Source organism: Catenibacterium sp. GCM10023432 (assembly GCF_042651925.1).
GTDB lineage: Bacteria > Bacillota_I > Bacilli_A > Erysipelotrichales > Coprobacillaceae > Catenibacterium > Catenibacterium mitsuoka.
Genome location: NZ_JBHSEB010000024.1, coordinates 1 through 57,671 on the forward strand (window position 1 = coordinate 1; position 57,671 = coordinate 57,671).

A 57,671-nucleotide genomic window follows, 5' to 3' on the forward strand; every position below is an offset into this window, starting at 1 on the left:
CGTCAACAGCATGCTGGATGAATACCATGAAACACTAAAAAACGGAGAAAGGCCAATCGTACACAGTGATTGTGGAGCACATTATCGATGGCCAGGATGGATCAGTAGAATGAGCAAGTACGGCTTTCAAAGAAGCATGTCTAAGAAAGGATGCTCGCCAGACAATTCTGCATGTGAGGGCTTTTTTGGAAGAATGAAAAACGAAATGTTTTACGGAAGAAAATGGAATAATATAAGTATAGAAAAATTCACAGCTCTTATCAATGAATATATTGAGTGGTACAATACCAAAAGAATAAAACAATCGCTAAATTATCTAAGTCCAAAAGAGTACAGACAATTACTGGATCTTATTTAAATAACAGGTCCAAGAAATTGTCCGCACCTCCGAATTAACCATAGAAAAAATTGTACTTGTGATAAAACTTATGGATCTTAGTGGACAATATTGTAAGCATATTAAAGAATATGAGAGTAAGAAAATTCATTGGAGATTTAATGTAGAGTATTTTGAAAGAGAATATAATAAGCCAGTAGAAGAAATTACATTGTTAGATTACAAACATTCATTTAGAAATAATATTTATGTGGTTTTAGGAAATCATGATTTTATTGATTTTAACAATGTGAGTGAAGGTGTGGAATATTTCAGGGAACAGTTATCAAAACTAGGGATTACCCTTTTACATAATGATTATAAACTAGGTAATGAATATCTCATTTACGGAGGTACGGGTTTTGCAAAGTATGATGAAAACTGGAATGCTAATAGAGTAATATGCTGTAAATGTTTCTCAAGAGAAGATGAAATAAAAGAAACTGATGCTTTTGAGAAAGGATATTATGAAGCATTAGCATATGCTAAAAAGCATGGTCTTTGTTTTATATGTGCATCTCATTATCCAGTATCTGCTTGTTTAAATAATCATTATGATAAGGAAGCTATTTACTTTACTGGACATACACATATAAATGAATTCATAAAGAATGAAGAGAAAGTTGTTTATGCAGATAACCAGATAGGATATAAAGATAATGATTTTCGATTTAGAAAGGCTATAACTGGAGTTTGTTTGAATCCATATGGTGAGTTATCAGATGGTTTGTATCAAACAACCTTAGAAGATTATTTATCATTCTATAGATATATTGCAAAAAGGATATCAAAAGGTGCCAGATTGAATCAAAGTTTACATAGTGGAAAATCCCTTTTATACGTATTAAAGCGAAGAGGTTATTATGGCTTTTTTATGGTTAGAACAAAAGGGAACTCTAGAGGTATCTTTATTCTAGATGGTGGAAAGAATAAAAAAATTACTGAATCAACAGATATGATGTGGATTTGTGAGAATTTTGATATAGTTTTGTCAAAGTATCTGAAATCATTATTGCCATTAAGAAGAGTTCAAAAGAAATTATCAAAAGAATTAAAAGAACTTGGTCTTAATGGTACTATTCATGGAACTATTGTTGATATTGATTTTTATCATCATATTATGCTAAATCCATATGAGAATAGTTTGAATTATTATTATTCTCCTAAATTTGAATTAGTAGAAACTTTAGGCTCTTTTGATAATGTTATTAAATCACTAGGACGTACGGGTCATAGTGAAGAGAAACTCAAATTAATACAACAAAAGTATAATTCAAAAGCAGGACAATCAGGATATTTGTTATCTACGATGACTGATAAATCAATGATAGATACTAGTTTAGAATCAGATTCATTTGTAGTACCAAATGAATCATTGCAGTTTGTAAGTAGAAGCAAAGGAATGTATGGTATATCTAGAAAAGTAAGTCCATTACAATGTTTATTTGAGGGGCATGTTTTAAGAAACTTTGATATCAGCTTGGTAGAGACTAAGCCTAAACCATTCAGGCAAACATTGTATAATGGCAAGAGATTTAGATATGATAGCACTGAATACGTAGTAGTTGAAGATGATGGAACTGAAATGATTGTTGCTGAAATAGTAGATGAGAAAGCAACTAAAAAAATTGGATGTTTACAATTAACAGGAGTTAGAGAAAGCTTCTCTATTACTGCATTAAAGAGTATATTTTCTAAAGAATATTCTTGGCGATATGGATGGATAAAGTAGTTTCTTAAATTAAAAGATAGTGTATCTAGAATTTTATTAGGATTAATTGTATTGATTACAATTGACAACAAGTATGTTTTCATAAGTAGGATGGATAATTATGATATTGAACCTAAAAACAGGAAGGATTTAAAGAAGATAGTTTATGGCAGGTCTTCCTTGTCAAGATGAGAACGGTTTTAGCCGTTCTTTTTTAATGTTTACAGTTTAATGGGAGTAAGTGATAAAGTTTTCGAGAAAATATCTATAAACACCTAATAATAGTCGGTGTGAAGCATCAATTGCATGCACGAACAGTTGGAAAGTAGTAAAATATATCTTAGGATAGTCTATTAGTGTTATTCACAAATATATAATATATTTATAGGTCTAGGTTTATGTTTTGTGAATCTTATCGTATAATTATGAATACAGGTTTTATCACAAATAATAAGTTTAAGACAAGTAAAAAAACATATATACATTAGAGTGAGGAGATGAACAAATGGACGTTAAAATATTTGATAACGTTACGGAAATAGTCCGTGATGATATGGCATCTACTATATGTAAAGGGAGTAAGGTTTCAATTGCTGCTGCATGTTTTTCTATGTATGCATATAAAGAACTAAGAAAACAGTTGGAACAAGTAGATGAATGTCGTTTTATTTTTACTTCTCCTACATTCGTTACAGAAAAATCAGAGAAACAAAAGAGAGAATTCTATATTCCAAGACTCAATCGTGAAAGTAGTTTATATGGTACAGAATTTGAAATAAAGCTACGTAATGAAATGACTCAGAAAGCTATCGCAAAAGAATGTGCTGATTGGATTAGAAGAAAAGCAACATTCAAATCTAATACAACTAATGAGATTATGGGTGGTTTTATGACTGTAACAGGACCAACAAGTAATGTGGCTTATATGCCTATTAGTGGCTTTACTACTGTGGATATTGGTTGTGATAGAGGAAATAATAGTTATAATATGACAAATCGTTTTGAAGCTCCTTTTTCTGCTCAATATATACAGTTATTTGAATCATTATGGAATGATAAGAAGAAACTTCAAGATGTTACAGATGTAGTAATTGAAAATATTTCGACTGCTTATAATGAAAATTCACCAGAGTTCATTTATTACATGACTTTATATCATGTGTTCAGTGAGTTTTTAGATGATATTTCAGAAGATGAATTGCCTAATGAAGCAACAGGATTTAAACAAAGTAAAATATGGAATATGCTATATGATTTCCAACGTGATGCTGTTCTAGCAATAATCAATAAGTTAGAAAGATATAATGGATGTATTCTTGCAGATAGCGTAGGGCTTGGTAAGACTTATACAGCACTTGCTGTAGTAAAGTATTATGAGAGTAGAAATAAAAGTGTTCTTGTTTTATGCCCTAAGAAATTATCTGAAAACTGGAATACATATAAGGATAACTATGTGAATAATCCTATTGCAGCAGATAGACTTAATTATGATGTTTTATTCCATACAGATTTATCTAGATCACATGGTATTTCTAATGGTTTAGATTTAGATCGATTAAACTGGGGTAACTATGATTTAGTTGTTATTGATGAATCACATAACTTCCGTAATGGTGCAGGAACACATGCGAATACAGTAGAAAACAGATATGTGAAATTGATGGATAAAGTTATTAGAACAGGTGTAAAAACTAAGGTTTTAATGCTTTCGGCAACACCTGTTAATAATAAGTTTATAGACTTAAAGAACCAGTTAGCTATTGCCTATGAAGGTGATTCAGAACTTATCAATAATAAGTTAGATACAAGTAAGACTGTTGATGAAATATTTAGACAAGCACAAAAAGCTTTTAATGCTTGGAGTAAACTAGATGCTCGAGATAAAACAACTGATGCTTTATTAAAGACATTAGATTTTGATTTCTTTGAACTATTAGACAGTGTTACTATTGCACGTTCTAGAAAACATATTGAAAAGTACTATAATACTGCAGAAATTGGTAAATTTCCTGAAAGAAAGAAGCCAATTAGTTTAAGACCACAACTTACAGACTTGGACTCAGCTATTAACTATAATCAGATTTATGGATTATTGATGATGTTATCACTTTGCATTTATACACCTTCAAACTATATCTTCCCTAGTAAGATGAAGAAGTATATTGATATTACTCATAATAAAGCTGATAACTTGACTCAGACTGGTCGTGAACAAGGTATACGTAGATTAATGAGTATTAATCTATTGAAGAGATTAGAAAGCTCAGTGAATTCATTCCAGCTGACATTAAAACGTATTGAGTCACTTATTGATGAGACAATCAAATCTATTGATAGATTTGAAAAGTATGGACATTCAGATATTGATATGTATGAAGCATCAGATTCTGAATGGGATATAGATGATAATAATACAGATTACTTTACCGTTGGTAAGAAGGTAAAGATTGATTTGGCAGATATGGATTATAAGACTTGGCGTGCAGAACTAGAAAAGGATGCTAAGACTTTAGAGTTATTAACACTCATGGTTGCAGATATTACTCCAGAACATGATAGTAAACTACAAGAACTCTTAAAGTTGGTGTCTGATAAGATTGAAAATCCTATTAATCCTGGAAACAAGAAAGTACTTATCTTTTCTGCTTTCTCAGATACTGCAGAATACTTATATGAACATGTAAGTACTTATGTTAAAAAGAAATACGGTTTAAATACTGCAGTCATTACAGGTTCAATAGATGGTAAAACAACTATTAAAGGATTTAAAGCAAGTCTCAACAATGTACTGACATGCTTTTCACCTATCTCAAAAGGCAAGGCTTTATTAATGCCTGAAAGTGATGCTGATATTGATATATTAATTGCGACAGACTGTATATCAGAAGGGCAGAACTTACAGGATTGTGATTATTTGGTGAATTATGATATTCATTGGAATCCAGTGCGTATTATTCAGCGTTTTGGTAGAATTGATCGTATTGGAAGTAAGAATCAATATATCCAATTGGTGAACTTCTGGCCTGATATGGACTTAGATGAATACATTAACTTAAAGAGTCGTGTAGAGACAAGAATGAAGATTTCTATTATGACTTCTACAGGTGATGATGATTTAATTAATCCAGAAGAGAAGGGTGATCTTGAATACCGTAAACAGCAATTAAAACGATTGCAAGAAGAAGTAGTTGATATAGAGGATATGTCTTCAGGTATCTCTATTATGGATTTAGGTCTTAATGAGTTTAGACTTGATCTATTAGAATATGTAAAGACACATCCAGATTTAGAAAAGAAGCCAAAAGGACTTCATGCTGTAGTTCCTGCAACAGAGGATTTACCAGAAGGCGTTATCTTTGTACTTAGAAATATAAACAACAGTGTAAATATTGATAATCAAAACAGAATTCATCCTTTCTATATGGTATATATTGGAATTGACGGAGAAGTTATTTGTGATTATTTGAATCCTAAGAAGATGTTAGATGATATTAGACTTCTTTGTAGAGGAAAGAATGAACCGATAAAACATTTATGCCATCAATTTAATGAAGAAACAGATGATGGAAGAGATATGGTTGAAATGTCTGAACTTCTTAGTGAAGCGATTGAATCTATTATCAATTCTAAAGAAGAAAGTGATATTGATAGCTTATTCTCTGCAGGTGGTACATCTGCATTGATGTCTTCAGTATCAGGATTAGATGATTTTGAACTTATTTGTTTCTTAGTAATTAAGTAATAACGGAGGGCGAACGATGATAGGATTGCCTAAGACAACGGAATTTAATAGAAGAATTCCAAAACAGAAGTTCTATGAGAATATAGATATAACACCTGCATTACGAAAGGTATTCGTTGAGCAGGTTAAGATTATCTATTGGAAAAACAAAATAGCAGCTTCTACTACTAACTTAGCTCAAGGAAATGAAGTAACAGAATTAGAAGTATTTGAGGTAAGACTAAATACTCCAGTTTTAGATGAAGGATTGTTACGTCAAATAGATAGAACAATCCCTTATCATATTCTTTTCTTATTAGAGTATAAGGGAAAGTATCAAGCCTGGATAGGATATAAGGAAGCAGCTGTTTCTGGTAATAAAGCATTTAAGGTAAATTGTTATTATCATACAGAATGGTTACCAGAGGATGAGTTACCATTAAAACTTGAAGGATTGAATGTTGATGCAGTATATGAAAACTTTGTGCGTCAGATTGCAGGTGATAAGTTAAAGGCTGAAACAAGTGGAGAAAGCTTAAAAGCTTCTGTAGCAAGAGATGAACATAGGAAGCAGTTAGAAAAACAGATATCTGTATTACAGGGTAAGATTCGTAAAGAGCAACAGTTGAATAAGCAAATGCAAATGAATGGAGAACTGAAGAAATTAAAGAAGGAGTTAATGAACATTTGAAAGACTGGTTGAAGAAAAACTATAAAATATTTTTTGTTCTACTGCTATTAATTTTTGGTGGTCCAATTGTGATAAATATTCTATTTAAGATAAAATCACCAATATGGTTTCTAACTGCTGAATGGGATGCTTCAGCTGCTTTATCTTATTATGGAGCTATAATTGCTGCTTTTTTAGCAATTTATGGGATATTTATTACAATACAATATAGTCAGAAGAATTACAGGGAAGATGTTAGATATCGCTCTTTGCCATTTATAGTAGTAGATATGTTACGTAGTAGGTCTATTAGAAGTATTTTTCCAACTATGGAGACGATTGCTCAAGAAAATGCAAAGGACCGTCCAACTGAAGGATATTTTGAATATAAGATTACTGATTTTTACTGCATTCTAAAAAATGGAAAGATTGAATATAAGACGGGTTTGACACCTGATCAGCAGAGATTACGTGATAATTGCGGAAGAGAATGGGTTACAAGCAAAAATGAAAACGAAAGAGAAATAAAAAAACACTTTTGTGTTTGCATACCTTTAGAAATAGAAAATGTAGGAAATGGCACTGCAATTAGAATGAGAATAGGACTAAATCGCAAAGAGATATTATCTAAGGATAGACAGTATACGCAACCACAATCTATGAAACCAGGGGTGATTTTTAAATTTCATATATTTTCAGAAGATTGTTCTCAAAATAGTGAAAATCTTGGAAAATATGTACTTTCATTTTGTTATGAAGATATATATTTAAATCATTATGAGCAAAATTTTGATGTGCTTATTGGATTTGATAAAGAAAAATCTGGAGTGTTTTGTTCTATAGATTTAAGTCATGTTCAGAAATTTTTAGGAGGAGAATCAAATGGAAAAAATGAAAATGGAATCAGTTGATATAATTGCACAAAATGTTGAAAAAATAGGTGAACTATTTCCTAATTGCATTACTGAAACAGTAGATGAAAATGGTAAGCTTAAGAAGGCTATTAATTTTGATATGTTAAAGCAAATGCTATCAGATGATGTTCTTGATGGTGATGAAGCATATGAGTTCACTTGGGTAGGTAAGAAAGCTTCAATTGTGGAAGCAAATAAGCCTATTAGAAAAACACTTCGTCCATGCAAAGATGAATCAGTTGATTGGGATAATACAGAAAATTTATATATAGAGGGTGATAATCTAGAAGTGCTTAAGCTTTTACAAGAAAGTTATCTTGGTAAAATAAAAATGATTTATATTGATCCGCCATATAATACAGGAAATGATTTCATATATAATGATGATTTTAAAGTAAATTGTAAGGATTACTCAGAAGAAAGTGGAGAAATTGATGATGAAGGAAGAAGAATGTTTAAAAATACTGATTCAAATGGACGCTTTCACTCAGATTGGTGCTCTATGATTTACTCAAGATTAATGCTGTCAAGGAATTTATTGGCAGATGATGGAGTTATTTTCATTAGTATTGATGATAATGAAGTTGATAATTTAATGAAAATATGTTCTGAAGTCTTTGATGTAAAAAATTTTGTTTGTAATTTTGTATGGCAAAAAAAGACAGGAGCATCAGATGCTAAGGGGATAGCTACTATAACTGAGAATGTTCTTGTCTATGCTAAAAATAGTTCTTTTTATAATCTGACTTTCACAAGAAATACAGAATCATTTGATAGGAATAGATATAAATATTCTGATGAATATTTAGAAGAAAGAGGGCCCTATTATATTGATAACTTAGATAGGGGTGGGTTATCGTACAGTGACTCTCTTAATTATGGTATTGAATGTCCAGATGGGACTATAGCTTTTCCAAATGGTAGAACAGAGTATTTAAATGATGGTTGGATTTGGAAGTGGGGGAAAAGTAAAATTGAGTGGGCAAGAGAAAATGATTTTATAGAGTTCAGACGAACAGATAAAAAGAAGTGTGGATGGTCAGTTTGTTATAAAAACTATCTAAAAGTCGATAATGAAAATAGACCAATAGAGCGATCAGCACCACATAAGAATCTCATAACTGATGTTCTAAATGCTAATGCGGCTACTATCATGAAAACATTATTTGGAACTAATAACTATTTCAATTATTCTAAGCCTGTTGAATTAATAAGTAAATTGATAGGATTTGTACAAACTGAAGATTCGATTATTCTTGATTTTTTTAGTGGTAGCGCTACAACAGCTCATGCAACTATGCAATTGAATGCTGAAGATGGTGGTCATCGCAAATTTATTATGGTCCAATTGCCTGAACTTTGTGATGAGAAAAGTGAAGCATTTAAAGCAGGTTATAAAAACATATGCGAAATCGGCAAAGAAAGAATAAGAAGAGCTGGTAAGAAAATAAAAGAAGAAAGTCCACTCACAACACTAGATCTTGATACAGGATTCCGTGTTCTTAAACTCGATGATTCCAATATGACAGATGTTTACTACAATCCATCAGAATATAGTCAAGATTTATTATCATCATTAGAATCAAACATCAAACTTGATCGTACCGACTTAGACCTACTTTTCGGTTGTCTATTAGAATGGGGTCTCCCTTTATCTCTTCCATACAGTTCAGAAGAAATAGATGGCTGTACTGTACATGATTATAATGATGGTGATCTTATTGCATGCTTTGATGAAAATGTACCAGATAGCGTAGTAAAAGCAATTGCTAAGAAACAACCACTTCGTGCAGTATTTCGTGACAGTAGTTTTTCAGATAGTCCATCAAAGATTAATGTTGGTGAAATATTTAAATTATTAGCACCTGATACAAGAGTGAAAGTTATTTAAGGAGGTTGGCTATGAAGCTACAATGTAAGCATAAAAAATTCCAAGCAGATGCAGCTAAAGCATTTGCTGGCCAGCCTTATTTAACTCCTTCTTATATGATGGATAAAGGTTCAGGACTTTACCAACAATCAATAACTGAAGAATATTTTACCGGTTGGCGTAATCATAAGATTGTATCTTAATTAATTGACGGTTTAATCTTAGAAAATATAAGAAAAATACGAAGATATAGATTTAAATCATTATGAGAAAAATTTTGACTTATTTATTATATTTGATAAAAAGTATTAGAAATACTTTTTTCTATAGATTTAAGTCATGTTCGAAAATTTTTAGGAGGAGACTCAAATGGAAAAAATGAAAATGGAATCAGTCGATATGACCGCTCAAAATATAGATAAAATAGGTGCTATTTTCCCCAATTGCATCACAGAAACAGTTGATGAAAATGGAAATCCTAAAAAAACTATCAACTTCGAATTATTAAAGCAGATGCTTTCAGGTGATGTTCTTGAAGGCGATGAAGCTTATGAGTTTACATGGGTTGGAAAGAAAGCTGCAATTGTGGAAGCCAACAGACCTATTCGAAAAACACTTCGCCCGTGCAAGGATAAATCTGTTGATTGGGATAGTACGAAAAATTTATATATAGAGGGTGATAATCTAGATGTTTTAAAACTTTTACAAGAAAGTTATTTAGGTAAAATTAATATGATTTATATTGATCCACCTTATAATACTGGTAGTGATTCATTTATCTATCCCGATAATTATGTTATGGATGATGAAGATTATGATTCGGGTATTGGATTATATGATGATTTAGGTAATAAGTTATTTCAAGAAAATACAAGAAGCAATTCTAAATTTCACTCAGCTTGGATTTCTATGATGTATACACGTTTATCTTTATGTAGAAATTTATTGTCTGATAAAGGCGCCATATTTATTCAAATTGATGAAGGTGAATTATTTAATTTGAAACAGGTTGCAGATGAAGTTTTTGGAAGTGCAAATTTCTGTAACGTTATTTCTATAAAAACTAAAGTTGCAGGTGTTAGTGGTAGTTATATGGGTAAGAGTCTTCAAAATAATACTGAATATATATTGTTTTATTGTAGAAATGCTTCGGAACTAATGATAAATATGATGCCAAAAAAGAAACAGGAATTGATGGATTATATTCATACATATGCAGAAAATGGAAAGAGTTGGAAATACACTAGTGTCTTAGTTACTACTGGAGAAAGGAAATTTATTAAAACTATTCTTACTGGAAATGGTGATGAAATAAAGATTTATTCACATTCAAATTATAAGTTTCAATCTATTAGTCAAATTGCTGAAAAGGAATTTGGTGGAGACTTAAAAAAAGCATATTATGCTAATATTGAAAAAATTTTTAGAACTACAAATGCACAAACGTCAATCAGAAAAAGAGTTATGGAAGAGTCAACAGATATATCATCTGAACTTATTAGTATTGATTATGTTCCCACTAAAGGAAAAAATGCTGGACAAGTAACAACTATATATTATAAAGATGCTGTTCGAAATATGGTTACATATTTAAAAGAGGTTGTATCAATTGAAAAAGATGGTATTTACAAATTGGATAATGCTGGGAATTTATGGGATGATATAAACTATAATAATTTAGCTAATGAATCGGGAATTTCCTTTCCTAATGGGCAAAAACCAATTCAATTACTTGAAAGACTTATTCAGATGATAGATGATGGACATGGAACAATTTTAGATTTTTTTTCTGGCTCAGGTTCGACGGCGCATGCAGTTATGCATTTGAACTCTCAAGATTTGGGAAAACGAAAGTATATTATGGTCCAGTTGCCTGAACGATGTGATAAAAAGATAAAAGGGTATAATACGATTTGTGATGTTGCTATTGAAAGATTGAAGTTGGCAGGTAATAAGCTAGTTGATTCTAATCCGTTGTTATTATCGGATTTAGATATCGGTTTTAGAGTTTTTAAACTCGATGATTCTAATATGACAGATGTTTACTACAATCCATCAGAATATAGTCAAGATTTATTATCATCATTGGAATCAAACATCAAACCAGATCGCACAGATTTAGACCTATTATTTGGTTGTCTATTAGAGTGGGGTCTTCCTTTATCTCTTCCATATAGTTCAGAAGAAATAGATGGCTGTACTGTACATGATTATAATGATGGTGATCTTATTGCATGCTTTGATGAAAATGTACCAGATAGCGTAGTAAAAGCAATTGCTAAGAAACAACCACTTCGTGTAGTATTCCGTGATAGCAGCTTCTCAGATAGTCCATCTAAGATTAATGTAGGTGAAATATTTAAGTTATTAGCACCTGATACAAGAGTGAAAGTTATATAGGGAGGTTAGCTATGAAACTACAATTTAAACATCAAAAATTTCAAGCAGATGCAGCTAAAGCAGTTGTAGATGTATTTGCTGGTCAACCTTATTTAACTCCTTCCTATATGATGGACAAAGGTTCAGGACTTTATCAACAATCAATAACTGAAGAAGAAGATTTTACTGGTTGGAGTAACCATAAGATTGTACCTCAACTAACTGATGGTCAAGTCTTAGAGAATATAAGAAAAATACAAAGGAAAAACCAGATAGAGCCTTCAGCAGATTTAGAAGGAAGATATAATCTTACAATAGACATGGAAACGGGTGTTGGTAAGACATACACTTACATCAAAACAATGTATGAACTTAATAAGCACTATGGGTGGAGTAAGTTTATTGTAGTTGTTCCTAGTATTGCTATTCGTGAAGGTGTTTATAAGTCTTTCCAAGTTACACAGGAACACTTTGCTGAAGAGTATGGAAAAAAAGTACGTTTCTTTATCTATAATTCTTCTCAGTTAACAGAAATCGATCGTTTTGCATCAGATAATTCTATTAATGTAATGATTATCAATTCACAGGCATTTAACGCAAGAGGTAAAGATGCAAGACGTATTTATATGAAACTAGATGAATTCCGTTCACGCCGTCCTATTGATATTATTGCAAAAACTAATCCAATTCTTATTATTGATGAACCTCAGTCAGTAGAAGGTAAGAAGACAAAAGAAACTCTTAAACAGTTTAATCCACTTTTAACGCTAAGATATTCAGCTACTCATAAGAGTGACAGTATATACAACATGGTTTATCGTTTAGATGCTATGGAAGCCTACAACAAGCGTCTTGTTAAGAAAATTGCTGTTAAGGGTATTGTTGAATCTGGAACAACTGCTACTGAAAGTTATGTCTATCTAGAAAGCATCAATCTATCTAAATCAGCACCTACTGCAACTATTCAATTTGATTGCAAAGGTGCTAAAGGTATTCATAATATCACTAGAGTTGTATCAGAAGGATATAACCTTTATGACAACTCAGGTCATATGGAAGAATATAAACAAGGGTTTGTTGTGTCTAGAATTGATGGACGTGATGATTCTATAGAATTTATCAATGGTGTTAAGTTATATGCTGGGGATGTTATTGGTGAAGTCAGTGAAGAACAGATTCGTCGTATACAGATAAGAGAAACAATTCTTTCTCATATCCAAAGAGAACGTGAATTATTTTATAAGGGAATTAAAGTATTATCATTATTCTTCATAGATGAAGTTGCTAAATATAAACAATATGATTCTGCAGGTGTTGCTCATAATGGTATATATGCTGATATATTTGAAGAAGAATATAATGATATTATTAATAATCTTCAAATTAAATTTGGTGAAGATGACTATATGAAATATCTTGATTCTATTCCTGCAGAGAAAACTCATGCTGGGTATTTCTCTATAGATAAAAAGGGAAAGATGATTGATAGTAAGGCAAATGAAAAGCGAGAAAACTCTAAAGAAAAAATGTCGAATGATGTTGATGCATACGACCTTATTATGAAAAATAAAGAGCTTCTTCTTGATAGAAATCCTAAAAGATCACCTGTTCGATTTATCTTTTCACATTCTGCATTACGTGAAGGATGGGATAACCCTAACGTATTCCAGATTTGTACTTTGAAGCAAAGTAGTAGCGACGTTCGTAAGCGTCAGGAAGTAGGTCGTGGACTTCGTTTATGCGTTAACCAAGATGGTGAGCGTATGGACGCAAATGTTCTTGGTAATGATGTGCATAAAGTAAATGTACTTACAGTTATAGCAAGTGAAAGCTATGATAGTTTTGCGAAAGGATTGCAGACTGAAATAGCAGCAGCTGTGGCTGATAGACCTAAAGCAGTTACTCCTGAATTATTTATTGGTAAAGTAATCAAAGATGAAAGAGGTAACGAACAAGTTGTTGATGGTGATACAGGAAGAGCAATTCATTTTGATTTGATTGTTAATGGATATATTGATAAAAAGGGTGCTCTTACAGATAAATACTACGAAGATAAAGCAAACGGTGAATTGAAGATTGCAGAGGAAGTATCTGATTCTGCAGATTCTGTTATTGAAATCATTGATTCAATTTACAGTGATAGATCAATGAAACCGGAAAATGCACGTAGTAATAACGTTGAACTCCAAGTGGATGAGGATAAACTTGCTATGCCTGAATTCAAGGCTTTATGGTCTAGAATTAATTCTAAGTCTGTTTATGTAGTGAACTTTGATACTGATGAACTTATTAGAAAAGCTATTTCTTCTCTTGATAGTAAACTTCGTGTTTCAAAGATTTACTTTAAGGTTGAAGAAGGTGCTATGGAAGACATTAAGTCTAAAGAAGACTTAGCTACCGGTAATGCTTTTATAAAAGATACATCTGGAACATATCAAAGAACAGTTACAGCAAGTTCAAATGTTAAATATGACTTGATTGGGAAACTAGTAGATGATACTGGTCTAACTAGAAAGGCTATTATCCAGATTCTTCAAGGTATAAAGCCATCTGTATTTAATCAGTTTAAAGATAATCCAGAAGAGTTTATTATCAAAGCCGCATCACTTATTAATGATGAGAAAGCAACAGCTATTATTCAGCATATTACATATGATGTAATGGATGAAAAATACGATACTGACATATTTACTGATCCTACTATTAAAGGACGTCTAGGTGTCAACGCAATGAAGGCTAAGAGACATTTATATGATCATGTTGTTTATGATTCTACAAATGAATTAGAGTTTGCGACTGAACTTGATTCAAATAAAGATGTTGCTGTTTATGTTAAACTTCCAGATGGATTCTATATATCAACTCCAGTTGGTCATTATAATCCAGACTGGGCTATTGCATTTTATGAAGGAACAGTTAAACATATATATTTTGTGGCTGAAACAAAAGGTTCTATGAATTCAATGCAGTTACGCTTAATAGAGGAATCAAAGATTCATTGTGCAAGAGAACATTTTAAAGCTATAAGTAATAATGAAGTTGTTTATGATGTTGTAGATAGTTACAAGTCATTGCTTGATATCGTTACAAAGTAATAAGTTATAAATATTGGATTCTCATAGTCCTTTGAAAGGAGACTATTCTGAACTTATTGTTAGTTTAAGTGGTGTCTTAGTCAGGATAATTGAGAATCCATTTTAAATTTATAGTGAATAGTAGTAGTTTCATTGTAAGTGCAAAATTATATAGTATATCTAAAACGGGTAATCAAAGTATTGTTATGCCCTTTTAATACTATGATGAACATCTTGGAATATTTGAAGATTTTAAATAATGGATTTGCAAAACATGTTACGTTGACATCTATATGAATCGAGTGATGAATCGAGCAATCTTCCGATTGTGGAATACTTTATTATGATAATCATTTGTTTATGACATATCATTAGTGGATAAGCGTGTTATAATTACCAAATAGATGTATTGGCAAGTTTTACAATTGAATGGAGGGATAATAAGTGAGATATTGTATAAAAAATATGAAAATGACAGATGCTTTAGTTTTTTCAGAGCAATTGAAGGAATTAGAATCTACAGAGACTGTAGAGTTTAATTTTTCAGGTCGATGGAAAGTTCGGCCTTTAGGAATGTTAGTTATTGGAGCTATGATACGAAAGTATAGAAGTAAATATGCTGATAATCGTTTTATTGTTTCTGGATATGGGGATAAAAGCTATTTAGGAACAATGGGGTTCTTCAAATATATATCACCACAATTAGAAATAGGAAAATTTCCAGGTGAATCAAAAGGAAGTGATAATTATATTCCTATAACAGCTATTGAATTTAATGAATTAAAAGAAGATAACTATAAAAAAGGTAATTATGCTGTTATGGGTGATTTGATAGAAAAAGAATCTGGCCGCCTTGCAAAAGTAATTAGCAGGGATAACGTAGAATTACATAAGCTACTCACTTATTTGATTAGGGAGATACTTCGTAATACACATGAACATGCTAAAACTGATACTTCTTGGATCTGTGGTCAGTATTGGCCTTCTTATAATGAAGCAGAAATAGGCATTATTGATGAAGGAATAGGAATATTTGAAAGTTTGGGACTAAACGAAGCACATAAAAAATACATTACTGATAATAAAAGTGCTTTACAGTGGGCTTTAAAAGCAGGTATTTCAGAATCATTTAGACCATCAAAAAAAGATGTGGGCAATGGTGAATGGGCAAACTCAGGATATGGATTATATATGGCAAGTGAAATATGTAGATATTTACATGGTAGCTTTTTACTCATGAGCTATGGTAATTATATTCTAATAGATGATGGTAAGACTCATATGGGAGAAACTTCATTTGAAGGTACGGCGATACGAATTCTTATTCCTACTAATAACATCAATAATGCAAAAGATATTATTTCTCATATTGCGAATAAAGGTGAAAATGAATCAAGGAAAATTAAGAATGCATTTAAGAAAGCTTCTGTACCTTCAAGGGGGTTAATAGATGAATTAAATATAGACTTATGATATTGATTAAATGGAAAGGATTGATTAAGAATTGAATATAGATAATTATCTTGAAGGTGTATATCGTCAGATAGCCTATTGTGAAAGTGATGAATATGGTTGGCTATATAAAGGTTTTAACAATGATAAAATACAGATTATTTTTTCAACATTGCACAATTTGATTAATAAATGTTATGAAAAGATGAATACTAGGTTACCAACGGTAGACAATGTTTCTCACTATTGGGCAGAAGAGAGTAGAAATTTATTGTTTGCAATAGAGTTAATTAATGATTTGCAATATAAATTAAAAAATACTGAAAGTGCTTTCGGATTGGATGAGTATTATTCAGAGATTTTAGAAAAATGCAAAAGTTTTCTAAAAAAAATTGGTGGTAGCACAATACCATCATTTATGGATCAAGTGGTTATTTATTATACAATTCCAATTTTCATCAAGAAAGATAGTGTTAAGATTGAAAGTGATGTAACGCATAATTATTATAATCTGAAATTAATTGGTGAAGGTTCATATGCCAAGGTGTTTAAGTATTACGATCAGTTTTATAATAAAAAATTTGCTTTAAAAAGAGCACTGCCAAATTTGGATGAAAAAGAAGTTAAAAGATTTAAACAAGAATTTAAACAGCTACATTCACTATCACATCCTTATATTATTGAAGTATACAGATACGATGAAGCAAATAATGAATATATTATGGAATATTTGGATATGACACTTGAACAGTACATACAAGCAAATAATACTAAATTATCTTTGAAATCTAGAAAGAGAATCTGTTTTCAAATTCTTAGTGCATTTAATTATATTCATTCAAAAGGTTTGTTGCATAGAGATATAAGTCCGAAAAATATTTTGATAAAACAACATGATGGATTAATAGTTGCAAAAGTATCTGATTTTGGTTTAGTTAAAGTTCCAAATAGTCAGTTAACAACAGCTGATACAGAATTTAAAGGTTATTTTAATGACCCTCAGCTAAAGTTAGACGGTTTTTCAAGTTATAGTATGGTACATGAAATCTATGCACTTACTTATTTAATGTATTATATTTTGACCGGAAGGACAAATATATCGGATATTGATAATTCAGCAATTGATAAGTTTGTCAAAAAGGGGCTTGCATCAAATACTTCTGAACGTTATGCAAATGTTAATGAAATGATTGATGTAATAAGAAAAATTAAATAACTATTCTTTAGTTAATATATATTCTAAGGAGCCTATTATGACTCCTTTAGTTTTATCATTTTATTCTTATGATTATACTAATCGTCTTTTCTCCCCCCCCACTCGTCATAATCTGATGACTGGACAGAAATAGAAAGTTCAATCACTTCAATGAGCTGATAATATTTATTCCGACTAGGTTGACCAAATGTTTCGATATGCCTGACCAACAATTCCGACAAGATTGATCAACTAACTAATTTATATATGTTTCCTAGAACGGTTAACACCCGTTCTTTTATATTAAAAAAAATAATTTTTAAACCCCTCATAAAAGGCACTGTAGAACTCTAACTCAACACATTTCTTTTAAAAATAGACTAAAATAGAACTATAGAAAGAGGGAACATCAATCATATGAAAGAAAATCACAATAAAGATAACATATTATTTTATTTCGTATTATTTAGTTTCATTGTTTCAATATTATTAGGGCTTATAATACTTATTACAGATTTCATGAAAGGTCCAATACCTAATTATCTAAAGTATGGCTTTAAGACTACAGAAGTCGCAGAAATGTATCAAAAAGAATATGTACCAGAAATACAAGAATATATTCAAACAAGTAATCTTCCAGATGTTACTATTAAGGTAGATCGTTGTTCATATGCTGAATACAATAAAGCATATGGTGTACCTGTATATCAACTAGACTTCACTTATTCAAGTCATACAGTTGATAATTATTATAAATCAGCTATTGATTCTAAACGTGGTGCAAAAGACTTATTCTACAAGATACTAGAAGTAAACGGGAATAAGAATTATTATGAGAATGAATCTAAAATATTTTGGGATGGTGAACCTTTTGAATCAGAAGGAAGAATGGTATTCTTTCAAGAAGATGATAGATTTCTAATGAAATTATCTGGTGACAAGCATAATTATGAAATAGAAAATCAACAGTATTATGATAAGCTCACTATTGATGGTGAATTAGTATATGAAATAAATAAACCTGGACCAAGCACTTACACTCCATCAAAACCTAAGAAGGAATACAATAGTTATGGATCAAGTGAATCATCTAGTAGTTATAATGATGGCTATAATTCAGCAATAGATGATGGCGATTATGATCATGATAGATACCGTACTGATCCTTCTTATAGACAAGGTGTAGATGATGGTTTTGATGAAACAGGAGAAGATTATTAAAAGAATATTTGAGTATTCAATACTTAGACAGAGGTGTGCTGTAAGGCAACAACTCACTTGAATAATCGTATAGACAAGATAGTTCAGGATTAAATGAAAGAAAGTGCTGTTGTGTGATGGAAAGTTAGAAGGTTTATTTTTTGACTTTTATCTTAATTGAATATGATTAGAAAATGTTTTGTATTATTATATAAATAGTGTAGTTTTACTGATGCTCAAACAAGGTATGTTAACTACATCATAAAAATTGTTATGGATATAATGCATGCCTTAGGGTATGACATAGAACTATATTTAATAAAGAAAGCAGAGGTATAAGATTATGGCGTATGAATCACCATTAACAATTGCAGATGTTGTAAAGGATATATCTGCGAATAAATATGTGCTTCCATCTATACAGAGAGAGTTTGTATGGAGTACATCTCAAATAGAAAAACTTTTTGATAGTGTAATGCAGGATTACCCGTTTGGAGCATTTCTGTTTTGGGAACTATCTAAGGATCAAAACACTCTCTATGATTTTTATTCTTTTTTACAGAATTATCATGAGAAAAATGCAAGACATAATCCAAAGGTTAACTTAACTGGGAATGACAATGTTATGGCTGTTTTGGATGGTCAACAAAGATTGACATCTATTTATATTGGGTTAAAAGGAACCTATGCATACAAGATACCGTTCAAGCAGTGGAAGAATAACTCTGCATTCCCAGAGAGAAAACTCTATTTAAATATTGTCGAACAAGCGAAAGATGAAACGCTTAAATACGAGTTTTCATTTCTTGCTGCTGATGAGGTGAAGAATGATAAAGATCATTACTGGTTTCAAGTAGGAAAGATATTAGACATGACAGAATTAGGAACTGTTATGAATTATCTAATGCAAAATATAGCTTTTTCTGGTAATTACACACAGGAACAGTGCCTCTTTGCAAATGATACATTGTCACAGCTTTTTAAGGTAATCCATACTCAGCCTAGTATCAGCTATTACAAAGTGAAATCAGAGAAACTAGATAAAGTTCTACAAATTTTCATTCGTGTTAATAGTGGTGGCACAGTACTGAGTTACTCAGATTTGTTATTATCGATTGCCACAGCACAGTGGGAAACTTTAGATGCAAGAAAAGAAATCACAGAGTTTGTTGATTATATCAACACAATAGGTTCTGGATTTAATGTGAATAAGGATTTTATTCTAAAAGCTTCACTAGTATTAACTGGCTTTAGTGATATTGCTTTTAAGGTCGATAATTTCAACAAACAAAATATGCTCAAGATTGAGCAGAATTGGCAAATGATAAAAACATCTATTACACAAGCATTTTTACTTGTTTCAAGCTTTGGATTATCAAGAGATAGCTTAAAATCTAATAATGCTGTTATTCCAATTGCTTATTATCTTATGACAATCGGTAATCCGAATAATTTTGAGGTATCTTCTAATACTATTAATAATAGGAAGAAAATTAAGAAATGGCTGACAATGTCTTTGATAAAGAGAGCGTTTAGCGGACAGTCTGACAGCATTCTTCGCCCGTTACGTGAAATCATCAAAGCGAATGGAAATAACGAATTTCCACTGGATGAGATTATCAAAAGGTTAAGAGGAACAAGCAAATCAATTATATTTACGGATGATGATATTGATAGTTTATTGGAACTCCAATATGGACGTGCAGATACTTTGATGATCCTCATGATGTTGTATCCTTCTTTGGATTATAACAACAAGTTCCATGTAGACCACATTTATCCAAAAAGTAAGTTTACGAAGAGCTCTCTACAAAAGAAGGGAATCGCAAAGGATAAAATTGAGGAGTATATGGATCATGTGAATGATATTAGTAATCTTCAGCTCTTAGCTGCTATTCCAAATATTGAAAAACAGGACAAGGATTTTGAAGTTTGGTTTGCAGAAAACTATCCAACTGATACCGATAAAATTCAGTACCGCAAAATAAATTATCTACCAGATATGCAATATAACTATGATTCGTTTTTGGAATTTGTTTCTTATAGAAGACAACTATTGAAGAAGCAATTAGAGAGTGAATTAAAGTAAGAGAGAGGCGATTAGCATGTATGATAATCTAACTAAATATTTAGACGAGTTCACAGGAACAGAATTTGGTACATGGATTATTGACAAGAAGAATGATGGAACACCAGAACATCCACTTCAGTTCCCTTTTGTTAACTATTCAAGAGTTGTAGACCAGTTTATTCATGATGTCTATTCTTTTGTAGATAACCATGAAGAGATGGGATTACATAGTTATATAAAAATCCTAGAAGATAATGGCATCAAATGGAGTTGGAAACCAATGGTTAAAGCAGAAGTAGATAATTTAGATGCTCAATGTATTATTGCCTTAATTTTTGGTGCTATTCGTGCTGATAGATTTGGTGAGGGAACATTACTTGCATTCTTAAAAGATGGTTTTATTACCAAATGGTTAGAAAGACTAAAAACATTGGATGCATATAGTGAGAACGTCGTAGCAAAGTAGAAGTGTAAAACTATATAAAATCTACCGAAAAGACAGTTAAACATTCTTTGACAATGATTTGTTTTGCAACTTGTCAAAAGATGAACTTATGCAGTTATCATCTATAGGTATAAAATAAGACGATTTCTTAACCTGTAACTTATGATCCATTAAAAAACGTTCGAGATACGTTAGAAAGAATTGTCTTATTTATGCAATAAATTTACAAGAGTGAGGAGAGTGTATATGTAAAAAAATAATATAGAAGTAGATGTAAAAGTTAAGTGCATAGAAAAAGGAATAACGCAGGCTCAGCTTGCGGAGAAATCATAAGTATCCAGTCTGTATGTAAATCAAATCATTAAGAATAGCTAAGTGTTGATTAAGATATTTATTCGAATAACGAAAAAATTAGATATGATGTTGAACTTATTTATGTAAAAAGAACGGAGGAGTAGAGATGGAAAAACTAACAGGAGAGGTTGTAGCTGATTATATCAAACAAGGTGGTACAGCATTGCTTGATGTTGTTAGAGATGTGTATGCCGATGGGGCCAATGGCGCGTTTGAAGATGCTATAGAAATCGGTATAGGAAATACAGTATCTGCATTGTATGAGGCGAACGTATCAGATGATAAAATAATTCATTTATTGAATAAGTATTGGGGTATCCCAATGAACGAAGCAGAAGATAGACTATTATTTGAAAAAAGTGAAAGTGTTATTAGGGCTTTAAGATATTATTTGAAAATGCAAGGATACTCTCAAAGTGATATACAGCATTTTATGATTACAAACAAAGCAATCATAAAAATTAAACATGATAGGGAACTATGGAAAATGAAGGATAATCCTGAAAAACTTTTTAAGATCGTACAAAAGGATTAATTAGATGAAACAGGTAACCTATAAGGAATATGAATAATTCCAAAAATATAAAGAAGATAGGCTATATGGCATAGTGCTTACATTTGATGGATTACGTTTACTTTGTGGGGCTGAGAATTATAATCCAGAGGCTATCGGTAAGCGTATACTTGAGGCACTTGCTAATATTGGAATATCTAATATTTTAGGATGAGGTGATAATAATGGGAAACTTTGATTTTAATTATGAACTACCCATTAATTTCGATAAACGTACTCAACAATACCTACAACAGATGAATGCATTTGATGTTGCAAATGCTTTTATAAATTGTAAATATGAGTATGATGATGTTGGTTTAGCATATTATGCTGGACTAAAAGGTGATAATTGGAATAAACATGCTATCGACATTACTTTTGAAGGTCCATCAAAAAGTATAAATTGCTTATCAGAAAAGAAATTAGTGCTTTCTAGTGCAATAGACAGAGCAATAAAATCTAGTGAATCTGGGCTTTTAATAAGAAATATATATTTCTTTGAAGATGATGTTGTTGTTGGGCTGCCAGAGACAAATCAGGATAGATTGAATGCGGATATTGAAACTGCTCAAGTTGTTCTTAATGACCTTATCCAAATTGGAGAGAGAGCTTGCTTAAATTACTCACTAAATAAGGATAGTACGGAAAATAGTATTAATGACTATTTTAGAGATATGTTGTTTGCGAAAGACTATAATGAGGTAAAGGACCAAACTAGACACGGAATATCCGTAAGTGGTAAAGATGCAGCAGAGGTTGATATTTTGCTCACAAAAAAAGGAAAAGAAATAGCTATTTTTGAGGGTCTTAAACTTGATAGTATAAACAAGTCTTATATTGCAACACACATTGATAAGGCGATTATTAACTATAATGCATTAGGAACTGCAACATTTGTTGTTTCGTATGTTAACGTGGAGGACTATGAAGCTTTTTGGGAAAAGTTTTCTTCTTACATAGAAAATTACAATTTTCCATTAGAAGTAAAAAGAGCATATGAAGAAAAATCATATCCTAACGCTTCGACAAGAGTCGCTGATATAATTTTATCGAGAGATGGATATGACTTTCCAGTATATTTTATGACATTTAAAATTAGTTGAGTTGAAAAGAGGCCTCTTGATGGTCGTAGCAGTTAATTGTTCAATAATGTACCATGCGGATATCGTTCGATGGGTTTCAATTGTACCATGTGCAATTCGTTCAATGGTACAAAGGTTTAGTTGTATCAGTGATGGTGTGGCAACATATCATGCAGAGGGTACTGGAAACAGATATAAGAAAGCTTCCACTGAGTGGTATAAAAAAGTTATTTCGTTAAATGTTGAGAAATTAACGAGGAAAGAGGGAATTTATATGTATGAAAATCTAACTAAATATTTAGATGAGTTCACAGGAACAGAATTTGGTACATGGATTATTGATAAGAAGAATGATGGAACACCAGAACATCCACTTGAATTCCCTTTTGTAGACTATTCAAGAGTTGTAGACCAGTTTATTCAGGATGTCTATTCTTTTGTAGATAACCACGAAGAAATGAAATTACATAGTTACATAAAAATCCTAGAAGATAATAACATCCAATGGAGTGCTGAACCAATGTCTAAAGCAGAGGTGGATTATTTAGATGCTAGATGTGTTCTCGCTTTGATTTATGGTGCTATTCGTGCAGAAAGATTTTGTGATGGGGCATTACTGGGATTCCTAAAAGATGGTTTTATTACAAAATGGCTAGAAAGACTAAAAACATTGGACAAAGATTAAACATTCTACAATGATTTCTTTCTCAACCTAATAATAGATAAACTTATGTAAGAATTATCTATAAGTATAAAACAAGACAATTAATTAAAAAAATACTTGAATAAGTATATTGTAAGTGCTATCATTTCACCGTGTGAAAAACGTATAGGATTGTTACTATTGAATTAGGCAAGACCAAAGTAAACCTTCTTTTTTAGAGGGGTACTTTGGTCTTTTTTGTTGGTCCTATATAGATAAGAAAGGAAAAGGGATAATGAACAAAAAACAAGGTGTTATTGGATTAGTTGCAACTGTCATGATTGCGAATGCTGCATTTGTTGATGTAAGACCAGTCTATGCTGTAGAAAACTTAAATCTTGCTAAAGGATGTACTGTTAATGCAAGTAGTTATGAAGTAGATTCTACATCACCAAGTAAAGCAGTAGATGGTGATATTAAGACTCGCTGGGGAACTGCACAGAATAAGGCAGATAATGAATGGATTGAAATTAATCTAGGTGGAGAAAAGACAGTACGTCAGATTAATATCAATTTCGAAAGAACGGATGATGCACAGAATATTCTAGGCTATAAGATTGAACTAGAAGAAAACGGACAATATAAAGAAGTATATAGAAAGACTACTAAAGCTAAACAAGCTGAAATCATTCAGTTAGATAAAGATCATCAAGCCACTAAAGTAAAGGTAACTGTACTTTCTGCAGATGCAGGTACAATCAACTGGAAAAATGTCGGAATCAATGAAATTGAAGTCTATAGTAGAATCATTGAAAAAGCAGATGCTACGCCTAATAAGAACCATATGGCAAATGCTACAGTCACTGCATCAAGTAGTGAAGCTAATACACTTAGTCCAGATAAAGTAAAAGATGGAAGCACAGAAAAAGCGAACCGCTGGGCAAGTGATTATGAAAATCCAACTACTAATATCTGGTTAAATACTAAATTTGATGGATTGACTCTCGTTAAGGAACTTAAGATTCATTTCTTTGAAAGAGATGTAGCACCAATGCCATCTAACGTAAAGAGTTTTGATATCAAATACAAAGATAAAGATGGTGTAGAAAAACTTGCAAAGAGCTTTACTAATACCAAAAAGGGTGACGGTTATAATAACGAAGTTGTTGTTAAGTTCAATGACCCTATTGAAGCAAAAGAATTAAAACTATGTAACTTTGTTGCTGAAGCAGCATCATGGAATAACGTAAGTATTGCTGAAATGGAAGTTTATTCTAATGAACAAACAGCACAGACTGCTACTCTAAACTCTGTTGTCTCTTCTATTGAATCTCAGAGTAAGACAATTGAAGCAAGTGTGAATACATTAGATATGCCAGCTGTACCAGAAGGATTTACTGTAAGAATCAATGGTGCAGACCTTGAACAGATCATTGGTGATGATGGTAAGATTGTCCATCCATTAGTTGATAAGAATGTAAAAGTCTCTTATGTAGTTACAGAAACTTCTACAGGAAAAGAAAAGAAGACTGCAGATGTTGACTATGTTGTAAAAGGTATTAATGAACAAGTGATAGGTAAGAATGCGAAACCTACTGTTATTCCAGAAATCCAGGAATGGCATTCAAACTCAACAGAACAGATTTCTGTTAACGCATTAAAGACAGTAACTTATACCGATGATAAGTTAAAAACTGTTGTAGATGAATTTGTACGTGATTATAAAGATTTCACAGGTATTAACCTTACAGTGAAAAAAGGTGCTTCTCAGGCTAATGCATTCAACTTTGAATTAAAAGCACCAGATACTCTTCTAGGTGATGAAGGATATACAATGGATATCCAGAAAGATCGTATCAATGTTGCTTCTGTTCATACAACAGGTAACATGTATGGTATGCAGACAATCCTTCAGATGTATAAAGAAGACAATGAAGGCTATAAGATTGGTAAAATGCGTGACTATCCTCGTTTCAAGACACGTGGATTCTTATTCGATGTAGCACGTAAACCAGTTTCATTAGATATGATGAAGGAAGTTGCAAGAACAATGCGTTACTATAAGATGAATGACTTCCAGGCTCATTTATCTGATAACTATATCTTCTTAGAACAGTATGGTAAAGGTGATAATGAAAATGAAGCATTTAAAGCCTATGAAGCATTCCGTCTAGAATCAGGATTATCTAACGATAGAGGTGAAACACCTACTGCAAAAGACTATTCTATTTCTAAAAAGGACTTCAGAGAATTCATCCAGGGTGAAAGAGCCCTTGGTATGAAGGTAGTACCTGAAATTGATGTTCCTGCGCATGCGACTTCATTTACTAAAGTATGGCCAGAATTGATGGTTCAGAATAAGGTATCACCATTAAACAGTAATAGACCACTTATTGACCATCTTGATGTCTCTAAGAAAGAAACAAAAGATAAGATCAAAGAAATCTTTGATGATTATACAAAAGGTGCTAATCCAGTATTTGATGGAGAAACAACTGTACATATTGGTGCAGATGAATTCTTATCAAACTATACAGCATATCGTGGATTCGTTAATGATTTAGTTCCTCACCTAAAAGAAACAAATACAGTACGTATGTGGGGTGGCTTAACTTGGATCAAAGATAATCCAGTGACTCAGATTAAGAGAGAAGCTATTGATAATGTAGAAATGAACCTTTGGTCAGCTGACTGGGCAGATGGTATTGAAATGTATGATATGGGATATAAGCTTATTAATACAATTGATGACTTTGGTTATATGGTTCCAAATGGAAACAAAGGACGTGCCAATGCTTATGGTGACTTATTAAACGTAAATAGAATCTTCAATCAGTTTGAAGCAAATAAAGTAAGGGTCAGAGGTGGTTCTTATAAGTATGTTCCTGCTGGTGATGATCAGATGTTAGGTGCTGCATTCGCATTATGGAGTGATAACATCGATAAGAGCGCATCAGGTTTAAGTGAATCTGATCTATACTGGCGTTTCTTTGATGCATTACCATTCTATGCAGAAAAGACATGGGCTGCGACTGGTAAGGAAAAAGGCAGTGCAGATGCGCTCGCAAAACTCGCTCAGGATAAGGGAACAGGACCTAATACAAACCCTTATTACAAAGAAAATAAAAAAGGTGAAAACTATGAAAGCTATGATTTCAATAATGGCTTAAAAGATAGTTCTGAAAACAAACGTGACCTTAAAGAAGGAAAGAATACTGAAATCAAGGATAATGCATTAGTATTAAATGATGGCGTAAGTTATGTCACTTCTCCAATTAAGAAGCTTGGAAATGGAAACAAGTTATCATTTGATATTAAGTTAAAGAAACCAGCTAAACCAGGAGATATCCTATTTGAATCAGATGCTGACTATGGAACACATGATATCAGAATCATGGAAGATGGTAAGTTAGGATTTACAAGAGAACTTTATAATTACTATTTTGATTATGAATTACCTGTAGGTAAGACAGTCAATATCACAATCACTACAGCTCAGCAGAAGACAGGTCTTTATGTTAATGGTGAATATGTATGTGATGCAAAAGGTAAATTCATTCATAATGATATTGTAAAGAAAGAAAACATCACACATGCAACTTTCGCATTACCATTAGAAAGAATCGGTTCTAAGACAGAAACAGTTTCTGCAGTTATTGATAACGTAGTAGTTACTGAAAAAGCACCAGAAGTAGATCTTTACAACAAAGCAGCTTGGACAGGAAAAGCAGAATCAGAAACACCAACAGCTCACGGTGGTCAGAATGAAGGTATTATCGGTATGGCATTTGATAATAAAGCTTCTACAATCTGGCATTCAGACTGGTCACAGGCTACAAAAGATAAGGTTCCTACTACATCAGGTGGAGCAGGAAGCGGTAAGGGTGCTGATGGAAGTATCTGGACTGAAATCAAGTTTGATAAAGCATATGAAATCAACCAGGTATCATTTACACCACGTCAGGACTCTAACAGTGGTCAGGTGACTAAAGCATCACTTTATATCCAGACTGAAAAGGATGGAGAATGGGTAGAAGTAGCAAAAGATCAGACATTTGCAGCTAACAAGTCAGAAAAAGTATTTACTTTTGATAAACAGAATGTTTATGGATTCAAGTTTGTTGCAAGTCAGTCAAATGATGGATGGGTTGCTATTTCTGAATTCAATATTGCGAATAAAGAAGTAACTAATAACACTTATACTGTTTATGTAGAAGCAGAAAAAGGTGGAAAAGTAAGTGGTGGTCAGGAAGTTGCAGCAGGTAAATCTGTGACTGTTACTGCAACACCTCATAGAGGATATGTATTTAAGGGATGGTATCGTCCTAACGGTGAAAAAGTATCTGATAAAGCAGAATACGCATTCAATGTATTGGGTAATACATCTTTAATTGCGAAGTTTGAAAGATCTGCTGAAGCAGATGTTAAGATTACAAGTATTCAGAAGTTAGATGATTTGACTGTTCTACAGGGCACTTCATTTGATAAGTTAAATCTACCAGAAAAGATTACTGTTACATTTGGAAACAACGAAACAGAAGAAGTAGATGTTACTTGGAATAAGAATGCTTATAATGCAGATGAATGCAAGACATATATATTAGAAGGTACATTCACATTACCAGAAGGTTTAGTAAATCCAGATGGATTAAAGGCTACAATCAAGGTCACTGTTGAAAAAGCACCCGCTAAGACATATGCAGTTATTGTAGAAACTGATAAGAACATGGGAACTGTTTCTATGGATAAATCAGATGGTACTTATGAAGAAGGTAAAAAAGCGACATTAACAGCTTCAGCTCATGAAGGTTATGAATTTGTAAACTGGACAGATGCAGATGGAAAAGTAGTAAGTACTTCTAACCCATATACATTTGAAGTAAACGCAAATACTACACTTAAAGCAAACTTTAAGAAAGTAGAAGTAACACCAACAGCACCTTCATCAAAAGATATCTTAGATGCAATCATTGCTGGTAATAAAGTACCATCAGTGATTAAGAAGGGCGAAAAAGAACTTGTTCTTCCTAAGGTTCCAGAAGGTTACAACATCAAGATTACTCAGGTAAGTCCTGAAGGTATCATCGCATTAGATGGTAAAGTCACTATGCCTAAGAAGGATACAGATGTTCTTGTTACAATTTCAGTAACAGATGCAGAAGGAAAATCATTCTCAGCAGACTTCATCGTAAAAGTAGAAGGATTAAATGAATCTGATAAGGAAACTCCAAAAGATCCAACTGATGATAAGAAACCTGCTAAGACAGGCGATGTGACATCAATTGCAGGCTGGATTTCTATGATGACAATTGCAGGTGCAATGTTACTTAAGAGAAAAAGAAGATCTTAAAATTCTACCTTTTGAGAGATAGCATGAAAAAATGCTATCTCTTTTTTAGTTGTTGCTATTCTTTCTCTTCGTCCTTTACAATATGAACTATGGAGGTCTCATTATGATTAAGGCAGATACACTATTAAAAATGATCCAAGATGCAATCAATTCTAATAATTATGCTCTTGCAGTACAGTTGACCCAACAACTCTATGCTTTCTACAAAGAGACTCTAGGAGAAAATCATTCAGATACATTAAATACATTAGATGATTTATCTAATTATTGTGATGAATTAGGGGACTACAATCAAGCCATACAGTGTGGTCTACAGGTATATGAAATTTCAAAACAAGTACTTGGCTTGCATCACCAAGACACATTGGCAAGATTAAACAATCTTGCTGCTTATTATGCTCATTTTGGAGAGCATCATCAAGCTATAGGATTATTTCTAAGGGCTTATAATACTGAAAAAGAAATACTCGGAAAATATCATTCATATACTTTACAATAATTTATCTTAACCCCTAATTAAAGGTGTCATAGAAGTCTAACTCAATACATAATAATAAAATATAGAGTATAATAAATGTGAGATGGAGTTTCAGGCTTGCCATATTCTCTTGATTATGAAACGTATTATAAAATACTCTATAAATATTTGAACAATAAGAAGTAGGTGAAACATATGAAGGTTTACGTAAAATGTAAAAAGAATTCTAATTCTGGATTAGTTATTGGGAAAAGTGAAACATTTACAAAAGCGATATATGGCTTTAGTGAATTAGGCTGTGAAATTATACCCTATGAAGTATTAGATGATATATACGATGTCGTTACAAAAGAAGATATAGTAGTTGATTATATTTATCAATGTGAAGAAATATTTAGAAAGTTTGGGTATGATGATGTTCATGTTGATGATTATCCTGAATGCTTAAAGAAGTATTTAGGACGAAAGATTTGGTATGATACGATTGATTCTATTTCTTCTCATGTGGAAAAATGGTCTGCTGGATGGTTTGTTAAACCGGTTAAGTCAAAAGTATTTACAGGAAAAGTTATAAAGAGTATCAAAGATTTAGTTGGATGTGGTAATTGTGAAGAAAACTATGAAGTCATATGCAGTGAAGCAATAGATATTAGAAGAGAATGGCGATGTTTTATTTATTATGATGAAATTTATGATATAAAGCCATATAAAGGGGATTATCATTATACATATGATCCACATGTCATTGATCAGATTATGAAGGATTTTAGAACATGGGAAGAAAGACCAGCAGCCTGCATTATTGATATTGGTGTGACAAGTGATCATAAAACAATAGTAGTAGAATGCAATGATGCTTATTCATCTGGTGATTATGGACTAGAAGACTTCAAATATGCCAGATTTATATCTGCAAGATGGGCTCAGATTTTTGAGCGAGAAGATCCATTCGATTTCAGAAAGTATCAGCCTTGATATTAAGCAATAGATAATAAAAATATAAATAGTGAAAAAACGTTGAATAAATACATCTGCTTATAGAGATACACTTCTATACAATAAAGATTATCATTGGATAAGCTTATTTTAATTACTATAAAGGGGTTGCAACGAATAGACAGTACTTACTAGTACCTTGAACGTTACAGCTCTTTTTTTATATTTGATCTAAGAAGGCTATCTACTATTTAATGTGAGATCCCATTTCAAGGACATTAAATAATAAGGCGCTTAAAACTGATTAGATATAAAGATCTCAATATGATTTAATCGATATTTTCAGCTACACCATATAATTTGGCGCCTAAAAAATAGGCTGTCGCAAACCTCGTTGCTATAGCCTATTCTTCTAATAACCAATCAATTATATTGATCACTTTGATACCTTCATAGTTTCCTAGCGTATATCTATCTAAAGTAAGGATGACTTTTTCATAATTATCCTTAATTTGTTTTAAAGGACGAATTTCTCTATTGAATGTATTTTCGTCTACAAGTGATGCAGTGACTTGTATATAAGTATATACATCATTTCTTTTTGCGATAAAATCGACTTCTGTACGACCATTTCGTCCGATATTCACATTATATCTTCTTCTCAGTAGTTCTAGATAAACGATATTTTCAATTGTGAATCCTAAATCATAGAATTGCTTTGGAAGAATATAATTACGAATTCCTGGATCTACAATATAATATTTCTTATTCGACTTTAAGACTTCTTTACCTGAAACATCCATGACTTCTACTGGGTAATAAAGATAAGATTCACATAATGCTTCAACATAATTACTGATAGTATTAGGAGAAGTCGTTCTTTCGTTAGATTTGAAATAATTAGTAATACTACGTATAGAAACAGGACTTCCAACAACACTTGATAAATATTTGGATATAGCTTTAAGTAACGCAATATCAGTTACACTCTTTGAATTTTTTCTATTAATTCTTTCTTCAATATCCTTTACAATCACAGTATTGTAGATTCCTTCTAGATACATATCAATTTGTTCATTTAGTAATTGTATTTGATGGATATAAGGAAAACCACCTGTTTTTATATATTTTTGAAAAGCCTCTTCTTTATTTGTTTGTGGATTATAGACTTCTTTAAATGATAAAGGGAGAACAGGTATTTCAATATATCGACCACTTAAATAAGTAGCTAACTGACCAGAAAATATATACGAATTAGAACCTGTAATGTAGATATCTATATTCTCTTTTACGTGAAGGCTATCTACAACCTTTTCATAAGAAGGAACATTCTGTATTTCATCTAGAAAAATATACATCATCTTATTCTCTACTAATCTATCTTTAATGTATTGGTAGAGTTTTTTATAATCCTGTAGATCTTCATACTCAAGTTCTTCAAAGTTAATAGAAATAATTTGTGATGGATCAATCCCATTATTTAACAAATATTCTTGATACAATTTTAAAATTGTACTTTTTCCACAACGTCTAATTCCGGTAAGTACTTTTATAATACTTTGATCTTTCCAGGATAATAACTGTTTTAAGTATTCTTTTCTTTCAATCATTTTGTTCACCTCTATTCTGATTAGATTATATCATATTATCTTAATTAATTCAATTTATGTTCAAATATGAGAACACTGATGTGCAAATATGCAATAGTGTTCAAATTTAAGAACACTCATGTAAGAATATTCACTGGTGTTCAATTTTGAGAACACAATAAAAGGGCAGCTGCCTGCCCTTAATTATTCTTGATATAGATTGTTATTTGATCATTTTCATGAATATTCTCTATCATATAAGAATACCTATTTGTCTGTGTATCAAAATCAATATATTCTGCAATCACTTCTTTATCATTGACCTCTACAATAAAGTTAAGTTCTTCTGGAGATAAGATATTCAATGCATTCATTTCAGGATAATACTCTAAATAAATAGTATGATCATCCGTATCATTACTTCCTCTAGATCCACAAAGCGACAATTGATTTAACTGTAGTGAGGCATCCATATTATTCTTGATATCTTTAATGTTGTTTAATCCATCAATCACAAAAGAACCAATCATTTCTGTAAGTGATTCAATAATCTCAATACCCTTGAATTGTTCTCTCTTTTTATAATATTCTTCATTATAATTGTTCTTTCTAATAGACTCATTCACTAAAGCATGATAATAATCATTCTCTAGAATATCCTTTTTATGTTTCTCTAGAAACTCTCTTTCTTCAGGTGTTGGACAAAATGATTTTAAGTACTTAATATATGTTTTAACCATCTCTAAATCAGCGCTCATATGACTCATCACCTTTCTCATTAAGAATCTTATCCGTATTTCTACTTAATAGATCTTGGAATCCTCCCATCCAATCTTTCTTTTTATAATCATAGATGGTTGTACCATTCTTTGACAACATGATTGTATTAAAAGGATTCTCATTCATATAATCACAAATCAAATAAAGCTTCTCACATAAATCAAAATAGGATTCTAATATACTGCATAGAGAAGGCATTTTAAAGAATGATACAATCAAATCCTTATGTTCTTCTGTATAGTCCTTATAGAAGCCCATAATCAACAGATACCACTTCTTTGGTTCATCACATTCTATGTTGAAGTTGATATATTCTAGAAAGTTAGTAAAACCAATATCGTATTCTCTAAAATTCTTACTATCTATAAAACGGAAGAAAGTAAAATAAATATAACCTAATCTGATCAACTGCTTTCTTAACTGTTTTACAATCGTTTTTAATTGTTTCATATTTCTTGTTGTCATCTTATTAGAATCTGATATTGAAGCAGTCAGTTCCGCAACTCCTAATTCATTGAGTTCATTATTATAACTATTAATAATAGGAATCGTATACAACATTGAAAATTTTATAATTAATTCAGCTCTATTTAATCCTAAGACCTTTTCAAAAACTCCTGCAAGTTCACGGATAAACTCACAATTATACTTATCATACATCTTAGAACCAGGATCTAATCTCTTTAACTCAGGAAATTTGATATTAGAAGGTTCTTTACTATGTTTTTGTTTCATTGCTTTATTCTCTTCTTGATTTTTTTTATTTATTTTACATGCAAGCATATAAGAATAAAGAAATGCATTCAAAATATCCACCTTCTTAGGCTTATTCTCAATATCCTTGAATTCTTCCCAATCATACATAGTAGTAAAATAGTTGAACTTCTTAAAGAACTCAACAGAAATATTTTCTTCATCCACAACTATATCATTATTATAAAGTAAACTTTCACTTAACTTATAAGTATACAGTACACCCTTTAAGATATGATCGATTTCAGAACAGATATCATAGAATAAAGAAGCCTTATCCTTAGCAGTCATCTTATCATCACTTTTAAATACAGCATAACCATTATATTGTTTCTTACGTAATAAAGAGTCTTGATCAAGGATATACTTGTCATCTTTCTGCTGATCTAACATATTATTGATTCTATTATGATATTCATTGAATACACTATAATATTCTGCTGTTTTGTACTTTCTACAGAACATATTGGATACATCAATATCATAAAAGTAAGGACAATCAGCAAACATATCATTATCTTTTTTCAAACTTAACATACGATCAAGAGGCACTCTATTTAATTTATAGATAATATTTTTTCTTAAGAACTCTTGATAACTGAGTTCATTGACTCGATTATTCATATCAATAGGAGAATAGACCTTATCTGGATCTAATATTACATCTACTTCCTTTTCGTAGTCACGTTGTCTTTCAATAGACTTCTCTTCATCAAAAACTTTTATACGAGTAGTAAGTTTACGTTTCTTATTGAAGAAAATATAATCAGTACGATCATTTATTTCTTTTAAAAAATCTCTATTAGAATTCACTTTAGAAAAACAATCTTCAGAGATTACTTCTACTTTATAATTCTTATATAACTTGTCTAACTCTGATTTAGTACATTTCACAAACTTTGGTGATATGCTATTTCTTAAATAAATAAGATTGGTGAGTAATTCTATCACTTTTACTTCCTCTTCACCTTCGATTTTGTCAGATAAAAAAAGAAGACTATTCTTGATATCTTCCAAAGCCGTCTTTATATCTTTACCATCTAAACAATAAGGCTTGATATCATTTTCTATAGGTCCATCATTTCTTAGTAGTATTGGATACATATACGGCACCCCCTGTTAATATTATAGTACAAATAAAGGGAAAATAAGAGAGGTAAGTAGATATGAATCTATTGATTTAGTTATTAAAGAATACCATAGAATTAAAAGAGAAAGTTCACAGTATGAATGTCCTGATGAAGAAGATGAAGGTATACCATTTCCATAGTTTTTCTTTTCAAGCGTTAGTTCCTTGAAATTCAAGTATATCCTTAATAGAATGAAATAAGAATATACATAAAGGAGCTAATAAAGATGCTAAGAAAAGATTTCTTATGGGGTGGTGCTGTCACTGCACATCAAAGTGAAGGTGGATATACTGAAGGAGGAAAAGTTCCTGCAGTATGTGACTTAACAGTCACTGGTAAGTTTTCAGACTTTAAGAATGGTATTGATGCATATCATAGATACAAGGAAGACTTTGACTTATATAAAGAGTTAGGCTTTAACGCATACCGTTTCTCTTTAGACTGGTCTAGACTTATGAGTGATGAAAATACGTATAATGAAGAAGGTTTTGCCTTCTATGATGAATTCATAGATGAATTACTAAGGAGAGATATAGAACCTATTCCTACGCTTTATCACTTTGAAATGCCTGTGTTCTTATATGAGAAATACAATGGTTTTGAAAGTAGAAAGGTTGTTGATCTATTTGTAGAATTATGCAAGAAAATCGTAGATCGTTATTGTCATAAAGTAAAATATTGGATTATCTTTAATGAACAGAATGGAATACTACAGAAAGGACCAAAGATGTTCTTTGGTGCTGTATGTCCTGAAGGAGAAAACCCTATTACTCTAGATCATCAAATTATGCATAATACATTAATCGCGCATAGTTTGATTAACGAATACATTCATCAAAAAGGAGGCTATGTTTTAGGTATGGCGACTATTGTACAAAGCTATCCTGAAACATGTCATCCATTAGATACATTAGAATCTATGAAAGCCCAGAGCGAAGCATTTGTATTCCTAGATGTCTTTGCGAGAGGACATTATAACAGTTACTTTCTAGCAAATATGAAAAAAGAAGGGACTATGCCAGTTATAGAAGAAGGGGACTTTGAAATACTTGAAAAGGGTAAAACAGATGCTCTTGCAATAAGTTATTATATGTCTACTATTAGTCATTATGGTGAAGATAGTTTGACTAATGTGGAAGATGTAGTCATTAAGAAGAACCCTTACTTAGAAATGTCTGAATTTGGCTGGACAATAGATCCTATTGGATTACGTATCACTCTAAGACAACTCTATGATAGATATGAAATGCCTATCTATATTGTAGAAAATGGTTATGGATATGATGATCAATTAGTAGATGGTGTTATTAATGATGATTATCGTATTGATTATATGAGAAAACATATTGAAGAGATGAAGAAAGCTGTAGAAGAAGGTGTAGATTGTAGAGGATACTTATCTTGGGGTCCTATTGATATATTAAGCAGTCGTGCACAGATGAAGAAGAGATATGGTTTTGTTTATGTGAATAGAGATAATGATGACTTAAAGGATATGAAAAGAATTAAGAAGAAGTCATTTGAATGGTATAAGAATGTAATAAGTAGTAATGGGGAAGTGTTGTAAACAAGGGGTGAGAACATGAAAGTGACTATGAAAGATATAGCGAAAGAATTGGATATCTCTATTAATGCTGTATCGATTGCATTAAATGATAAGCCAGGTGTAAGTGAATCAATGCGTCTAAAAATATTAAGAACAGCTGATAAAATGGGATATATTAATGAAAAACATCATTATCTTTCAGTCTTTTCTAAATCTAATATTTGTATTCTTATGCAGAGCTATTATGCAAATACAGGACATTTTTATTCTATTGTCTTACGTTCAATCGTTGAACGTGCTAAAGAATTAGGTTATATCTCTATTTTGAATTATTTTGAAGATAACCAATTTGAATTTCCGAATTGTATTATAGATAGAAAAGTAGCTGGTATTTTAGTGGTTGGTAAAATATCGGATCAGAATTTAAATCAGTTGAAAAATACAGGTATTCCTGTAGTTCTTGTGGATTATACATCACTAGGAGATACATGTGATTGTGTTTTAACTCACAATAAACAGGGAGGGTATTTAATCACTCAATATGTTCTTGATAAAGGATATAAAAGAGTTGGATTTTTTGGAGATTTAGAATACTCTTTAAGCTTTTCTGATCGTTTTATGGGATATAAACAAGCTTTAGTAAATAGAAGTATTGCATCTGATATAGAATCATATATAAATCAATACTCCATCCTACATGAAACAGAGAAATATGTATTAGAAAACGATGTTAATAGCATTGTATCATTACTTAAAAAAAGTGAATTACCTGAAGTTTTTGTATGTGCTAATGATTCTAATGCATTTATATTGTTGAATGCTTTGACCTTAATGAATATAAAAGTACCAGATCAAATAGCTATTACTGGCTTTGATGATACACCCCTATGTGATAAAACAATCCCTAAACTTACTACTGTTCAAGTACAAAAAGAATTAATGGGAGAAATTGCGGTCAATAAACTTATAGATCGTATTCATCGTGAAAACGATGTTCAAATGACTCAATTATTATCTACTAAAATAATTGAAAGAGATTCGGTAAAATAATAATTATTCAAGTTAATCCAAATTGAAATTAAAGTATAGGAATGGCATTCTATAATTAGAAAGCGATTACAAAAGGAGGGTTAATGATGAATAAAGTAGTAAAAATAATGATTTCTTTGTTTGTTGTATTCACAATGTCACTATCAAATGTACAAGTGACATTTGGATTAACATCTAATGAAGAAATAAGTATGATCAAAGGAAGGCTAAAGGAACATTTCTTATCTTTAGATACTATTGATGATGGTTCTAAAGTTGAAACATGTTATGTTTCAAAAGCAGTCGATTATCTAAAACTTATAAAAGAAGATGGTTCTTTTGATGATGTTAATTATAAGGCAAATAATAATGCTGCAAATGGAGCAGCATGGTCTCCTTATCTAGCATTAGATCGTCTTCAAGCTATTTCTATAGCTTATAGTAAAGAAGGTAATGCTTTATATAAAAAGCAGGAAGTAGTAAATAAACTAGAGAAAGCTATTAAGTATTGGGCTGAACAAAATCCTCGTTCAACAAACTGGTGGGAAAATCAAGTAGGCGTACAGCTTCGTTTTTCTAGAATGGCTCTATTTCTAGAAGATGTTGTAGATGAAGATACAGAAAATATCATGTTAAAGAAGCTTTTAGAAAAAGTACCAGTTAAATATGGAACAGGTCAAAATAATCTATGGTTTGATCAAAACTATCTTTATTATTATTTGTTGACAGAAGATTCTGAACATTTACATGATATGATCAATAATTATCTGAGTTATTGTTTAGTTACACAGAAGGATGATAAAACATCTGAAGCTGTACAAGTAGACAACAGTTTTTATATGCATGGTAAACAGTTTTATTCAAATGGCTATGGAATGTCTATGTTTAGAGATATGAGTTTCTGGATTTATATGTTGAGAGATACTTCATTTTCATTAGGAAAAGATGTTATTAATCGTATGGCTGATTATATGATTAATGGAACAAGCTGGACAATTAGAGGAGATATTCAAGAATTATATTTAGGTTATCGTGAATATAAATATTCAGTTGGTTATAAGAATTATGCAGCTGAGTATATTGAGCCATTAAAAAGAATGATTGCTTCTGATAAAACACACGCTAAAGAGTATCAAGACATTTTGAATAATATTGAAAACCCACAGATCACAAATGGTAAAAATGGAAACTACTATATGTGGAGATCAGGTTATGCCTCTCATATGAGAAATGATTATGGTGTTAATATAAAAATGGATTCCAATGAAATCATTGGAGGAGAATGGAGAGGAAGCTGGCCTAATGGAAATAAAGGTCAACTTATCTATTGGACTTCATCAGCAACATCTACTATTACTGTTGATGGTGATGAATATGCTACTGTTTATCCAACTTATGATTGGGCACATTGTCCTGGAACAACAACTGCTGCAAGATTAGTACAGGATTATTCTAATTCAGGACGTTTTACTAATGGAACAAGTCATACTATCGGTGTATCGAATGGACAGTATGGCGCTTGTGCTTATGCAATGGATAAAAAAGGAACTCAAGTAAAGAAAGGATATTTCTTCTTTGATGATGAAATTGTAGCACTAGGTTCAGGCATTACATCTAGTGAATCAGTTGAAATCCATACAACACTTAATCAGGCAAAAGCTGATAATGTTTTAGTGGATGGAGATGTGATCTCTCAAGATACTACTAAAACTATTAAAAATAGTAAATGGATTTACAATAATAAAGTTGGATATGTTTTCCCAAATGAAACATCAGTAACTGTTTCTAATGCATATCAGAAAGACAATCCTTCTTTGTGGGCAGAAGAAAAGAAAGCTTCTACTCCAAGAACATTTAAGGCATATATTAATCATGGAATAAAGCCTAGTAATCAGTCATATTCTTATATTATTTTGCCAAATAAGACAAGTAAGAAGGTTTCAGAATATGCTGATAATAATACTATAACTATTGTTGCGAATAATGAAAATATTCAAGCGGTTAGAAATGAAAATCTTAAACAGACACAAATCAATTTTTACAAAGCAGGGACATTAGAATATAAAACAGGATATAAAGTAACGGTTGATCAGCCTTGTAGTTTAATTATTGATGAATCTGAAAATCAAAGAAAAATCACTCTTGCAACATCAGAAAGCCAAAGTAATACTACTATTCAAGTTAAACTTGATTATGGTCAAACTACTACAAAAACTGATTTTATTACGCCATCAGCACCTTATACAGGTTCATCTATGACGTTAAATGAAGATGATAGTAATTTGTACAATGCTAGTTCATCCTTATCACCACATGATGTCAAATCAGCTTTTGATAATGATATGAGTACTTATTGGCAGAGTAAGTCTAATGATGAAGAATGGATCAGCTTTTATGCTGGTAATAGTTATATTTCAGAATTAAATATCAAATGGGGAGATCATTATGCTTCAGATTTTGATATATATACATCTAAAGATGGTAAAACATATACTTATTTAAAATCAGTGAATCAAAATGTGAATGATTATACTGTCAGCATCGGTGGCATATACCCTTATATAAAGATAGTAATGAAGAAAACTAAGGGGTCTTATTATCAAATTAAAGAAATAAGCTGTAAAAGTCAGGATGCATTAACATATAAGAAACCTGTTGAAGTAAGTTCTCAATACAATGATGAATTAAAGAAAGAGAATGCTGTTGATAGCAATACAAATACACGATGGGGTTCAAAGAGAGATAGTAATGATAACTGGATTATTGTAGATTTACAGAAAAATTGTTCAATTAAGGCTTTAAATATTTTATGGGAAGCTGCATGTTCAGATGAATATAGTATTGAGATTTCTTTAGATAAGAAAAACTGGACTACTATAAAAGATAAATTAAAATCAAATCAATCATTATATGATCAATATTTATTTGATGATAATGCTTATGGTCGTTATTTAAAGATACATTCTACAAAAACTAGAATTGTTAATGGAAAGAATTATGGAATTAGTATATATGAACTTGTTGCGTATGGTGATGAAGAACAAGAAGATACGAATTATAGTAATATCGCATTAAACAAATCAGTAGAAACAAGTTCACAATATAATGATGAATTAAAGAAAGAAAATGCTGTTGACGGTGATATAAAAACACGTTGGGGATCAATTAGAAACAGTGATGATAATTGGATTATTATTGATTTAGAACAGTATTCAAAAATTAATAAGATTCAAATTGATTGGGAAAATGCCTGCTCTGATGATTATACAATAGAAGTATCTGCTGATAAGAAAACTTGGCAGGTTGTTACTGAAACAAAAACAAATGCATCATTAAGTGATATTCATACATATGATTCATATATTTATGGTCGATATCTTAAAATTCATTCTTATAAAACACGACGTGTGAATAATAAGAATTATGGTATCGGTATTAATGAAGTGGCAGTATATGGTGATAAATCATCAGTAGTTAATGAAAATCAAAACATTGCATTAAATAAACCTTCGTATTCATCTAGTATTTATAAGAGTCAATATGGTTCTGAAAAAGCATTTGATGGAAGCTTAGATAAAACATCAGGTAAAGAATCAAGATGGGTTTCTCAAAGAAGAAAAGATAATTATGGTAAATATGTTGATTATCAATGGATTTATGTAGATTTACAGAATTATTATGATATTTCAAAAATAGTTTTAAATTGGGAAGCAGCATGTGCTAAAAGTTATAAAATCCAGATTTCTTCAAATGGAAAAAACTGGAAGGATATTACTTCAGTAAGTGATGGAAAAGGTGGAAAAAGAGAATTTGACTATACTGACCAAACAGTAGCTAGATATGTAAGAGTAGAATGCCTAGAACCTTCTACTGTTTATGGTTATTCATTATGGGAATTTGAAGTATATGGTAATAGAGTGAAACAGCCAAAGACTACAAATTTAGCACTAAATAAGAAGTCTAGTGCATCTAGTTCATATAAAGCACAATATGATTCTTCCAAGGCATTTGATGGAAGTGAAGATGCAACTTCAGGAAAGGAATCTCGTTGGGTTTCTTTAAGACAGAAAGACAATAAGGAAGATGCCTCAAACCAATGGATTTCTGTTGATCTTGGTGATTATTACAATGTTAATGAGATAAAGTTGAATTGGGAAGGAACTGGAGCAGAGGAATATAAGTTACAGGTTTCTTTAGATGGAGAAACATGGACTGATATTACACATGCACAACATTCTAATGGTGGTATTGAAACATATAATTATAATGGCGTAACAGCTAGATATGTGAAAATGCAGGGAATTAAACCTAACAGTATTTATGGGTATTCATTATGGGAATTTGAAGTATATGGAGATTCACTTGATAAATGTGAACTAACAAATCTATATTATATGAATGTCAATATGGATACTTCTATTTATACACCTGAAACAAAGGAAAGATTCAATCGAGCATTGAATAATACCTACAAGGTGATCAATGAAAATGTTGATTCTTCTACGATATTAGAAACAAAACAAGAGTTTCTAGATAGTATTAATAATTTGAAATTATTAGCTAATTTTGATTATTTGGGTAGTTTAATTAAAGAATGTAAAAATCTTGATGAATCAGTATATGCACCTGCTACTTTTGAAACATTGAAAGATAAGTTACAAGAAGCTGAAATGATCTACAATGATAAAAATAGTAGTCAGGAAAAGATTGATTCTATTTGTGAGGAACTTATTGAAGCAAAAGATAAATTGATTTTCAAGAGCGATAAAACAGATTTAATTGCATTGGTTGATGAAGTGAATAAGCTTGATCGTTCATTGTATATAGATGTTTGTGTAGAGAAATTAGACATTTATTTGAATAAAGCACAAGAAGTAATAAATGATGAAAATGCGAATGAAGGATCTGTCTTAGAAGCATATGAGAATTTGTCTGATGCAAAAGATCTTCTTGTGACTAAAGAATCTTATGAACATCTACAAGAATTGATTACAAAGGCGTTAGACATTGATGAATCTAAATATACAGAAGAATCAATTAAATTACTTACAGACAAGAGAAAGCAAGCTGAAGAAGCTTATAAAGAATCTGTTCCTCAAAATGATAAGGTACAAAAGGCAATATTAGAATTAGAAGCAGCTTTAAATGCTTTAGAAAAGAAGATTGATTACTCTCAGTTAATGGTTATTATTGGTAAAGCTGAATCTATTGATCAAACAAAATATACTGCTTCATCATTGTTGAGAGTGAATAATGAAGTACTTAAAGCGAAAGCACTCATAGATACAGCTGATGTTACTCAAGAAGAAATTGATGAAATGGTTAATACCTTATCAGAGGCTATTGATCATCTTGTTTTAAAAGCAGATAAGACAAAACTTGAAGAGTTGATTTCAAAAATTGATGCTTTAGACATGAGTAAGTATGAAAATACAGATTCTTTAATTACAGTATTAAATCAAAGTAAAGAAGTATTAAAGAATGAAGAAGCTACACAAAGTGAAGTGGATCAAGCTTATGAAATGTTGAATGCTTCATATAAACAGCTTAAACTTAAGTCTGATAATATTGAAATAGCAGAAATACCAACTCAGCATACAAATAAGACTGATAAAAATGAACAGATTAAGACGGGTGATACTACTTATATTAATATGATTGGATGGTCTTTATTGATTATGATGAGTTGCTTAGGAATATTCTTTATAAGAAAGAGAGTATATTAAAAATAAATAATATAGAGAAGATGGCTGCAAAATAGCGCCATCTTTTTTTAAAACGGCAAATGCGTTAATAAATTGAGAAAATTAGCTATATAGAGCTGATTCTCCAAGATAAAAACAGGAAATCTGTTTTTATTTTAGGAATGCTGCGAAATAGTAGAGTACTACTCTTTTGTTCAAAAATACTCGCCAAAAAATGTAGTTGACTATTTATTTGAAAATAGCCTATAATACATACAGGAACAAAAACATCTTGTTTTATGTGATGCAGCGCCTGCGTTGCGTCACTTTTTTTATTTTAGTTGATCTCATAGTACATAAACTATGAGATTTATATTTATACCTTAAACTTGGCATATGGATTGCAATATATATAAGTGAATAAACAATGGAGGTATTCTATGTATGATGTAACAGCAACAGGTGAACTCTTAATAGACTTCACTAGAAATGGTTTAAGTGAACAGAATAACCGTATTTATGAAGCCAATCCAGGAGGCGCACCTTGTAATGTACTTGCTATGCTTGGAAAATTAGGTTATAAAACCGCATTTATTGGAAAAGTAGGAAATGATGAGTTTGGAAAACTATTAAAGAATACAATCTCAGAACAAAAGATTGATTCTATAGGTCTTGTAATGGATTCAGATGCAAAAACAACACTTGCTTTTGTAGATAATGATGAAACAGGAGACCGCAGCTTCTCTATTTATAGAAAGCCAGGCGCAGATATGATGCTTAGGGAAGACGTAGTGAATTATGAATTAATTGATAACTGCCGTACCTTCCACTTTGGTTCTTTATCTATGATGGATGAACTAGTCAGATTCTCTACTTATGCGATGATTGATTATGACAAAAAGAAGAATAAGATCATTTCTTTTGACCCTAATCTAAAACCACCTTTATGTGAAAGTGAAGATCTTGCAGCGAGACAGATCTGGTATGGTATTGAACAATGCGACATTTTAAAGACTGCGGATAACGAGATTGAGTGGTTTACAGGTACGAATGATTAAGATATAGTAATTGAAATCATTAGAGAAAGAAGTGTGAAACAAAAATCAATCAAAACGTATAAAAAAAGACAAACTTAAAAACAAGTTTGAATAATTTAGAAAAAATAGAATAATTGAATATTATGGTTTAGTTAATTTGGAAACGTCAAAGCCTGATTTCTTAAGAAACTCAATTGCTGATTCTTCTGTTAAAACTTGTTGCTTTATAGGTGGCTTAGGATTTCTAAATGATTCATAATCTGAAGGATTAAATGTCTCTCCAGTAAGAATCATATGGTATATACTGACAAGCATCATTCTTGCAATTGCGATAATGGCTTTCTTGTGGCCTCGTCTCTTTTTGATACGAGAATACTTAATTCCAAAATAGCCCTCCTTATCTTTGATTGCTCCAAGAGCGCACTGAACTAATAAAGGTTTTAAATATTGACCTGCTTTAGAAATACGAACTGATTTTTTCTTATTAGCACTTTCGTTGTTTGCAGGTGCTAATCCAGCCCAACAGGTTAGTTGTTTATCTGATTCGAATTGTTTCATATCTACTCCGATTTCTGAAATAATAAGGATTGCAGATAAAGTGCTGATACCTGGTAGTTGGGTGATGTGCATGAATTGATCGAACATTGGTGCTGCACGTTTCATCATTTCGATTTCACAGTTATTAATATGGACTTGTAATTCTTCCATATGAGTCATTGATTCATTCATTTTAAACCTTTGATCAGTTTCGATATTGCAGTGTTTAATGGAATCTAGAATCTTATCTTTATTTTTACACGATCCATGGATGCATTTCAAAATTTTCTCATCTTCAATGATATCTGACTCAAGTACTTCTTTCATGATTGCTTGTGCAGACTTTCCAAACGGATCTGAAAATACAGAACCAATACCGATATTGGAAACTGTCATACAGTTTTGATATCGATTACGTTCAGAGGAACGCATTCCAACCAATCTATAGCGATAGCGAGATATTTCTCGTAAAGCTCTTATTTCTTTGGGCGGTATAAAAGAAAATTTGATTAGATCATGTTTAAATAAATCACAGATCCATTTTGAATCTTTCTTGTCAGTCTTCTTCCCTTTAATTGCTTTGACATATTTTGGATGAGTTAAGTAAATATTGATTTCATCTTCCAAGATGTTGAAAATTGGAATCCAATATTTACCAGTAGATTCCATGCATGCATCAAAGCATTTGTGATTAATGAGCCACTGCTTAAGATTCAGTAAATCAGGGTTTAAAGTTGAAAACGTTTCTTGGATGTATTCGGTAATACGAGTTTTCTTATTAGTAATACCGATTGTAGCCACAATGATATTCTTGTGAACATCCATGCCACAGCAGATTGGTCTAACAATCTTCATAAAAAAAATCTCTCCTTTCATTGAAAGAAGAGAAGTGGCATTGACTGCTATCTAAGCTAATCACTCAGTTGATTGTACAATCATAAGTGTCCTGGCTCTAAGTCCAACTTATTTGTGCTTGAAAAGATAGCGGCGACTTATAAACATTCAGGATATTCTATTTGAGTAAAATTGCCTACTCACCCCTACGTGCTCTGTAGTATACCACCTCTCTTTGATTATACTATTATATCGAGAGGCACACTAGAGTTTTGGTGGATTTGAGTTTGGTTATATATTTGTGTCCGCGCAACGAAGGCGCGGGGAAATGGAGGAAAACATGATAAATTTGCTTCAGAATAATAAGCCACTATTTTTTTAATGTTATCATCCTACTATATCTAAGATAACAGTTGTTAGTTACTCTTAGTATCTTTTTTGATGATTTTCTATTATACTCATAGTATAATAATGATACGAAATAATAAAAATCATATCATAAAGGAGATAAGAACATGAAGCACACTTATTGTACAAATTGCAGAAAAGAAACAACTTATACATTGAAGAAACAGGAAATCAGAAAAGTTATTAAAGATAAGGAATATACTTTCTTGATTACTGTTGCAGTATGTAATGAATGTGGTGAAGAAATATCTCTACCTGGTTTACTAGATTTAAATGTTAAAGAAATAGATTCACAATATAGAGAAAAGGAAAATCTAATTACTATCGAAAATATTAACAGATTATTAAAGATATATGATATTGGGAAAGGACCACTCGCATTAGTTCTTGGTTTTGGTGAAGTGACTATTAAAAGATTTCTAGATGGGCAGGTGCCTTCTCTTGAGTATTCCAATATCATGAAAAAAGCTTTACTTTCTCCTGATTATTTTGATAAGAAATTACAGGAAAATAAAAATAAGATTACTCCAGCTTCTTATAAGAAATCACAAGAAGCAGTGAGTAATCTACAAGAATTATTTGTATTATCAGATAAGATGAGACAGGTTATCGCATATTTATTTAAAGGATTAAATGAAGTTACACCATTGATGCTGCAAAAACTTCTTTATTTAATTCAGGGAACCTCTTATGCCTTATATGATCATCCTATGTTTATAGAACATTCACAGGCATGGGTTCATGGCCCTGTCTATCCTGATGTTTATCATTTATTCAAGCAGTTCAGTTTTAATCCTATTGATGATGATCGATTTGTACTCTTTGAAGAATTAGAGAATACATTAAGTGAAGAAGAATGTCATGTGATTGATTTAGTTATTCATACATATGGTCTCTATAGCACTAAAGTATTAGAAACAATCACTCATACACAGGATCCTTGGATATCAGCTAGAAAAGGCTATGAAGGAACTGTTCCTTCTCATGAACCTATTATAGAGGAAAATATAAGAAACTATTTCCATACATTAGATAGACAATATGACTTTTCTCATAGAGAAGGAATCGATCACTATATTCATGATATTATCATGTAATGACTATGTATCACTTATTATATTCTTTATTCTGTGAATAACTAGAAATCCATCATACAGATTTTAATAGAAACATGCCAATGACAATAATCAGCCTCATAACATGAGTATACTCTTGCGTGAAGTATCTTACCTGCATCCATTAGTCGAGTAAAAATACTATTATCCCTCTTAGGAATATACCCAAGCTTTTCACCATCTATTGTAAGCACCTTAATCGCATTACTATCATATTTATTATCTGCTTCTCTTTCTAATAGAAGAGGGTCATTCTTCTCTAGTTTCTTAAATACATCCTGGTTATCTACATAACGTGTTCCTGCAATATCAGTAAAAGACAAAAAGATTTCATTCATTAAAGGCATAACCACATTCTCTATCCCATTCATTTCTACTGCTTCTAAAATCACATCTTTCATATTATCCATAAATGCTTCCTCCTAACATGCATGCATAACTTTTTCATAACAGGAATATTGTTTATCTAAGTTATATTTATACAATCTGTATATCATGATTTTCTTTTCTAGATACTCTTTTGTTATTTTAGGATTTCTATTTTCAATAGACTCTATTTCTTTTTTGATTCTTTCTATTTGTGTTGTGAGATAGGTCATATCTAATTTTTTTCTAATGGATTGTTTTTCATAATCCACCAACATTTCTATATCTATTAAATCATTTAAATTATTATATCTATATGATTCAACTGCCCGCTCCCATAATGAATGTTGCGGATTAATTCTTTTAATGATTCTTTTGAATATCTTCTTTGCCTGCTTCATATCTTCATCACTTAGATGCTGTTTCACTATTTTCTTATGAGTTCTTAGTTCCTCTAACTCATGCATATAATCTTCTTTCACAGCATCCATATAGCCTTCTAACTCTTCCTTATATATCTTGATATGATGATTCTTACATCGCTGACAATAGGCAATTCTTTTCTTAAGGAAGATACACTCAACCATCAAACTATAATATTCTTTATATGAATCAGCATACATTTGATAATTATCTTTTTGATTCTCTTCAACTTGTTTCTTCAGTTCATCACGCTTAATGATTAAACTTCTATAAAGATTGATTAAGTAGTTTGTTGTAGTAGACATCTTTCTATCCTCCTTTACTATATCATACAACTTTTACTCAAATCATGTATTGAGCAAGACTCTCATAAAGTACATTTATAGGTGTTCAAATATTTTTTTGCGTAATGACTATGTATCACATATTAACTATCTTACTTTGTGCACAAAAAAAAGACAGAGATCAACTCTCTGCCTGCAATACTTTATTAATTGCTTCACTCACACTACTTACCACATCATTGATTTCTTCCTTTAAACTATCAGGAGAACTATGGAAAGTAAAACTATAATCACTTGCCTTAAACAAAGGTAAATCATTATAGGAATCACCAATACCAAGCATCTCATTCGCATTGAGATATTTTTTCATTGCCTTTACACCTGTTCCTTTAGAAACACCTTTTACTACAATATCAATAGAATTATTATTCTGATATCCAGATAATAGAGGATATCTCTCATTAACATCTGATACATAAGAAGCTGCTTCCTTATTTGTATCAAAGACTAAAGAAATACTATAAACCTTTAAGTCTCCAATATCTTCAAAACTATTAATAAGAGTTAATAAAGGATTATTATAATAACCAGTTGCATAGAAATGATGCAAATCATTTGTCTGTACAATGATAGTTGCTTTATTCATATAATAGTTGAATATATCTTTGGCTAGATTCTTATCTATAATATGTTCTTCTATCATTTCCTTATTTCTATCTAATAATAAAGCACCAGAAGAAACAATATAGAAATCAAAAGGAATATCCTCTACATCAAATAAACTACATATAGGTCTTCCTGTACATACACCAAACATATTCTTCTTTTGAAACATACCAATGGCTTCCTTATCCATATCTTTAACTTTTTTATCAAATACTAAAGTTCCATCTAAATCACTTGCAAAAGCTATCATTTTTTATACTCTCCCAATGTATTGATAATCAATTGATGATCCTCATCATGGGCAAGTCCTGATACAATCACACACCCACGTAACTCACCCTTTATAATAAGTGGAAAACCTCCACCACATATCGCAATAGTAGAATCATTCTCATCATATACATGTCTTTCTTCTTGATCTAGAAATACATAATAAGTGCTATGTTGATATCGTTCCACTGTATTCTGCTTTCTATCTAACCATTCTACGCCCTTTTTGCCAGGCATCAAATACTGGAACACAATATCTCCATCTAATACAATTCTAATACGTACTGGTTTACTTGTTTTCTTTACTATTTCATTCCCAATACAATACGCATCTTCTGCATCAAAATGATCAAAACTTAGTTCTTCCTCTAACTTTAATACATCTTCTTTATTCATATTCATCACCTGATTCATTTCTATCACAAATCATCTTACAATGAAACAGTTTTCATATGTATAGAAACAAATGTTCTCTTATTTTTGTTTTTTGATAGAATTGATTGGACTAAAAGTTCAATCATTCACCTGATGATAAATAATCGCATAAAGATTACTTAACACATACTGAAAAGCTAATTGTGAATAGAATGTACTAATTCTATTCTCTTTCTCACAATCAGGAATCATAATCAAATCATCACAATAAGCCATTAATGAATTCTTCTTATTCGCAGTAATAAGCCCAATTCTCACATGATTCCTGCTCAATGTCTGAACACACTCTAGGAGTCTTTCTTGTCCTCTATAACTGATAATAAGTGCATAATCATCCTTGTTCATACGTTTAGAAATATGTCTCTCTTCTCCGAATTGTGTCGCAAGAGTAGGGAATATATTCACCTTTACAAGCTTATTCGTAAAATTAATCACTGTCGTCTGTGTATCCCCATAACTAAACAAAAAGATACGTTTCTTATGGATAATCTCATGTGCCATAGACTTGAGTACATCTATATCTAGACTTGAATACACCTGCTTAATACTCTCCTGATACAAAGAAAACATATTCTTCATAATCTCTTCTGTCGTTTCATTAAACTGAAAAGGTGTCGTATAATCCACACTCTCTACAATATATTTATTCGCTTCTCTTTCTTTAATTAAATCTACTTTTAAAGCCTTATATCCACTATATCCTGTCTTACGGCATAATCTAATAATAGTCGCATTAGAAGTATAAGTCTTTTTCGCTAAATCATTAATAGATAACTCTTCTAATAAATCCAAGTGATTCATTAAATAATCAATCACTTCTTTTTCAGTCTCTGTATATTTATTTTCCTGTGATATATCTAGTATCATGGGCTTCACCTCTCTTTCTATTTTAAGTGAATTTTCTTTGATTAAAAGAGTAAACAACAAGATATCTTTTATACTCTTTCTATGATATCATGTATTAATCTTTTAGGAGGAAATAACATGAATCAGACACAAGATTTCACTAAGGGAGTCATCTGGAAACAGTTGCTTTTTTTCTTTTTTCCTATTCTTATAGGAAGTTTCTTCCAACAGTTATATAACACTGTTGATACAATCATTGTTGGACAAGCAGTAGGCACAAGCGCACTTGCTGCAGTCGGTTCAACAGGAAACTTAACGAATTTAATTGTTAATTTCTATGTAGGCTTATCTACAGGTGCTTCCGTAGTCATCGCCCAATACTATGGTGCACAAAATAATAAGAAAATCCATCAGGCAGTGCATACTTCTTATATCCTTGCAATGGTCAGTGGCATACTCATGATGCTTTTTGGCTTATTTTTTTCATATCAATGTCTAGATGCTATTGGTACACCACATGATATATTGAATGATGCCACTCTCTATATGCAGCTTTACTTCTTATGTATGATTCCAGGTGCAATCTACAACATCGGTGCAGGAATCTTGAGAGCAGTAGGTGACAGTAAAAGACCACTCTATTACTTAATTGTATGTAGTATTGTGAATGTCGTATTTGACTTTATCTTTGTAGTCATCTTCCATCAAGGTATCGCTGGTGCAGCCATTGCGACAGTCATTGCACAATCTGTCTGTGCTATACTTGTCACTATTCAATTAATGCGTACAAATGAAGTCTACAAGCTTACATTATCAAAAATGAAATTTCATTTACCTGTACTAAAGAAGATTATTATGATTGGTGCTCCTGCTGGAATCCAATCTACAATGTATAGTATCTCAAACATTGTCTTACAGAGTCATATCAATGCTTTTGGTACACAAACAATCGCTTCATGGTCAGTTTATGTAAAAATAGATGCATTGTTCTGGATGATGATTGCGGCTATTGGTGCAGCTATCACCACATTCGCAGGCCAAAACTATGGAGCCCATCTCCATGACCGTATTAAAAAGGGGACAAGAACAGCCCTTGCTATGGCTTTTGTTATGACTATTTCAATCAGTACAATACTCTGCTTAACAGGCAGTTATATCACAAGATTATTCTCGTCAGATCCCCATATTATTGAAGAATGTTATAGCTTGATGCTGTTCTTAATGCCATTCTATTTCTTATATTGCTGTGTTGAAATATTCTCAGGGACAATGAGAGGATGTGGAGACTCAATTAAACCAATGATATTAGTATGCCTAGGTATATGTGTACTACGTATTGCCTGGCTCACATTCATTTCACCACACTATCCAACTATTAAAGGTGTTGTTGTCTCTTATCCAGTCACTTGGTTTACGACCTCACTACTCTTTATTATTTACTATAAACATTTCAAAAAGCATCATTTTGATGCCTAACTAGGAAACAAAGTCCAACTTTGTTTCTTTTTTAATACAATTTTAATAATATATTTTCATAGTGATAAAATTTCTTTGACATATATTCAGAATTGGTGTAATTTATAAACATAAAAGAAAAGGGGGATTCATGTGAAAGGATTTTTTGAAAATTTAGGTTTTTTTGCCAGTCGATTCAATCAAGCTATAGTGATTACAGCTGAATTATCGATTATATCATTAGTGGCTGCGACTATTATTGGAATCATTGTTGGATTAGTCAATACTTCAAAAAGTAAGTCAGTGATCATGAAGATATTAAAGGCAATCGCCAACCTTTATATTTATATCATTCGTGGTACACCAATGCTTGTACAAATATTGATTATATATTTTGGCTTGGGACAGATGTTAAGACCAACAGGATTTAGCTGGTTAAATATCGGTGGTACTTTTACTGCTGGTACTGTTGCCCTATCACTTAATGCCGGTGCTTATATGGCAGAAATCGTCAGAGGTGGTATTGAAGCAGTAGATAAAGGACAGATTGAAGCAGCTAGATCACTTGGTTTGACTTATGGTAAAACAATGAAAAAGATTGTCTTACCACAGGCTTTAAGAACGATGTTACCTTCAATCATCAACCAGTTCATTATTTCTATTAAGGATACTTCATTATTATCTGTTATTGGTCTAGCAGAATTGACTAACGTTGGTAAAACAATTGCCGCAACGCAGTCATCTCATATGATGGTCATTTATTGTTTTATGGCTTGTTATTATTTATTTATCTGTACAGTACTTGCACAGGTATCAAAAGTTGTAGAAAAGAGGTTATCTTATGGCAAATAAAAAAGTCTCTGTCAAAAATCTAAAGAAGAACTTTGGTTCTTTAGAGGTTTTAAAAGATATTTCTTTAGAGATTAATGAAGGTGAAGTTATCTGCTTGATTGGTCCTTCAGGATCAGGTAAATCAACATTCTTAAGATGTTTAAACCGTTTAGAAGATATTACAAGTGGCAGTGTTATTATTGATGGTGAAGATATCACAGATCCTAAACTTGATATCAATAAGAAAAGAGAAAACATCGGAATGGTATTCCAACATTTCAATCTTTTCCCACATATGACAGTCAAAGAAAATATTATGCTTGCACCTGTAGAACTCAAGAAGATGACAAAAGAAGAAGCAGAAACAACAGCTTATCAGCTATTAGATAGAGTTGGTCTAAAAGATAAGGCTGACAGTTATCCGGCTCAGTTATCTGGTGGACAGAAACAAAGAGTTGCCATTGCGAGAGCCCTCGCAATGAAGCCTGATATTATGCTTTTTGATGAACCAACAAGTGCTCTTGATCCAGAAATGGTTGGAGAAGTATTAGCTGTTATGAAAGATCTTGCAAGTCAGGGTATGACAATGGTTGTTGTTACTCATGAAATGGGCTTTGCGAGAGAGGTAGGAACTAAAGTTATATTCATGGATGGTGGATATATTGTAGAACAGGGTAATCCATATGATGTCATCAATCATCCACAGCAGCAAAGAACAATAGATTTCTTAAACAAAGTATTATAAGGTATCAACACATAAGTGTAGATATATAAGGGAGGAAACGATTATGAAAATGAAGAAGTTCGGTGCTATTGTATTAGCAGGTTTAATGGCAGTTTCATTAGTAGGTTGTGGAGGAAATTCTAGTAGCAAGAACGAAGAAAAGACTTATGTTATTGCGACTGATAAAACATATCCTCCATTCGAAATGGAAGATGATTCTGGTAAATTAGTTGGTGTCGATATGGACTTAATCAGAGCTATTGCCAAGGATCAGAAATTCAAGATTAAGATTAACTCATTAGGTTTTGATGCTGCATGTACAGCACTAGAATCAGGTGAAGCTGATGGTGTTATTGCAGGTATGTCAATCAATGATGAAAGAAAACAAAAATATGATTTCTCAGACCAGTATTATGAAACAGGTGTTTCAATGGGTGTTGCAAAAAATTCAGGTATTAAAGGTTACGCTGATTTAAAAGGTAAAACTGTAGTTGCTAAAACATCTACTGCAGGATTAAAATATGCTCAGTCTATTAAAGATAAATATGGATTCAAACTAGAAGTTGTAGAAGAATCAACATTCATGTTTGAAAAAGTAAAATCTGGTGAAGCAGCTGCATGTTTTGAAGACTATCCAGTATTAAAATATATGGTTAAAACAGGTCAGTTGAACTTCGATATTCCTTGTGGTAAAGAAAGTCCAGCATATTATGGCTTCGCAGTATTAAAAGGTGAAAACCAAGAATTATTAAAGAAGTTCAACAAAGGTTTAGCTAACCTAAAGAAGAACGGTGAATACGATAAGATCGTCGCTAAGTACGAATAAGACTTATTAAAGAGTGATAAGATATATTTCTTATCATTCTTTTTTTATGATATACTTTATCCATGGAAAAAATGAACTCTATACCACTTATTGGTGGTTTATTGTCCATCTCAGCATTTTTTAATCTATTTCTATAGTGTCAACCATGCTCCTTATTCTTATACAGATATCATTCTGCTTGGCCCCTTATTTTCTTTTGTAGGACTTATTTTTTCTATTATCACTAGAAAAGAAAGAACACTAATTTGGTGGCTAGGCTTATTACTATGTATCTTAGGCTTTTTGGTATGTATCATGGTATTCATGATATTAGTAATATTTCTAATCTCTTAGGAGGAAGTTATGAAGAAATTAATGAGATGTTTATTTATTGTATGTATATTATGTTTTTCTATTTCCCCTGTTTACGCAAGAGCAGGTGGAGGAGGATCAAGTGGAGGTGGTGGAGGAGGAAGCAGCGGTTCTTCAAGTCATGGATCTCCTCCTGTAAGACGTACAACTTCTCCTCAAGATCGTGTTGTTAGTTTAATAACTTTTTCTTTTATATCATATGGTTTTTCATATATGAAAAAATATCGTCGTAGATATAAAGCTATCTCCATGCATAAGGATATGAAAAAAGAATTAGAAGAAAACAATAATTCTTTTTGAATACCCATAATCTACAGGTAACGATTTAAGAGAAGTGTGAAGCAGAAATATTCAGGATATAGACTATCTGTCTATGACTGATAGGAAATGATCTTTGTAGGTATTTCTTGATTTTATCCATGATAGTCTTTCCAATCTTTCTATGGTTAAATCTATACTCCTGTTCATTCAGGAATAAAGGCATCTCTCTTTTAGTTATTCCGTGATATATCCCAGTAATATTATTCTTAATATTACCGATTATTATGTTTAACCAGAGTAGTCTATGATCCCTTTCTTCATAGCTAATCTTCTCATTCTTTACCTGTATTTCTTCATTTAGTGTATTAAAGCCTTTCTCACCATCAGTATTAAATAATGCATCATGTGATAATACACAGCACTTTTCTATGTTTTTCTTAAGTGACAGACCCGTATAATCTGTGATAAGTCTCAATTTGATGAACCTGGGATAGTTATTTTCTTTATCTGTAGATAAAATACCAAGAATAGGTTGCTGCTCACTTGCACGACCTGCTTTATTCTTTGATCTTGCACCAATGTTAAAGACATCAGCCTCGTAGAAAAGGCTGTTAAGCAGCTTATCTGAATTACTTAGTGACATAAGAATTCTACACTTGCTTTCTAGAAGAAGTGCAGTCTTGTAGTTAACGTCTAGTATTGAACATAACTCTATTGCACTGATTCCTTTATTTTCATTAAAGAAAAGGAAAATACCTAAAAGGAGCTTGTATAGATCAAGCTTGCAGCTCTGAAAAATAGTGCCTGAAAGCAATGAATGCTGCTTATGACATGAGCTGCATTCAAGAACATATGAAGTCTTGGTCTTTCCTACACGCTTGACTAGGTAATACTTATGACAGCCACAACGGTCACATGAAAAGCCTTCAGGCCATTTCATGGATTTGAAGAATTCAATGCAGTTATCAATATTGTTGGAATATTTCTGAGTGAACTGATAAAGAGAAGCTTTCTTAGGTTTTAATACTTTGTTTGACATATGATTATACCTCCATCCGATTTCTAATCTAATTATAGAACAGATGGAAATTTCGTGTGTCCGGTTCAGCTTCATGAACGCCGTTTAATCGGTGCTTATGAAATTTAATTTTCACTAACCTGTGGTTTGTGGGTATTCAAATAATTCTTTCTTTGATGAAAAGAAGATGAACAAAGTAGTCGCTGATTACTATTACACTATTCAGAATGCATGGAATGATAGAGATATGGATACTCTTAAACAATGCCTTTCTCCGACTTTATATGACCAATGGCAAACAAAACTCAACTGGTGGGAGTATGAAGGTATACGTAATGAACTTTCTGATATAAGACTTCTTAAAACAATGGTTGTAGAAGTAGGTGATGATTACTTCTGGTCTTATATAGAAGGTAAGATGAGAGATAGAATGATCAAAGGCAATGAAGTCACTCAGGATAATAAAGAAATCTTTATTGAATACTGGCGCTTTATAGTAGAAGATGACAGGATTTATTTAGACGAAATCAGGCAGGAAGATGAAGTCTAAGATTGACCTTGTGAAATAATTGTGTTACAATACAACCAACAAAGGAATATTTTATAGCATGTCATTCACAAAGCATTAGCTATACGTAGAAAAAGAAATTCTTTTTTGCGTACGCTGATGCTTTTTTTGTTTATTTTTGGAGGTAAAAATAATGGAATATATTAAGAAATACCAGTCTCCTATTGGAAATATTACTATGGCAAGTGATGGTGAATCGCTTATTGGTTTATGGTTTGAAGATGATAAATACTATGCGGATATCTTAAAGGAACCAGTAGAACAGGATTTACCCGTCTTTGATCAGACAATTGCCTGGTTAAATCTATACTTTGATGGAATCGTTCCTAACTTCTTTCCACCTATTAAGATGCAGGGAACACCATTCCAGAGAATGATCTGGACTATTATCCAGCATATCCCTTATGGTGAAACAATCACTTATGGTGATATTGCGAAAGCTATTGCGAAATATGGCAATAAGAAAGAAATGTCAGCACAGGCAGTTGGTGGTGCTATTGGTCATAATCATATTGCGTTAATCATCCCTTCACATCGTGTCGTAGGTTCTAAGGGTAACTTAAAAGGCTATGCTTCTGGCGTAGAAAAGAAAAAGAAGCTTCTCCTCTTCGAAAAAGCCTCAGTTATTAACAGCAGTATGAGAATAGATACAAGACTTGCATAATGCAGGTCTTTTTTTATACTTAAAAATATGCTATTAGTATGCGAAAAGATTGCTAATAGCATGCAAAAGTGCTAAACTATAGAAAAGGAGGTAATCATTATGGCAAGAACCGCAAATGTGTTTGCACGTGTTGAACCTGAACTTAAGGAACAGGCTGAAGATATTTTACAACAACTTGGTATTCCGATGTCGAATGCAGTAGGAATGTTTTTAAAACAGATTGTATTGCAAAAGGGTATTCCCTTTGAAATGAAATTACCTAGAACTGAGCCTCTACAATACCAGTCTCTTACTAAAGAACAATTTGATGCAGAAATTGAAAAAGGTATCGCTGACATAAAAGCGGGAAGAGTCTATTCAGCTGATGAAGTTGAAGCAGAAATGAAAAGAGACTTTAATCTATGACTTTTCGTATAGATTACTCTATAGTAGCAAGACATGATATAAGAGAGATTTATCAATACATAGCATATCATTTGTGTCAACCGGAAGCTGCAAGTAGACAAATAAACCATATTATGGAAGAGATACGTTCTTTGGAATTTATGCCAATGAGATATAAATTATATGAAGAAGAACCTTGGAACAGTATGGGATTAAGAGTTTTGCCATCTAGTGTTTTACTTGGTGAATGAAGCGAATGGTGTTGTGAATATTGTTCATGTTATGTATGGCGGTAGAGATATTTCTAAACAGTTTCATGACATTTGGATTAAACTTTAGGAGGCTGTCTCGAAATAAATGACAGTTTTCTAAAATAGAAA

General features: G+C 31.7%; 44 protein-coding genes. 34 read left to right on the forward strand and 10 right to left on the reverse strand.

Translation table 11 applies throughout. From position 1 onward, the window contains the following. The 20 genes from ACFOZZ_RS03790 to ACFOZZ_RS03885 form a co-directional block, all read left to right on the forward strand. The coding region (locus ACFOZZ_RS03790; RefSeq protein WP_376814734.1) for a transposase at positions 1 to 358 on the forward strand (358 nt) is incomplete at its 5' end. 58 nt (positions 359 to 416) lie between these two features. Then, the gene (locus ACFOZZ_RS03795; protein WP_376814735.1) at positions 417 to 2,108 is read left to right on the forward strand and encodes a metallophosphoesterase; all 1,692 of its coding nucleotides are present in this window, start codon (positions 417 to 419) and stop codon (positions 2,106 to 2,108) included. A 484-nt stretch (positions 2,109 to 2,592) separates the two neighbouring features. After that, the gene (locus tag ACFOZZ_RS03800) at positions 2,593 to 5,829 is read left to right on the forward strand and encodes a helicase-related protein (RefSeq protein ID WP_376814736.1); all 3,237 of its coding nucleotides are present in this window, start codon (positions 2,593 to 2,595) and stop codon (positions 5,827 to 5,829) included. A gap of 16 nt (positions 5,830 to 5,845) precedes the next feature. Then, positions 5,846 to 6,499 (forward strand): DUF4391 domain-containing protein, encoded by a 654-nt coding sequence (locus tag ACFOZZ_RS03805; protein ID WP_376814737.1) that lies wholly within the window; start codon positions 5,846 to 5,848, stop codon positions 6,497 to 6,499. Continuing rightward, on the forward strand, positions 6,496 to 7,389 hold the full coding sequence (locus ACFOZZ_RS03810; RefSeq protein WP_376814738.1) for a hypothetical protein: 894 nt from the start codon (positions 6,496 to 6,498) through the stop codon (positions 7,387 to 7,389). The genes ACFOZZ_RS03805 and ACFOZZ_RS03810 overlap by 4 nt, the downstream gene beginning before the upstream one ends. Next, the gene (locus ACFOZZ_RS03815; protein WP_376814739.1) at positions 7,361 to 9,283 is read left to right on the forward strand and encodes a site-specific DNA-methyltransferase; all 1,923 of its coding nucleotides are present in this window, start codon (positions 7,361 to 7,363) and stop codon (positions 9,281 to 9,283) included. The genes ACFOZZ_RS03810 and ACFOZZ_RS03815 overlap by 29 nt, the downstream gene beginning before the upstream one ends. A gap of 11 nt (positions 9,284 to 9,294) precedes the next feature. After that, entirely contained in the window at positions 9,295 to 9,465 is a 171-nt protein-coding gene (locus ACFOZZ_RS03820) for a hypothetical protein (RefSeq protein ID WP_376814740.1), read from the forward strand. 166 nt (positions 9,466 to 9,631) lie between these two features. Continuing rightward, on the forward strand, positions 9,632 to 11,662 hold the full coding sequence (locus ACFOZZ_RS03825; protein WP_376814741.1) for a site-specific DNA-methyltransferase: 2,031 nt from the start codon (positions 9,632 to 9,634) through the stop codon (positions 11,660 to 11,662). Between the two features lie 11 nt (positions 11,663 to 11,673). Beyond that, positions 11,674 to 14,736: a type III restriction-modification system endonuclease gene (locus tag ACFOZZ_RS03830; RefSeq protein WP_376814742.1), complete on the forward strand. Its 3,063-nt coding sequence runs from the start codon at positions 11,674 to 11,676 to the stop codon at positions 14,734 to 14,736. A gap of 423 nt (positions 14,737 to 15,159) precedes the next feature. Continuing rightward, the gene (locus ACFOZZ_RS03835) at positions 15,160 to 16,188 is read left to right on the forward strand and encodes an ATP-binding protein (protein ID WP_376814743.1); all 1,029 of its coding nucleotides are present in this window, start codon (positions 15,160 to 15,162) and stop codon (positions 16,186 to 16,188) included. A 31-nt stretch (positions 16,189 to 16,219) separates the two neighbouring features. After that, positions 16,220 to 17,383: a serine/threonine-protein kinase gene (locus ACFOZZ_RS03840; RefSeq protein ID WP_376814744.1), complete on the forward strand. Its 1,164-nt coding sequence runs from the start codon at positions 16,220 to 16,222 to the stop codon at positions 17,381 to 17,383. A gap of 396 nt (positions 17,384 to 17,779) precedes the next feature. Continuing rightward, the gene (locus ACFOZZ_RS03845) at positions 17,780 to 18,583 is read left to right on the forward strand and encodes a hypothetical protein (RefSeq protein ID WP_376814745.1); all 804 of its coding nucleotides are present in this window, start codon (positions 17,780 to 17,782) and stop codon (positions 18,581 to 18,583) included. Between the two features lie 322 nt (positions 18,584 to 18,905). Continuing rightward, positions 18,906 to 20,651, forward strand: a complete 1,746-nt coding sequence (locus ACFOZZ_RS03850; protein ID WP_376814746.1) for a DUF262 domain-containing protein — start codon at positions 18,906 to 18,908, stop codon at positions 20,649 to 20,651. Positions 20,652 to 20,667: 16 nt separating this feature from the next. Beyond that, on the forward strand, positions 20,668 to 21,099 hold the full coding sequence (locus ACFOZZ_RS03855; RefSeq protein ID WP_376814747.1) for a DUF6508 domain-containing protein: 432 nt from the start codon (positions 20,668 to 20,670) through the stop codon (positions 21,097 to 21,099). 439 nt (positions 21,100 to 21,538) lie between these two features. Next, the gene (locus ACFOZZ_RS03860) at positions 21,539 to 21,967 is read left to right on the forward strand and encodes a hypothetical protein (protein WP_376814748.1); all 429 of its coding nucleotides are present in this window, start codon (positions 21,539 to 21,541) and stop codon (positions 21,965 to 21,967) included. Positions 21,968 to 22,170: 203 nt separating this feature from the next. Beyond that, complete coding sequence (locus ACFOZZ_RS03865; RefSeq protein ID WP_376814749.1) at positions 22,171 to 23,091, forward strand: hypothetical protein; 921 nt, start codon at positions 22,171 to 22,173, stop codon at positions 23,089 to 23,091. 253 nt (positions 23,092 to 23,344) lie between these two features. Next, positions 23,345 to 23,755, forward strand: coding sequence for a DUF6508 domain-containing protein (locus ACFOZZ_RS03870; RefSeq protein ID WP_376814750.1), 411 nt, complete (start codon positions 23,345 to 23,347; stop codon positions 23,753 to 23,755). A 253-nt stretch (positions 23,756 to 24,008) separates the two neighbouring features. Continuing rightward, the gene (locus ACFOZZ_RS03875; RefSeq protein ID WP_376814751.1) at positions 24,009 to 29,063 is read left to right on the forward strand and encodes an InlB B-repeat-containing protein; all 5,055 of its coding nucleotides are present in this window, start codon (positions 24,009 to 24,011) and stop codon (positions 29,061 to 29,063) included. Between the two features lie 103 nt (positions 29,064 to 29,166). After that, positions 29,167 to 29,562 carry a tetratricopeptide repeat protein gene (locus tag ACFOZZ_RS03880; protein WP_376814752.1) on the forward strand — a complete coding sequence of 132 codons (396 nt, stop codon included), beginning with the start codon at positions 29,167 to 29,169 and terminating at the stop codon, positions 29,560 to 29,562. A 174-nt stretch (positions 29,563 to 29,736) separates the two neighbouring features. After that, the gene (locus ACFOZZ_RS03885; RefSeq protein WP_278860530.1) at positions 29,737 to 30,516 is read left to right on the forward strand and encodes an ATP-grasp domain-containing protein; all 780 of its coding nucleotides are present in this window, start codon (positions 29,737 to 29,739) and stop codon (positions 30,514 to 30,516) included. Between the two features lie 365 nt (positions 30,517 to 30,881). Here ACFOZZ_RS03885 and ACFOZZ_RS03890 read toward each other — a convergent pair whose 3' ends face one another. The 3 genes from ACFOZZ_RS03890 to ACFOZZ_RS03900 form a co-directional block, all read right to left on the reverse strand. Further along, a complete protein-coding gene (locus tag ACFOZZ_RS03890) occupies positions 30,882 to 32,087 on the reverse strand; it encodes an ATP-binding protein (RefSeq protein ID WP_278860531.1) in 1,206 nt (401 codons plus the stop codon). Between the two features lie 179 nt (positions 32,088 to 32,266). Then, positions 32,267 to 32,824 (reverse strand): hypothetical protein, encoded by a 558-nt coding sequence (locus ACFOZZ_RS03895; protein ID WP_376814753.1) that lies wholly within the window; start codon positions 32,822 to 32,824, stop codon positions 32,267 to 32,269. Continuing rightward, positions 32,814 to 34,703 carry a hypothetical protein gene (locus tag ACFOZZ_RS03900; protein WP_376814754.1) on the reverse strand — a complete coding sequence of 630 codons (1,890 nt, stop codon included), beginning with the start codon at positions 34,701 to 34,703 and terminating at the stop codon, positions 32,814 to 32,816. Before ACFOZZ_RS03900 ends, ACFOZZ_RS03895 begins: the two co-directional genes overlap by 11 nt. A gap of 252 nt (positions 34,704 to 34,955) precedes the next feature. Between ACFOZZ_RS03900 and ACFOZZ_RS03905 the strand changes: the two genes are divergently transcribed. The 4 genes from ACFOZZ_RS03905 (at position 34,956) to ACFOZZ_RS03920 (ending at position 44,046) form a co-directional block, all read left to right on the forward strand. Further along, positions 34,956 to 36,296 (forward strand): glycoside hydrolase family 1 protein, encoded by a 1,341-nt coding sequence (locus ACFOZZ_RS03905; RefSeq protein WP_055233812.1) that lies wholly within the window; start codon positions 34,956 to 34,958, stop codon positions 36,294 to 36,296. Positions 36,297 to 36,311: 15 nt separating this feature from the next. Beyond that, the gene (locus ACFOZZ_RS03910; protein WP_278860535.1) at positions 36,312 to 37,325 is read left to right on the forward strand and encodes a LacI family DNA-binding transcriptional regulator; all 1,014 of its coding nucleotides are present in this window, start codon (positions 36,312 to 36,314) and stop codon (positions 37,323 to 37,325) included. A gap of 86 nt (positions 37,326 to 37,411) precedes the next feature. Continuing rightward, a complete protein-coding gene (locus ACFOZZ_RS03915; protein ID WP_376814755.1) occupies positions 37,412 to 43,030 on the forward strand; it encodes a discoidin domain-containing protein in 5,619 nt (1,872 codons plus the stop codon). 398 nt (positions 43,031 to 43,428) lie between these two features. Then, on the forward strand, positions 43,429 to 44,046 hold the full coding sequence (locus ACFOZZ_RS03920; RefSeq protein WP_376814756.1) for a carbohydrate kinase family protein: 618 nt from the start codon (positions 43,429 to 43,431) through the stop codon (positions 44,044 to 44,046). A gap of 120 nt (positions 44,047 to 44,166) precedes the next feature. On the opposite strand, the gene ACFOZZ_RS03925 is transcribed toward ACFOZZ_RS03920, so the two are convergent. Beyond that, positions 44,167 to 45,417 carry an IS110 family transposase gene (locus ACFOZZ_RS03925; protein ID WP_376814757.1) on the reverse strand — a complete coding sequence of 417 codons (1,251 nt, stop codon included), beginning with the start codon at positions 45,415 to 45,417 and terminating at the stop codon, positions 44,167 to 44,169. Between the two features lie 494 nt (positions 45,418 to 45,911). On the opposite strand from ACFOZZ_RS03925, the gene ACFOZZ_RS03930 reads away from it, so the two are divergent. Then, positions 45,912 to 46,901, forward strand: a complete 990-nt coding sequence (locus tag ACFOZZ_RS03930; protein ID WP_376814758.1) for a type II toxin-antitoxin system antitoxin SocA domain-containing protein — start codon at positions 45,912 to 45,914, stop codon at positions 46,899 to 46,901. 41 nt (positions 46,902 to 46,942) lie between these two features. On the opposite strand, the gene ACFOZZ_RS03935 is transcribed toward ACFOZZ_RS03930, so the two are convergent. The 5 genes from ACFOZZ_RS03935 to ACFOZZ_RS03955 all read right to left on the reverse strand — a co-directional run bounded on the left by ACFOZZ_RS03935 (position 46,943) and on the right by ACFOZZ_RS03955 (position 50,230). Further along, entirely contained in the window at positions 46,943 to 47,329 is a 387-nt protein-coding gene (locus ACFOZZ_RS03935; protein ID WP_279068532.1) for an HIRAN domain-containing protein, read from the reverse strand. A 12-nt stretch (positions 47,330 to 47,341) separates the two neighbouring features. After that, complete coding sequence (locus ACFOZZ_RS03940) at positions 47,342 to 48,013, reverse strand: hypothetical protein (RefSeq protein WP_376814759.1); 672 nt, start codon at positions 48,011 to 48,013, stop codon at positions 47,342 to 47,344. A gap of 160 nt (positions 48,014 to 48,173) precedes the next feature. Next, the gene (locus ACFOZZ_RS03945; RefSeq protein ID WP_376814760.1) at positions 48,174 to 48,908 is read right to left on the reverse strand and encodes an HAD-IIB family hydrolase; all 735 of its coding nucleotides are present in this window, start codon (positions 48,906 to 48,908) and stop codon (positions 48,174 to 48,176) included. Next, a complete protein-coding gene (locus ACFOZZ_RS03950) occupies positions 48,905 to 49,324 on the reverse strand; it encodes a heme-binding protein (protein ID WP_055234619.1) in 420 nt (139 codons plus the stop codon). The genes ACFOZZ_RS03945 and ACFOZZ_RS03950 overlap by 4 nt, the downstream gene beginning before the upstream one ends. A gap of 117 nt (positions 49,325 to 49,441) precedes the next feature. Beyond that, positions 49,442 to 50,230: a MurR/RpiR family transcriptional regulator gene (locus ACFOZZ_RS03955; protein WP_055234617.1), complete on the reverse strand. Its 789-nt coding sequence runs from the start codon at positions 50,228 to 50,230 to the stop codon at positions 49,442 to 49,444. Between the two features lie 117 nt (positions 50,231 to 50,347). Here ACFOZZ_RS03955 and ACFOZZ_RS03960 point away from each other — a divergent pair, with 117 nt between their 5' ends. The 5 genes from ACFOZZ_RS03960 (at position 50,348) to ACFOZZ_RS03980 (ending at position 54,696) form a co-directional block, all read left to right on the forward strand. After that, positions 50,348 to 51,685, forward strand: coding sequence for an MATE family efflux transporter (locus tag ACFOZZ_RS03960; RefSeq protein ID WP_376814761.1), 1,338 nt, complete (start codon positions 50,348 to 50,350; stop codon positions 51,683 to 51,685). 132 nt (positions 51,686 to 51,817) lie between these two features. Next, positions 51,818 to 52,516, forward strand: coding sequence for an amino acid ABC transporter permease (locus ACFOZZ_RS03965; protein WP_279079207.1), 699 nt, complete (start codon positions 51,818 to 51,820; stop codon positions 52,514 to 52,516). Continuing rightward, positions 52,506 to 53,240, forward strand: coding sequence for an amino acid ABC transporter ATP-binding protein (locus ACFOZZ_RS03970; RefSeq protein WP_055234611.1), 735 nt, complete (start codon positions 52,506 to 52,508; stop codon positions 53,238 to 53,240). The genes ACFOZZ_RS03965 and ACFOZZ_RS03970 overlap by 11 nt, the downstream gene beginning before the upstream one ends. A gap of 43 nt (positions 53,241 to 53,283) precedes the next feature. Continuing rightward, the gene (locus tag ACFOZZ_RS03975) at positions 53,284 to 54,045 is read left to right on the forward strand and encodes a transporter substrate-binding domain-containing protein (protein ID WP_376814762.1); all 762 of its coding nucleotides are present in this window, start codon (positions 53,284 to 53,286) and stop codon (positions 54,043 to 54,045) included. A 342-nt stretch (positions 54,046 to 54,387) separates the two neighbouring features. Next, positions 54,388 to 54,696, forward strand: a complete 309-nt coding sequence (locus ACFOZZ_RS03980; protein WP_376814763.1) for a hypothetical protein — start codon at positions 54,388 to 54,390, stop codon at positions 54,694 to 54,696. Between the two features lie 25 nt (positions 54,697 to 54,721). On the opposite strand, the gene ACFOZZ_RS03985 is transcribed toward ACFOZZ_RS03980, so the two are convergent. Next, the gene (locus ACFOZZ_RS03985; RefSeq protein WP_376814764.1) at positions 54,722 to 55,696 is read right to left on the reverse strand and encodes an IS1595 family transposase; all 975 of its coding nucleotides are present in this window, start codon (positions 55,694 to 55,696) and stop codon (positions 54,722 to 54,724) included. A gap of 121 nt (positions 55,697 to 55,817) precedes the next feature. On the opposite strand from ACFOZZ_RS03985, the gene ACFOZZ_RS03990 reads away from it, so the two are divergent. The 4 genes from ACFOZZ_RS03990 (at position 55,818) to ACFOZZ_RS04005 (ending at position 57,542) form a co-directional block, all read left to right on the forward strand. Continuing rightward, positions 55,818 to 56,225 carry a TIM44-like domain-containing protein gene (locus ACFOZZ_RS03990; protein ID WP_376814765.1) on the forward strand — a complete coding sequence of 136 codons (408 nt, stop codon included), beginning with the start codon at positions 55,818 to 55,820 and terminating at the stop codon, positions 56,223 to 56,225. Between the two features lie 151 nt (positions 56,226 to 56,376). Beyond that, complete coding sequence (locus tag ACFOZZ_RS03995) at positions 56,377 to 56,907, forward strand: methylated-DNA--[protein]-cysteine S-methyltransferase (RefSeq protein WP_376814766.1); 531 nt, start codon at positions 56,377 to 56,379, stop codon at positions 56,905 to 56,907. A gap of 99 nt (positions 56,908 to 57,006) precedes the next feature. Continuing rightward, positions 57,007 to 57,312, forward strand: a complete 306-nt coding sequence (locus ACFOZZ_RS04000) for a type II toxin-antitoxin system RelB/DinJ family antitoxin (RefSeq protein WP_006504970.1) — start codon at positions 57,007 to 57,009, stop codon at positions 57,310 to 57,312. Further along, positions 57,309 to 57,542, forward strand: coding sequence for a type II toxin-antitoxin system RelE/ParE family toxin (locus ACFOZZ_RS04005; protein WP_279148497.1), 234 nt, complete (start codon positions 57,309 to 57,311; stop codon positions 57,540 to 57,542). The genes ACFOZZ_RS04000 and ACFOZZ_RS04005 overlap by 4 nt, the downstream gene beginning before the upstream one ends. Positions 57,543 to 57,671: the final 129 nt, after the last annotated feature.

Coding starts and splice junctions, on each gene's coding strand:
- ACFOZZ_RS03890 (WP_278860531.1), bottom strand. CDS start 32,087: ATGATTGAAAGAAAAGAATACTTAAAACAGTTATTATCCTGGAAAGAT.
- ACFOZZ_RS03945 (WP_376814760.1), bottom strand. CDS start 48,908: ATGATAGCTTTTGCAAGTGATTTAGATGGAACTTTAGTATTTGATAAA.
- ACFOZZ_RS03905 (WP_055233812.1), top strand. CDS start 34,956: ATGCTAAGAAAAGATTTCTTATGGGGTGGTGCTGTCACTGCACATCAA.
- ACFOZZ_RS03930 (WP_376814758.1), top strand. CDS start 45,912: ATGAAGCACACTTATTGTACAAATTGCAGAAAAGAAACAACTTATACA.
- ACFOZZ_RS03915 (WP_376814755.1), top strand. CDS start 37,412: ATGAATAAAGTAGTAAAAATAATGATTTCTTTGTTTGTTGTATTCACA.
- ACFOZZ_RS04000 (WP_006504970.1), top strand. CDS start 57,007: ATGGCAAGAACCGCAAATGTGTTTGCACGTGTTGAACCTGAACTTAAG.
- ACFOZZ_RS03880 (WP_376814752.1), top strand. CDS start 29,167: ATGATTAAGGCAGATACACTATTAAAAATGATCCAAGATGCAATCAAT.
- ACFOZZ_RS03940 (WP_376814759.1), bottom strand. CDS start 48,013: ATGTCTACTACAACAAACTACTTAATCAATCTTTATAGAAGTTTAATC.
- ACFOZZ_RS03985 (WP_376814764.1), bottom strand. CDS start 55,696: ATGTCAAACAAAGTATTAAAACCTAAGAAAGCTTCTCTTTATCAGTTC.
- ACFOZZ_RS03895 (WP_376814753.1), bottom strand. CDS start 32,824: ATGAGCGCTGATTTAGAGATGGTTAAAACATATATTAAGTACTTAAAA.
- ACFOZZ_RS03910 (WP_278860535.1), top strand. CDS start 36,312: ATGAAAGTGACTATGAAAGATATAGCGAAAGAATTGGATATCTCTATT.
- ACFOZZ_RS03920 (WP_376814756.1), top strand. CDS start 43,429: ATGTATGATGTAACAGCAACAGGTGAACTCTTAATAGACTTCACTAGA.
- ACFOZZ_RS03955 (WP_055234617.1), bottom strand. CDS start 50,230: ATGATACTAGATATATCACAGGAAAATAAATATACAGAGACTGAAAAA.
- ACFOZZ_RS03820 (WP_376814740.1), top strand. CDS start 9,295: ATGAAGCTACAATGTAAGCATAAAAAATTCCAAGCAGATGCAGCTAAA.
- ACFOZZ_RS03865 (WP_376814749.1), top strand. CDS start 22,171: ATGGGAAACTTTGATTTTAATTATGAACTACCCATTAATTTCGATAAA.
- ACFOZZ_RS03925 (WP_376814757.1), bottom strand. CDS start 45,417: ATGAAGATTGTTAGACCAATCTGCTGTGGCATGGATGTTCACAAGAAT.
- ACFOZZ_RS03850 (WP_376814746.1), top strand. CDS start 18,906: ATGGCGTATGAATCACCATTAACAATTGCAGATGTTGTAAAGGATATA.
- ACFOZZ_RS03900 (WP_376814754.1), bottom strand. CDS start 34,703: ATGTATCCAATACTACTAAGAAATGATGGACCTATAGAAAATGATATC.
- ACFOZZ_RS03885 (WP_278860530.1), top strand. CDS start 29,737: ATGAAGGTTTACGTAAAATGTAAAAAGAATTCTAATTCTGGATTAGTT.
- ACFOZZ_RS03860 (WP_376814748.1), top strand. CDS start 21,539: ATGGAAAAACTAACAGGAGAGGTTGTAGCTGATTATATCAAACAAGGT.
- ACFOZZ_RS03870 (WP_376814750.1), top strand. CDS start 23,345: ATGTATGAAAATCTAACTAAATATTTAGATGAGTTCACAGGAACAGAA.
- ACFOZZ_RS03980 (WP_376814763.1), top strand. CDS start 54,388: ATGAAGAAATTAATGAGATGTTTATTTATTGTATGTATATTATGTTTT.
- ACFOZZ_RS03975 (WP_376814762.1), top strand. CDS start 53,284: ATGAAAATGAAGAAGTTCGGTGCTATTGTATTAGCAGGTTTAATGGCA.
- ACFOZZ_RS03815 (WP_376814739.1), top strand. CDS start 7,361: ATGGAAAAAATGAAAATGGAATCAGTTGATATAATTGCACAAAATGTT.
- ACFOZZ_RS03845 (WP_376814745.1), top strand. CDS start 17,780: ATGAAAGAAAATCACAATAAAGATAACATATTATTTTATTTCGTATTA.
- ACFOZZ_RS03875 (WP_376814751.1), top strand. CDS start 24,009: ATGAACAAAAAACAAGGTGTTATTGGATTAGTTGCAACTGTCATGATT.
- ACFOZZ_RS03800 (WP_376814736.1), top strand. CDS start 2,593: ATGGACGTTAAAATATTTGATAACGTTACGGAAATAGTCCGTGATGAT.
- ACFOZZ_RS03935 (WP_279068532.1), bottom strand. CDS start 47,329: ATGGATAATATGAAAGATGTGATTTTAGAAGCAGTAGAAATGAATGGG.
- ACFOZZ_RS03995 (WP_376814766.1), top strand. CDS start 56,377: ATGGAATATATTAAGAAATACCAGTCTCCTATTGGAAATATTACTATG.
- ACFOZZ_RS03950 (WP_055234619.1), bottom strand. CDS start 49,324: ATGAATAAAGAAGATGTATTAAAGTTAGAGGAAGAACTAAGTTTTGAT.
- ACFOZZ_RS03825 (WP_376814741.1), top strand. CDS start 9,632: ATGGAAAAAATGAAAATGGAATCAGTCGATATGACCGCTCAAAATATA.
- ACFOZZ_RS03960 (WP_376814761.1), top strand. CDS start 50,348: ATGAATCAGACACAAGATTTCACTAAGGGAGTCATCTGGAAACAGTTG.
- ACFOZZ_RS03805 (WP_376814737.1), top strand. CDS start 5,846: ATGATAGGATTGCCTAAGACAACGGAATTTAATAGAAGAATTCCAAAA.
- ACFOZZ_RS03970 (WP_055234611.1), top strand. CDS start 52,506: ATGGCAAATAAAAAAGTCTCTGTCAAAAATCTAAAGAAGAACTTTGGT.
- ACFOZZ_RS03855 (WP_376814747.1), top strand. CDS start 20,668: ATGTATGATAATCTAACTAAATATTTAGACGAGTTCACAGGAACAGAA.
- ACFOZZ_RS04005 (WP_279148497.1), top strand. CDS start 57,309: ATGACTTTTCGTATAGATTACTCTATAGTAGCAAGACATGATATAAGA.
- ACFOZZ_RS03830 (WP_376814742.1), top strand. CDS start 11,674: ATGAAACTACAATTTAAACATCAAAAATTTCAAGCAGATGCAGCTAAA.